51 protein-coding genes and 1 tRNA gene (2 of these 52 running past the window's edge) are annotated in these 56461 nt (G+C 72.5%); 19 read left to right on the forward strand and 33 right to left on the reverse strand.

Annotated features, from left to right (window positions below; all coding sequences use genetic code 11):
* From AB0C87_RS32750 to AB0C87_RS32760, 3 genes are all read left to right on the forward strand, one after another.
* Nucleotides 1–362, forward strand: partial view of a sigma-70 family RNA polymerase sigma factor gene (locus tag AB0C87_RS32750; protein ID WP_360581070.1) — the 3' portion only. Its footprint begins 622 nt before the window's first position; only the last 362 of its 984 coding nucleotides appear in the window; its start codon lies off the left edge, out of view; the stop codon is at nt 360–362.
* Nucleotides 363–451: 89 nt separating this feature from the next.
* Nucleotides 452–1228 carry a class I SAM-dependent methyltransferase gene (locus AB0C87_RS32755; protein WP_345178122.1) on the forward strand — a complete coding sequence of 259 codons (777 nt, stop codon included), beginning with the start codon at nt 452–454 and terminating at the stop codon, nt 1226–1228.
* A 167-nt stretch (nt 1229–1395) separates the two neighbouring features.
* On the forward strand, nt 1396–2277 hold the full coding sequence (locus tag AB0C87_RS32760; RefSeq protein WP_345178124.1) for a diacylglycerol kinase family protein: 882 nt from the start codon (nt 1396–1398) through the stop codon (nt 2275–2277).
* A gap of 21 nt (nt 2278–2298) precedes the next feature.
* Here the strand turns inward: AB0C87_RS32760 and AB0C87_RS32765 are convergent, their stop codons facing one another.
* The 3 genes from AB0C87_RS32765 to AB0C87_RS32775 all read right to left on the reverse strand — a co-directional run bounded on the left by AB0C87_RS32765 (nt 2299) and on the right by AB0C87_RS32775 (nt 4657).
* Entirely contained in the window at nt 2299–3147 is an 849-nt protein-coding gene (locus tag AB0C87_RS32765; RefSeq protein WP_353831029.1) for a class II glutamine amidotransferase, read from the reverse strand.
* A gap of 199 nt (nt 3148–3346) precedes the next feature.
* The gene (locus AB0C87_RS32770; protein ID WP_345178128.1) at nt 3347–3904 is read right to left on the reverse strand and encodes a snapalysin family zinc-dependent metalloprotease; all 558 of its coding nucleotides are present in this window, start codon (nt 3902–3904) and stop codon (nt 3347–3349) included.
* 30 nt (nt 3905–3934) lie between these two features.
* Nucleotides 3935–4657: a trypsin-like serine protease gene (locus tag AB0C87_RS32775; protein WP_360581073.1), complete on the reverse strand. Its 723-nt coding sequence runs from the start codon at nt 4655–4657 to the stop codon at nt 3935–3937.
* A gap of 657 nt (nt 4658–5314) precedes the next feature.
* Between AB0C87_RS32775 and AB0C87_RS32780 the strand changes: the two genes are divergently transcribed.
* On the forward strand, nt 5315–6277 hold the full coding sequence (locus AB0C87_RS32780; RefSeq protein WP_360581075.1) for an isocitrate lyase/PEP mutase family protein: 963 nt from the start codon (nt 5315–5317) through the stop codon (nt 6275–6277).
* Here AB0C87_RS32780 and AB0C87_RS32785 read toward each other — a convergent pair.
* Complete coding sequence (locus AB0C87_RS32785) at nt 6214–6789, reverse strand: hypothetical protein (RefSeq protein WP_360581077.1); 576 nt, start codon at nt 6787–6789, stop codon at nt 6214–6216. The two genes, AB0C87_RS32780 and AB0C87_RS32785, sit on opposite strands and share 64 nt — an antisense overlap.
* Nucleotides 6790–6942: 153 nt before the next feature.
* Between AB0C87_RS32785 and AB0C87_RS32790 the strand changes: the two genes are divergently transcribed.
* The 5 genes from AB0C87_RS32790 (at nt 6943) to AB0C87_RS32810 (ending at nt 11613) form a co-directional block, all read left to right on the forward strand.
* Entirely contained in the window at nt 6943–8109 is a 1167-nt protein-coding gene (locus AB0C87_RS32790; RefSeq protein WP_353831034.1) for a histidine kinase, read from the forward strand.
* Entirely contained in the window at nt 8106–8708 is a 603-nt protein-coding gene (locus tag AB0C87_RS32795; RefSeq protein ID WP_345178140.1) for a response regulator transcription factor, read from the forward strand. The genes AB0C87_RS32790 and AB0C87_RS32795 overlap by 4 nt, the downstream gene beginning before the upstream one ends.
* 227 nt (nt 8709–8935) lie before the next feature.
* Complete coding sequence (locus tag AB0C87_RS32800; RefSeq protein ID WP_345178142.1) at nt 8936–10492, forward strand: carboxylesterase family protein; 1557 nt, start codon at nt 8936–8938, stop codon at nt 10490–10492.
* Between the two features lie 129 nt (nt 10493–10621).
* Nucleotides 10622–11287 (forward strand): response regulator transcription factor, encoded by a 666-nt coding sequence (locus tag AB0C87_RS32805; protein ID WP_345178144.1) that lies wholly within the window; start codon nt 10622–10624, stop codon nt 11285–11287.
* A gap of 122 nt (nt 11288–11409) precedes the next feature.
* Complete coding sequence (locus AB0C87_RS32810) at nt 11410–11613, forward strand: hypothetical protein (protein ID WP_345178146.1); 204 nt, start codon at nt 11410–11412, stop codon at nt 11611–11613.
* 27 nt (nt 11614–11640) lie between these two features.
* Here the strand turns inward: AB0C87_RS32810 and ppk2 are convergent, their stop codons facing one another.
* From ppk2 to AB0C87_RS32855, 9 genes are all read right to left on the reverse strand, one after another.
* Nucleotides 11641–12441: a polyphosphate kinase 2 gene (gene ppk2 / locus AB0C87_RS32815; RefSeq protein ID WP_345178149.1), complete on the reverse strand. Its 801-nt coding sequence runs from the start codon at nt 12439–12441 to the stop codon at nt 11641–11643.
* A 52-nt stretch (nt 12442–12493) separates the two neighbouring features.
* Complete coding sequence (locus AB0C87_RS32820; RefSeq protein WP_360581080.1) at nt 12494–13078, reverse strand: helix-turn-helix domain-containing protein; 585 nt, start codon at nt 13076–13078, stop codon at nt 12494–12496.
* 47 nt (nt 13079–13125) lie between these two features.
* Nucleotides 13126–13854, reverse strand: coding sequence for an ATP-binding cassette domain-containing protein (locus AB0C87_RS32825; protein WP_353831038.1), 729 nt, complete (start codon nt 13852–13854; stop codon nt 13126–13128).
* Nucleotides 13851–14981 (reverse strand): FtsX-like permease family protein, encoded by a 1131-nt coding sequence (locus tag AB0C87_RS32830; RefSeq protein WP_345178154.1) that lies wholly within the window; start codon nt 14979–14981, stop codon nt 13851–13853. The genes AB0C87_RS32825 and AB0C87_RS32830 overlap by 4 nt, the downstream gene beginning before the upstream one ends.
* Before the next feature lie 79 nt (nt 14982–15060).
* Complete coding sequence (locus AB0C87_RS32835) at nt 15061–16401, reverse strand: MFS transporter (protein ID WP_360581082.1); 1341 nt, start codon at nt 16399–16401, stop codon at nt 15061–15063.
* Between the two features lie 218 nt (nt 16402–16619).
* Nucleotides 16620–17822: a hypothetical protein gene (locus AB0C87_RS32840; protein ID WP_360581084.1), complete on the reverse strand. Its 1203-nt coding sequence runs from the start codon at nt 17820–17822 to the stop codon at nt 16620–16622.
* 484 nt (nt 17823–18306) lie between these two features.
* Entirely contained in the window at nt 18307–19269 is a 963-nt protein-coding gene (locus tag AB0C87_RS32845) for an NAD-dependent epimerase/dehydratase family protein (protein WP_360581086.1), read from the reverse strand.
* A gap of 12 nt (nt 19270–19281) precedes the next feature.
* Nucleotides 19282–19950: an AAA family ATPase gene (locus AB0C87_RS32850; protein WP_360581088.1), complete on the reverse strand. Its 669-nt coding sequence runs from the start codon at nt 19948–19950 to the stop codon at nt 19282–19284.
* Between the two features lie 11 nt (nt 19951–19961).
* A complete protein-coding gene (locus AB0C87_RS32855; RefSeq protein ID WP_360581089.1) occupies nt 19962–21044 on the reverse strand; it encodes a hypothetical protein in 1083 nt (360 codons plus the stop codon).
* Between the two features lie 77 nt (nt 21045–21121).
* On the opposite strand from AB0C87_RS32855, the gene AB0C87_RS32860 reads away from it, so the two are divergent.
* The gene (locus tag AB0C87_RS32860; RefSeq protein ID WP_345178165.1) at nt 21122–21961 is read left to right on the forward strand and encodes an HAD family hydrolase; all 840 of its coding nucleotides are present in this window, start codon (nt 21122–21124) and stop codon (nt 21959–21961) included.
* Nucleotides 21962–22040: 79 nt separating this feature from the next.
* Here AB0C87_RS32860 and AB0C87_RS32865 read toward each other — a convergent pair whose 3' ends face one another.
* From AB0C87_RS32865 to AB0C87_RS32920, 12 genes are all read right to left on the reverse strand, one after another.
* Nucleotides 22041–22712, reverse strand: coding sequence for a shikimate kinase (locus AB0C87_RS32865; RefSeq protein ID WP_345178167.1), 672 nt, complete (start codon nt 22710–22712; stop codon nt 22041–22043).
* A 21-nt stretch (nt 22713–22733) separates the two neighbouring features.
* Nucleotides 22734–23900 (reverse strand): glycosyltransferase family 4 protein, encoded by a 1167-nt coding sequence (locus AB0C87_RS32870; RefSeq protein WP_345178168.1) that lies wholly within the window; start codon nt 23898–23900, stop codon nt 22734–22736.
* 14 nt (nt 23901–23914) lie between these two features.
* Entirely contained in the window at nt 23915–25138 is a 1224-nt protein-coding gene (locus tag AB0C87_RS32875; RefSeq protein ID WP_353831044.1) for an arylsulfotransferase family protein, read from the reverse strand.
* Nucleotides 25135–26115 (reverse strand): glycosyltransferase family A protein, encoded by a 981-nt coding sequence (locus AB0C87_RS32880; protein ID WP_345178171.1) that lies wholly within the window; start codon nt 26113–26115, stop codon nt 25135–25137. Before AB0C87_RS32880 ends, AB0C87_RS32875 begins: the two co-directional genes overlap by 4 nt.
* Nucleotides 26105–27667 (reverse strand): carbamoyltransferase C-terminal domain-containing protein, encoded by a 1563-nt coding sequence (locus AB0C87_RS32885; RefSeq protein WP_345178173.1) that lies wholly within the window; start codon nt 27665–27667, stop codon nt 26105–26107. Before AB0C87_RS32885 ends, AB0C87_RS32880 begins: the two co-directional genes overlap by 11 nt.
* An 8-nt stretch (nt 27668–27675) precedes the next feature.
* The gene (locus AB0C87_RS32890) at nt 27676–28440 is read right to left on the reverse strand and encodes a creatininase family protein (protein ID WP_360581092.1); all 765 of its coding nucleotides are present in this window, start codon (nt 28438–28440) and stop codon (nt 27676–27678) included.
* Nucleotides 28440–29510 carry a radical SAM protein gene (locus tag AB0C87_RS32895; protein WP_353831045.1) on the reverse strand — a complete coding sequence of 357 codons (1071 nt, stop codon included), beginning with the start codon at nt 29508–29510 and terminating at the stop codon, nt 28440–28442. Before AB0C87_RS32895 ends, AB0C87_RS32890 begins: the two co-directional genes overlap by 1 nt.
* Nucleotides 29503–30618, reverse strand: a complete 1116-nt coding sequence (locus AB0C87_RS32900) for a radical SAM/SPASM domain-containing protein (RefSeq protein ID WP_360581094.1) — start codon at nt 30616–30618, stop codon at nt 29503–29505. Before AB0C87_RS32900 ends, AB0C87_RS32895 begins: the two co-directional genes overlap by 8 nt.
* Nucleotides 30619–31206: 588 nt before the next feature.
* On the reverse strand, nt 31207–32718 hold the full coding sequence (locus AB0C87_RS32905) for an RtcB family protein (protein ID WP_360581096.1): 1512 nt from the start codon (nt 32716–32718) through the stop codon (nt 31207–31209).
* 212 nt (nt 32719–32930) lie between these two features.
* A complete protein-coding gene (locus tag AB0C87_RS32910) occupies nt 32931–33854 on the reverse strand; it encodes a hypothetical protein (protein WP_345185152.1) in 924 nt (307 codons plus the stop codon).
* Nucleotides 33855–34347: 493 nt separating this feature from the next.
* Nucleotides 34348–34423 (reverse strand) — tRNA-Glu (locus AB0C87_RS32915).
* 71 nt (nt 34424–34494) lie between these two features.
* Complete coding sequence (locus tag AB0C87_RS32920; RefSeq protein ID WP_360581098.1) at nt 34495–36135, reverse strand: metallophosphoesterase; 1641 nt, start codon at nt 36133–36135, stop codon at nt 34495–34497.
* A 32-nt stretch (nt 36136–36167) separates the two neighbouring features.
* Here AB0C87_RS32920 and AB0C87_RS32925 point away from each other — a divergent pair, with 32 nt between their 5' ends.
* Nucleotides 36168–36509: a metallopeptidase family protein gene (locus AB0C87_RS32925; RefSeq protein WP_345185163.1), complete on the forward strand. Its 342-nt coding sequence runs from the start codon at nt 36168–36170 to the stop codon at nt 36507–36509.
* 95 nt (nt 36510–36604) lie between these two features.
* A complete protein-coding gene (locus tag AB0C87_RS32930) occupies nt 36605–37933 on the forward strand; it encodes an MFS transporter (protein ID WP_345185147.1) in 1329 nt (442 codons plus the stop codon).
* Here AB0C87_RS32930 and AB0C87_RS32935 read toward each other — a convergent pair.
* The gene (locus AB0C87_RS32935; RefSeq protein ID WP_345185144.1) at nt 37930–38244 is read right to left on the reverse strand and encodes a PspC domain-containing protein; all 315 of its coding nucleotides are present in this window, start codon (nt 38242–38244) and stop codon (nt 37930–37932) included. The genes AB0C87_RS32930 and AB0C87_RS32935 overlap by 4 nt on opposite strands.
* A gap of 138 nt (nt 38245–38382) precedes the next feature.
* Here AB0C87_RS32935 and AB0C87_RS32940 point away from each other — a divergent pair, with 138 nt between their 5' ends.
* Nucleotides 38383–39534, forward strand: a complete 1152-nt coding sequence (locus AB0C87_RS32940; RefSeq protein WP_353831049.1) for an acyl-CoA dehydrogenase family protein — start codon at nt 38383–38385, stop codon at nt 39532–39534.
* 97 nt (nt 39535–39631) lie between these two features.
* Nucleotides 39632–40654, forward strand: a complete 1023-nt coding sequence (locus AB0C87_RS32945; RefSeq protein ID WP_345185137.1) for an aspartate-semialdehyde dehydrogenase — start codon at nt 39632–39634, stop codon at nt 40652–40654.
* Here the strand turns inward: AB0C87_RS32945 and AB0C87_RS32950 are convergent.
* The 4 genes from AB0C87_RS32950 to AB0C87_RS32965 form a co-directional block, all read right to left on the reverse strand.
* On the reverse strand, nt 40651–40863 hold the full coding sequence (locus tag AB0C87_RS32950) for a DUF2277 domain-containing protein (RefSeq protein ID WP_179844599.1): 213 nt from the start codon (nt 40861–40863) through the stop codon (nt 40651–40653). The two genes, AB0C87_RS32945 and AB0C87_RS32950, sit on opposite strands and share 4 nt — an antisense overlap.
* A gap of 134 nt (nt 40864–40997) precedes the next feature.
* Complete coding sequence (locus tag AB0C87_RS32955) at nt 40998–42506, reverse strand: M28 family peptidase (RefSeq protein ID WP_360581101.1); 1509 nt, start codon at nt 42504–42506, stop codon at nt 40998–41000.
* A gap of 83 nt (nt 42507–42589) precedes the next feature.
* Nucleotides 42590–45001 (reverse strand): M4 family metallopeptidase, encoded by a 2412-nt coding sequence (locus tag AB0C87_RS32960; protein WP_345185132.1) that lies wholly within the window; start codon nt 44999–45001, stop codon nt 42590–42592.
* 334 nt (nt 45002–45335) lie between these two features.
* Nucleotides 45336–46364, reverse strand: a complete 1029-nt coding sequence (locus tag AB0C87_RS32965; protein ID WP_353831051.1) for an alpha/beta hydrolase-fold protein — start codon at nt 46362–46364, stop codon at nt 45336–45338.
* A gap of 138 nt (nt 46365–46502) precedes the next feature.
* Here AB0C87_RS32965 and AB0C87_RS32970 point away from each other — a divergent pair, with 138 nt between their 5' ends.
* Nucleotides 46503–47234: an isocitrate lyase/phosphoenolpyruvate mutase family protein gene (locus AB0C87_RS32970; RefSeq protein WP_360581103.1), complete on the forward strand. Its 732-nt coding sequence runs from the start codon at nt 46503–46505 to the stop codon at nt 47232–47234.
* Nucleotides 47235–47409: 175 nt separating this feature from the next.
* Nucleotides 47410–48234 carry an oxygenase MpaB family protein gene (locus tag AB0C87_RS32975; protein WP_353831052.1) on the forward strand — a complete coding sequence of 275 codons (825 nt, stop codon included), beginning with the start codon at nt 47410–47412 and terminating at the stop codon, nt 48232–48234.
* 117 nt (nt 48235–48351) lie between these two features.
* Here the strand turns inward: AB0C87_RS32975 and AB0C87_RS32980 are convergent, their stop codons facing one another.
* Nucleotides 48352–49776: a pyridoxal-dependent decarboxylase gene (locus AB0C87_RS32980; RefSeq protein ID WP_360581105.1), complete on the reverse strand. Its 1425-nt coding sequence runs from the start codon at nt 49774–49776 to the stop codon at nt 48352–48354.
* A 71-nt stretch (nt 49777–49847) separates the two neighbouring features.
* Here AB0C87_RS32980 and AB0C87_RS32985 point away from each other — a divergent pair, with 71 nt between their 5' ends.
* Complete coding sequence (locus AB0C87_RS32985) at nt 49848–50792, forward strand: helix-turn-helix domain-containing protein (protein ID WP_345185108.1); 945 nt, start codon at nt 49848–49850, stop codon at nt 50790–50792.
* Nucleotides 50793–50811: 19 nt separating this feature from the next.
* On the opposite strand, the gene AB0C87_RS32990 is transcribed toward AB0C87_RS32985, so the two are convergent.
* Together AB0C87_RS32990 and AB0C87_RS32995 are read right to left on the reverse strand one after the other, a co-directional pair.
* On the reverse strand, nt 50812–51588 hold the full coding sequence (locus AB0C87_RS32990) for a phytanoyl-CoA dioxygenase family protein (protein WP_353831055.1): 777 nt from the start codon (nt 51586–51588) through the stop codon (nt 50812–50814).
* Between the two features lie 51 nt (nt 51589–51639).
* Nucleotides 51640–53475, reverse strand: a complete 1836-nt coding sequence (locus AB0C87_RS32995; protein WP_360355798.1) for a 5'-nucleotidase C-terminal domain-containing protein — start codon at nt 53473–53475, stop codon at nt 51640–51642.
* A gap of 225 nt (nt 53476–53700) precedes the next feature.
* On the opposite strand from AB0C87_RS32995, the gene AB0C87_RS33000 reads away from it, so the two are divergent.
* On the forward strand, nt 53701–54591 hold the full coding sequence (locus AB0C87_RS33000) for a trypsin-like serine protease (RefSeq protein ID WP_353831057.1): 891 nt from the start codon (nt 53701–53703) through the stop codon (nt 54589–54591).
* A gap of 381 nt (nt 54592–54972) precedes the next feature.
* Nucleotides 54973–56461, forward strand: the 5' portion of a protein-coding gene (locus tag AB0C87_RS33005; protein WP_360581108.1) for an AMP-binding protein. The gene runs 104 nt beyond the window's last position; 1489 of the gene's 1593 nt are visible here — the first part of the coding sequence; its start codon is at nt 54973–54975; its stop codon lies off the right edge, out of view.

A 56461-nucleotide genomic window follows, 5' to 3' on the forward strand; every position in this document is an offset into this window, starting at 1 on the left:
GCGAGCTGCTCGACCGGTTCGCCAAGGCCTTCGAGACGGTCGACATCGCCGGGCTCACCCGGCTGCTCACCGAGCAGGCGGCCTGGGAGATGCCGCCCGTTCCGCACTGGTTCAGAGGCCGGGAGGCCATCGGCCGGCTGCTCGCCGCGCGGCTGCCCTCAGGCCGCGATCCCCACCTGCTCGTGCCCGTCCGCGCGAACGGCCAGCCGGCCTTCGGCGCGTACCTGCGCGGCGAGGACGGGATCCTGCACGCGCATTCCCTGATGGTGGTCACTCCCACCCGCTCCGGAATCGCCCGCATTTCGAGTTTTATGGCCCCTTCCCTTTTCGACGACTTCGGCCTTCCCCGGGTGCACGAATGATCACTTCCGCCGCGCCGCCGCTTTTACGGGGCGCGGCGGAAGGGTAGGTCACGAGGCGAACCGCAGGTGCTCCTTGGGGGACGAGCCCGATGACGAAAGCGCTGCCGCCCACCAGCCGGAATCGCGCGAGCCTGGCGTACCGGCTGCGCTACGCCGCCCAGAATCCAGACAAGATCGGTACATATCTGTCACGCATGGCGCGCGACCTGAAATTCCGGGTCTCCAGCCGCGACCACGTCGCCTACTACCGGGCCGTCATGAGGGCCGACGCGGCCCGGAGCCCGGAGGCCGCCGTCGGCAGCCCCACCCGCGAACGCTGGCTCGCCCTCGGCCAGATGCAGTTCGACTACCTGCTCAGGCACGGCCTCAAGCCGGACGACCGGCTCCTGGAGATCGGCTGCGGCAACCTGCGCGCCGGCTGGCGGTTCATCGACTACCTCGACGCCGGCAACTACTACGGCATCGACATCTCGCCCGACATCCTGCTCGCCGCGCAGCACACCCTCGTCCGCAACGACCTCCGCGAGAAGCTGCCGCACCTGACGCTGGTCGGCGACCTGAAACTGCGGTTCCTGCCCTCGGAGCACTTCACGGTCGTCCACGCGCACAGCGTCTTCAGCCACTCGCCGCTGGAGGTCATCGACGAATGCCTCGCGAACGTGGGGCGCGTCCTCGCCCCCGGCGGCTTCTTCGACTTCACCTTCGACCGCACCGAGGGAACCGAGCACCACGTCCTGCGCGAGGACTTCTACTACCGCACCGAGACCCTGACCTCCCTGGCCGAGCGCCACGGCTTCACCGCACGCTTCATGGACGACTGGGAGGACCTCCCGCACGGCCAGTCCAAGATCCGCGTCACCCGGTGAGGCGGTACGGGGGCCGCGGCTCCCGTACCGTGGCACCGTGACCCGTCCTACACCCGCCACCGGCATCATCCGGGCGGGGGAGGGAAAGCAGAAGCGGTGTGGGATCCCCCCAGGCCTCCGTCGCCGAGCAACGCCCCCGGAGGCTCCGCACGGCCGATCTGAGGACCATGATTCTCTTCACCAACGCCAAGGCCGGCACGCATGACGCCCAGACCTTGGACCGGGTGGCCGCGCTGCTCAGGGACGCCGGGCGGGACGTCACCGTCTGCCCGTGCGTCGCGCCCGACGACCTCGACGAGGCGCTGGACAGGGACCGCAAGGCGGTCGTCGTGGCCGCGGGCGGCGACGGCTCCATCAACCGCCTGGTCAGCACCCTGCACCGGCGCGGCGAGCTCGACCGGACGGTCGGGCTGCTGCCGATGGGCACCGGGAACGACCTCGCCCGCAACCTCGGCATCCCGCTCGACCCCGACGAGGCCGTCCGCCTCCTGCTGGACGGCGGGCACCGCGAGCTGGACATGGTCGTCGACGAGGACGGCCGCGTCACCCTCAACGCCGTGCACGTGGGCATCGGCGCCTCGGCCGCCGAGAGCGCCACGCGGTTCAAGCGCACGCTCAAGGTCGCGGCGTTCCCGCTCGGCGCGGTCATCGCGGGCCTGCGCCACTCCGGGTGGCGGCTGCGGGCCGAGGCGGACGGCGAACTCGTCGCCGAGGGCAAGTTCCTGATGGCCGCGCTCAGCAACGCGCCCGGCATCGCCGGCGGCTCCGCCCAGCTGGCCCTGGACGCGCATCCGGGTGACGGGAAGATGGAGCTGGTCGTCTCCGCCGCCACCGGGCCCTTCGCGCGGATCGCCTACGCCCTGCGCCTGCGCGACGGCAGCCACCGCCACCGGGACGACGTCCTGCACGTCACGGCCCGCAAGGTCACGATCAGCGGCGAGGAGTTCCGGAGCAACAGCGACGGTGAGGTGTCCGGTCCCTACACCAGCCGCACCTGGACCCTGCACCCCGGCGCCTGGCGGCTGATCGCCCCGCCCCGGCCCGCCTGAGGACGGGCCGCCGCCGGAACGTCAGGCGGTGCTCTCCTCGGGCTTCCGGACGGGGACGAGAGGATGCAGCTCGTGGGTGCCGGGCCGCACGACCGCGTACGAGCTCTCCGGCACCTCCGTCCACGCGCCCTCGAGATGGTGGATCGGCTCGGACACGACGAACCGCGCGTCCGTCCCGAGCCGCTGGAGGACGTCCAGCCCGGGGTAGAGCGAGCGCAGCTCGGCGATGTCGGTGGAGTAGAAGAGCGACCTCGTGCGTCCCTGACTGGAGTAGCGGAACACCCAGATCGACTCGCCCTCGCTGGTGGCCACCGTCATCTGCAGCGGATCGGGCACTCCGTGGCGACGCCCGAGGTCCTCGACGAGGCCGATGGTGCGGGCGACGGCGCCCGGCGGGTCCTCCCGCAGGCCGAAGGTGAGGGCCAGGTAGAACAGGGCCTCGGAGTCGGTCGTGCCCTCGATCTCGGGGTAGAGCGAGGGATCGACCGCGAGCATGACGTCCCGCTTCAGCCGTGGGTAGTCGGCGATGGCCCCGTTGTGCATCCACAGCCACCGCCGGTACCGGAACGGGTGGCAGTTGCTGCGCTGCACCGCGGCGCCGGTCGAGGCCCTGACGTGGGCGAACAGCAGCGGGGTGCGGATCTCCCGGCTGATCTCGCGCAGGTTCGGGTCGTTCCAGGCGGGAAGGACGCTCTTGTACACGCCCGGGATCGGCCGGTCCCCGAACCAGCCGACGCCGAAGCCGTCCCCGTTCGTGGTCTCCGCCCCCAGCCGGGCGTGCAGGCTCTGGTTGATCAGGGAATGGGCCGGCCGGAAGAGCAGGGCCTCCGCCAGGGCCGGGTCCCCGGAGTAGGCCATCCACCTGCACATCGCCACCACCTCGCATCGACTCGCCGCCGCGGCGACCGGGAGCCCGTCCCGGGATTCGGTCAGGTACGAACCCCCTTTACTTCCTCCCTACCCGATGAGACCCGCGCGCACCAGCGCGAACGGGGCCGGACGCGCGGCACCGCGGGCACGTGTCGGCGTCGTGCCCGCGGTGCGACGCGGTCGGAGAAGGAGCGGACGGTCAGAAGACGAAGCAGTCCGCGTACCGGGTCTCCCGGCTGAGCGCGGCGGGCACGAGACCGCCCGCGTTGCGGGTGACCTGGGCCGCCTCGGTCGAGTGCGGGGTGGTGCTCTGGCAGGACGTCGGCGAGCTGTGGCCGGACATCAGGTAGTCACAGCGCCCGTTGCGGTTGTCGGGCAGGCCGAGGGCGTGACCGAGCTCGTGCGCGGCGATCCTCGGCGGGTAGAAGCCGTCGTTGACCGCCTCGCGCCCCATGTAGATGGTGGCGCGGCCGAAGCCGTTCATGTAGGTGCGGGGCCAGCCGTTGTCGGCGTACACCTTCACGGTGGCCTGCGCACCGGTCGCGGCCCTGAGCTGGATCGCCGGCACGGCCGCGTTCCACGCCGCGGCGCCCTGGTCGACGGCCGCCCTGAACTCCTGCGCGGCACTGGCGTCGTAGTAGATGGTGCGGACCGCGACCGGGGCCGCGGCCGACGCCGGCTCGACGGCGAGGGCGGGCACCAGGAAGGACAGGCCGAGCGTGACGGCCAGCGCCGCCATGATCCTGCGAAGTGACATGGGAGCTCCTCGGGGGTGGGGGGCGGGGGGTCAGCGGCCGATCTGCTGGTTGATCCAGGACAGGTACGGCGCGATGCCGGTGTAGAGCGTGGTGGTGGCGCACTCGCCCAGGTTGTCGCCGGGGCCGTGGGTCTCGCCGACGAGCGTCCAGTCGCCGCGGGTGCCGACGACCGCCGGGCCGCCGGAGTCGCCGTGGCAGGCCGAGTGCGTCCGGTCGCCGGAGACGCACACGTCGTTGGCGGTGCCGCCGCCGGTCGCGCACCGGCTGCTGGGCAGGATCGTCAGGTCGATCTCCTGGAGGACGGTGGCGGTCCTGCAGCTCGGCCAGCTCATGCAGCCGAAGCCGAGCAGCCGCACGGGGGTGCCCGCGGCGGGGTTGGACTGCGCCATCTTCACCGGGGCGGACTGGGCGGGGGTGGAGAGGTGCATCAGTGTGAGGTCGGTGCCCGACCGGGTGGTGCGCCGGTCGATCTGGCGGACCTCGCCGCCGGAGTTCTTGTAGGTCGAGCCGATCCGGGCCTGCGACGCCGAGCCGCAGTGGTTCGCCGTGACGATCCACTGGGCCGCGACCAGGCTGCCGCCGCAGCCGTTGCTCAGCGACACCATCCAGGAATAGGTCTCGGTGGCGTTGTGGCCGCCGATGATCGGCACACCGCCCTCACCGGGGGGCTCGGCGGCGTTCGCGGACGTCACACCGCACATCGCGAGCGCGAAGGCGCACGCGACCAGCGTCGCCTTCAGCAGTTTGCGCATGACGGTTCTCCAATCGGGGGGTCGTGCCGCCGGGGCCGTCCTGCTCGCGCGCGGAGCGGGGGGCGCGGCCCGGAACGGCGGGTTCGCTGCTCGTCCTCGGCTCCGTCGCGGAGCACCGCCCGCCTTTCTCGGCGGGCTTGCGGGAAAACGCGTTCGCGATAAAGATGACGGCGGCCGGCACGGGCCGGACCGGCATGCTCCTGCGCATGCGACGGCGAATTCGTCTTCTCGCGGGGACCACAGCTACGGGAGAGTAGCCGAGGAAAACGAGCCCCCTCCAGAAGGTGAAAAGCGCTAGATGTTCAATGTGTATTTCGAGGGGCATAGAAACCCGCCGGTTCCAGCGCGTTCACCCGGCGTTCGCAGAGCGCGTCCGCCGCCCGCCGGAGGCCGGGCCCGGCCGGGTCGGGGCGGTCAAGCGCAGCTCCCGCAACGGTCGCGACGAATAAAAGAACAATTCCGAACATCACCCGTCAAAGCGGACCGTTTTCTTTGCCTTTTTGCCGCCTCCCTCCCCTTCCTTGACCCGCGTTTTGCTTTGCGCATGGGTAACTATTCACGACACGGAATACCGACTGCGGTGTGGTCGCCACAAGCCGTGGCGTTCCGTATTGGTCGGACAAGTCGCCCGCGCCCCATGCAACGAAAGGAGAAAAGGTGAACTACGGAGAAGAGCTCCGACGCGAGATCAGGTCGGAAGGCACCACCCCGCTGATCGGGGTTTTCGACATGTTCTCCGCCTCCGTCGCCGCGCAGCACTACAACGGACTCTTCGTGTCCGGCTTCGGCTTCGCGGCGTCGCACTACGGCCTTCCCGACATCGGCTTCATCGCCTGGCCCGACATCGTCGCGTTCGTGCAGCGGCTGCGGCTCGCCTTCCCCGGGCGGCACCTGCTCGTGGACATCGACGACGGCTACGTGGACCCCGAGGTCGCCTGCCACGTGGTCGAGCAGCTGGAGCTGATCGGCGCGTCCGGCGTGATCCTCGAGGACCAGCAGCGGCCGCGGCGCTGCGGGCACGTGGACGGCAAGCGGATCCTGCCGCTGCAGGAGTACCTCGACAAGCTCGACATGGTGCTGCGGACCCGGCGCGACCTCGTGGTGGTCGCCCGCACCGACGCCGGCGAGGAGGACGAGGTGCTGGCCCGCGCCGAGGCGCTGGCGCGGACCGACGCGGACGTCGTCCTGGTCGACGGCGTCCGGAGCGTCGAGCAGATCCGCCGGGTCCGGACGGTGATCGGCGACAAGCCGCTGCTGTTCAACCAGATCGCGGGCGGGAGGTCGCCCCGCATCTCGCTGCCGGAGCTGACCGAGCTCGGTGTGGAGGTCGCGATCTACAGCACCCCGTGCCTGTTCGCCGCCCAGAGCGCCATGGAGGAGGCGATCGTCCGGCTCAAGCGCGACGACGGCCGCCTGCCCGAACCCACCGCGGGGAGCGTCGGCGTCCGGGAGTCGCTGGCCCTCCTCGAACGCAACATCAGCCGCAACCACCCCAGGCCGGAACTCGCCGCGATGTTCCCGGGCGGCGGCGCCTTCTCCCGGCCCGTCGCGGCCGGTCACAGCAGGAAGACGAGCATGGCGGCGACCACCACATCGATCACGCCGCAGGCTTCGGCGTAGGAGCGGGAGACGACCTTGTCGAGCTTGAGGTGGACGGCGTCCCACACCCCGTGCAGGAACCAGCCGGCCGCGACGAGGTAGCGGCCGAGGTCGGGGTCGACCGCAAGGCTCGCGAACGCGAGGGCGCCGAACCCGACCATCCCGGCCGCCTGCGCCCCGAAGACGGCCCGCCCGTCCGGCGCCTCGGCGAACGCCCCCCAGACGAGCAGGACCAGCGCGGCGGCCGTGATGACGGCGGACAGCGGGACCACGTCCAGCATGCCGATCGCGGCCATGGCCACGACCATGGACCCGACGACGGGCCAGGACGCCCCGCGCCGGCCGATCCGGGCGAGGATCAGGTACTCCAGGGCCAGCAGGAGCAGCAGCTCGCCGAACCCGGAGACCGCCTCGTCCGGGTCGCCGAGGCCGCCGCCCCAGATGAGCGCCGCGGCGGCGAGGGCCGCCGCCGTGGGCCAGCGACGCATCAGCGCGTGACCCCGGCCATGGCGCGTGGCTTCCTGTGCTGGCACGGTGCTCCTCCTCGGGTGGGCGACGCATCCACCCTCGGGCGGCGCGACGGTCCCGGGTAGTGGCGGACCACCACGTGCGCGGATGACATCTGTCATGCGAATACCGGACAAATGACACCCGCCCCGGACGCCTTCCGCTGGAACAATGGCGGCGTGCGCACAGGGGCCGACGAGGCAGGGCTGGCGGGGTTCCGCCGCTACACCTGGTGGGCGGTGCCGGGCACCAACGTGGCCGTCCTCATCCTCCTCACCGGCGAATGGATCCTGGACGGCGACGTGCCGGTCCAGCCGCGCGCCCTCAGCGCCGCCGCGCTGGCGGTCGAGGTCGCGGCGGTGGTGGCCCTGCTGAACGCGCGGCTGTCGGCCGGTGCGCGGCCCCGCCCGCCCGCGGGCTGGCCGGCCGCCGGAGCGCTGGCCGCGCTCGTGCTCGCCGTCTGCCCCCTGGCCGTGCGCGACTACGGGCTGTGGCCGATCGCGCCCGCGATCATGACGGCGGTCGCCGCGACCTACCTGGACCGCGGCCGCCGGCTCCGGCTGATCGCCGCCGCGGTCCTCGCCGCGGCGCTGCCCGGCGGCGCCGTCAGCCTCCTGAGCGGGGACGGCGAACTGCCGTACGCCGCGCTGTTCCCGCCCGGGGTCACCGCCTTCGTCGCCTGGGCCACGCTCGGCCCCCTGTGGGCCTGGGACATCGCGGGGCGGCTGGACGAGGCGCGCCGCCTGTCGGCCGAACTCGCCGTGAAGGACGAGCGCCTCCGGTTCGCCGCCGACCTGCACGACATCCAGGGCCACCACCTGCAGGTCATCGCCCTGAAGAGCGAGCTGGCCGCCCGGCTCGCCGAGACCGACCCGCCGCGCGCCGCCGCCGAGATGCGCGAGGTCCGGCGGCTGGCCGCCGACGCGCTCGGCGACACCCGCGCCGTGGTGCTCGGCTACCGCCGCACCAGCCTGGACGACGAGATCGCCAACGCCACCCGGATCCTCGCCTCCGCGGGCATCGACGCCCGCACCACCGCGGAGCCCGCCGCCATCGGCGACACCGCCCGCCATCTCCTCGGCCTGGTGATGCGGGAGGCGACCACCAACCTCCTCCGCCACAGCCGGGCGCGCCACGCGTCCGTCGACTACCGCGTCACCGGCGGCGTCGCCCGCCTCCGGGTGGGCAACGACGGCGCGTCCGGCCCCGGCGCCGACCCTGGCACCGGCCTGACCGCCCTCGCCGGCCGGCTGCGGACCGCGGGCGGCGACCTGACCTGGACCCGCGACGCCGACCGGTTCGAACTCACCGCGTCGCTGCCCGCCGCGAACGGCGACGACCGATGATCCGACTCCTGATCGCCGACGACGAGGACCTCCTCCGCAGCGCCCTGGCCTCCCTGCTCGCGCTGGAGGACGATCTGGAGGTGGTCGCCGAGGCGGCCACCTCCACCGACGCGGTCCGGCTGGCCCGCGAGCATCGCCCGGACGTCGCGGTCCTGGACCTGGAGATGCCGCCCGCCGACGGCCTGCGCGCCGCCGAGGAGATCACGGCCGAGCTGCCGACCCGGATCGTCCTGGTCACCCGGCACGCCCGGCCCGCCGTCCTGCGCCGCGCCCTGGCCGCCGGCGTCCGCGGCTTCGTCCCGAAGACGACCTCCGCGTCCCGGCTCGCCGAGATCATCCGCGACGTCGCCGCCGGCCGCCGCTACGTCGACGCCGACATCGCCGCGGCCGCCCTCACCGAGGACGAGTGCCCCCTCACCGACCGCGAGCTGGAGGTCCTGCGCGCCGCCCGCACCGGAGCCTCGGTCAACGAGATCGCCGCCCAGGTCCACCTGGCCCCCGGCACCGTCCGCAACTACCTCTCCACCGCCATGACCAAGCTCCGGGCCCCCACCCGCCACGCCGCCGCCCACCGAGCCTGGCAGCAGGGCTGGATCTGACCCCGCGCCTACATCCGTGGGCGGGCGCGGGGCCGCCGCTCCGTCCGGAGTCGCAGGTCCAAGACGGGACGCCGGGCTGAGGCCACGGGGCGCCGGGTTCCCTAGCGTCGAACCGGCGGGTCATCCCGTCCTTGCTCTCGAACGAGTGCCGCCGGACGGCGGACGTGATCAGACGGGCGGTCGTCATCGTGGCGGGTCTCAGCAGCGTGTCCCCTGGAGTCAGAAGCGTGTCCACCGCGCTCGCGGCGGTCTCGGTCGCCGGGGCGCTGATGGCGTGCCGTTCGCCGCATGAGCCCGCGCGAGCGCCGCTGACCGTGCGCGTGGATTCCGGAAGCGTGCGGGGCATCGCGAAGGGGAGATCCCGGCAGTTCCTCGGCATCCCCTACGCCGCGCCGCCCACCGGAGCCCGGCGTTGGACGCTGCCGCGCGAGCCGGCTCCGTGGCGCGGCGTAAGGGACGCCGGACGGCCGGGGAAGGACTGCGCGCAGGGCTCGCCGGGGCCCGAGAACCCGTCCGGCGAGGACTGCCTTTACGTCAACGTCACCACTCCGCGCGGACGCCACGGTGCGTTGCCCGTGATGGTGTGGTGGCACGGCGGCGGCTTCACCCAGGGGAGCGGGAAGGACTACGACGCCGTCCGGCTGGCGACCGAGGGCAAGGCCGTCGTCATCACGGTGAACTACCGGCTCGGCATATTCGGCTACCTGGGGCTGCCCGGGCTGAAAGGGTCGGGCGACTTCGGCTTCGCCGACCAGATCGCGGCGCTGCGGTGGGCGCGGCGCAACGCCTCGGCGTTCGGCGGCGACCCGCGCAACATCACCGTCTTCGGCCAGTCGGCGGGGGCGATGTCGGCCTGCGCGCTGCTCACCTCGCCCGCGGCCCGGGGACACTTCGACAAGGCGATCATCTCGTCGGGTGCGTGCGGGCTGCGCTGGCCCGCCGGCGGCCTGTTCCCCGGAGCGCCCGCCGACCGGCCCTACGTCCCCGTCGCCCAGGGCCGGGAGGACGGCCTGGCCGCCGCCCGGGAACTGGAGTGCGCGGGCACGGACGCGCTGGCGTGCCTGCGGGGCAAGACCACCGCCGAACTCCTCCCGCACTCGCCGTCCTTCGCCGACCACCTCGCCTACGGCACCGGACTGCTGCCGCGGGACCCGGCGGCGGCGCTGCGCGCGGGCGCGTTCACCCGCGTACCGGTGATCATCGGCGGCACGCGCGACGAGGCCCGGTCGTTCGTCGCGGGCGCGATCCGGTACGACCCGAAACTGATCACGGCGGAGACCTATCCCCGGCTGCTGGAGGAGGCGTTCGGGCCCGCCGCGGGCAGGGTCGCCGCCCGGTACCCGCTGTCGCGGTACCCGTCCGCCGGGCTGGCCTGGGCGACGGTCCTGACCGACGCGTCCTGGGCGTGCTCGGCACTGGCCGGCGCCCGGGACCTCGCCGCGCGCACGACCGTCTACTCCTACGAGTTCGCCGACGAGAACGCGCCCAACGTCAACGGCCTGCACGTCCCCGACGTCCCGCAGGGCGCCGCCCACGCCACCGACCTGCCCTACCTCTTCGACCTGGGCGGCAGAGACCTGCTGGTGAACCGCGAGCGCAAGGGGCTGGCCCGGACCATGGTCGGCTACTGGAGCGCCTTCGCCCGCTCGGGCGACCCGAACCACCGGGGCGCGCCGCGCTGGCGGCCCGGCACCGCGCCGCTGAGCCTCGCGCCCGGCGCGATCCGCACCGTCGACGCCAGGGCGGAGCACGGCTGCGGGTTCTGGGAGACGGTCGCCCGGTGACCGCGGCGGGGCTCCCGGCAACGGGACGCCGCCGGCGCGGCGCGCTGCGATGATGGGCGGGCCGCCGGCGGCGGGACCCGACCCGGCCGGGGGTCCGGGGCCGCGCCCGGCCGCCCCGAGGGAGCCGCCATGACGATCAAGGTGCTCGTCGCCGACGACCAGGACCTGGTCCGGGCCGGATTCTGCATGATCATCGACGCCCGGGAGGACCTGGAGGTCGTCGGCGAGGCGGGCGACGGCGACCAGGCCGTCCGGGAGGCCGCCCGGCTGCGCCCCGACGTCGTCCTGATGGACGTGCGGATGCCCGGCGCCGACGGCATCGACGCCACCCGGCGGATCACCGCCGCCGCCGACCCTCCCAAGGTCATCATCCTGACCACGTTCGACCTGGACGAGCCGCTCTACGCCGCGCTGCGGGCGGGGGCGAGCGGCTTCCTGCTCAAGGACGTGCGCCCGCCGGAACTGGCCGACGCCGTCCGGGTCGTCGCCAGGGGCGAGGCGCTGCTGGCCCCGACCGTGACGCGCCGGCTCCTCGACCGGTTCGTGGCCGTCCAGCCGGCCGAACCCGTCCGGCCCGCACGGCTGGCCGAGCTGACGGACCGCGAGGTGGAGGTGCTCACGCTGGTCGCCCGGGCCGCCTCCAACGCGGAGATCGCCGGGTATCTGTCCCTCGCCGAGGCGACCGTGAAGACCCACGTCTCGTCGGTCCTGCGCAAGCTCGGCGCCCGCGACCGCGTGCACGCCGTCGTGATGGCCTACGACCTCGGTATCGTCCGGCCCCGCCCCTCAGCCTGAAGTCGCATCCGCAGGACCCCTCGCGCGGCCGAGGCCCCCGCGCCCGCGGCGGGCCTAACCTGATCACAGGAAGTAAGAGGACCATCACCAAGGGCGGTGCGCGGATGTTCAGGTCACGACGGGTGCATGAGGACGAAGAGTGGGAGGGCGTCGTCGACGGCAAGTCCCGGAACATGCCGGACGGGTCGAACCTCTACCACTACCTCAAGGTCACCTTCACCGGCGGCGGCAGCAAGAAGATCCGCGTCGACGGCTCCCTCTGGAACTCGGTGAGCGAGGGCGACCGGATCGTCAAGCGCGCCGGATCCGACCCGGCCAAGCAGTAACGGCACCGTCCCCCGCGCCGCCGGGTCTCATTTCAGGGACGCGGAGTGGTCGGGGACGTAGGTCTGCATGTCGCGCGGCGGCCGCTCGTATCCCCTGGGGGGCGGCCGTTCGGGGAGCGCCAGCCGCGGCGGCTCCACCGTGCGGTAGGGGATCGTCGACAGCAGGTGGGCGATCATGTTGATCCGCGCGCGGCGCTTGTCGTCGCTCTCCACGACGTACCAGGGCGCCTCGGGGATGTCGGTGTGCACGAACATCTCGTCCTTGGCGCGGGAGTAGTCCTCCCAGCGGGTGATGGACTCCAGGTCCATCGGCGACAGCTTCCACCGCCGCGTCGGGTCGGCCAGGCGGCTGCGGAAACGGCGCTCCTGCTCGGCGTCGCTCACGGAGAACCAGTACTTGCGCAGCAACAGCCCGTCCTCGACCAGCAGCCGCTCGAAGATGGGGCACTGGTGGAGGAAGCGCGTGTACTCCTGCTTGGAGCAGAAGCCCATGACGCGCTCGACGCCCGCCCGGTTGTACCAGGAGCGGTCGAACAGGACGATCTCCCCGGCGGCCGGCAGATGCTCGACGTAGCGCTGGAAGTACCACTGGGTGCGCTCGCGGTCGGTCGGGACGGGCAGCGCGGCGATCCGTGCGACGCGGGGATTGAGGTACTCGGTGACCCGCTTGATCGTGCTGCCCTTGCCGGCCGCGTCCCGTCCCTCGAACACCACCACGACGCGGGCGCCCTCGCTGCGCACCCACTCCTGGAGGTTCACCAGTTCCGACTGGAGGCGGGCGAGCTCCGGCTCGTACACGCGCCGGGACAGCCGCTTGTCCTTGCTCATGCAGAGATCTCTACCCAGGAGGACGTCCTGCCCGCCGCGCCGCGCGTCCCGTCTACGGTGCCGCGGCGTCCAGGTAGGGGGCGAGGAGTTCGTGGGCGAGGCGGCGGGCCGCGCGTTCGGCGAGGCCGTCCTCGATCATCCGCGTCAGGGCGTAGACGATCGACTGGACGAGTTCGGCCGTGCGGTCGGGGTCGGAGGCGCCGTGGTCTGCCAGGGCCACGCGGAGCGGCGTCTGGAGCTCGTCGTGGAGCAGCCGGCTGGAGTTGGCCAGCGTGTCGGTGCGCCCGGTGGCCGCGAGGGCGCGGGCCAGCGCGTGGTCTCCGCGGGCGACGAGGCGGAGGTTGGCGTAGACGTAGGCCAGGATCCGGTCGCCGGGCGTCCTCGCCTTCGCCATCCGCGCCTCGACGTAGGCCGACCAGCGCGGGAAGGTGTCGACGATGAGGGCGTCGAGCAGGTCGTCGCGGGACCTGAAGTAGGCGTACACGCTGGAGCGGGCGAGCCCGGCCCGGCGGGCGACGTCCGCGAGGCCGGGGGCCCGCTCGGGGTCCTCGGACAGCAGGGTGCGGGCGGCGTCGAGCAGGGCCGCCCGCTGCGCGGCCCGGTGCTCCGCCACGGTCGGCGCCTGGATCTTCGGCACGGGCCCCTCCGGTCCGGTCGTCCTCGGCGGGCGGCCCGGCCGGGGCGTCAGGCGAGCGCGGCCAGGCGTCCGTCGATCATCTCGTACACGGTGTCACAGTGTTCGAGGACATCGTGGTCGTGGGTCACCATGATGGCCGCCACGCCGCACTGCCGCGCCTCGCGGGCGAGCAGGCGGACGATCTCGTGGCTGCGCGCCCGGTCCAGGGCGGCGGTGGGCTCGTCCACGAGCAGCACGCTCGGCCCGGTCACCAGCGCCCGGGCGATGCCGACCCGCTGCCGCTCCCCACCGGAGAGCTGGTGGGGGTGCCGGTCGGCCCGGTCCGCCATTCCCACGTCCTCCAGCAGCGCGAGAGGATCGCGGCCGGAGCGGGCGCGGCGCGGACGGAACCGCAGCGGCAGCCGGAGCTGGTCGACGGCGGTGAGCGCCGGGACCAGGTTGCCCGACTGGAAGACGAACCCGACGTGCTCGCGCCGCAGTCTCGCCCTGGCCCTCGCGCCGGCGGCCGTGATGTCGAGCCCCGCGACCGTGACGGTGCCCCGGTCCGGGCGGGCGAGACCGCCCGCGACCGCGAGCAGGCTCGACTTGCCGGCGCCGGACGGGCCGACGATGGCGGCCAGCTCGCCGGGGCGCACCGCGAGGTCGACGTCGTCGAGCGCCTGGACGGTCTCGGAGCCGTCGCCGTGCCTGAGGCTGACGCCCTCCATGACGAGCCCCGGGCGGTCGTCCGCGCCGGGTTCGCGGGGCCCGGCGGCCTGTGTGGTCTTCCCTGTCATCGGTTGCCTCCAAGCGCGGTGGCGGGGTCGATGGACGCGATCCGGGCGACGGCGGCGCCGGCTCCGGCGAGCCCGAGGAGGACGAGCCCCGCGGCGGCGGCCGTGACGCTCGGGGCGCTGAGCGCGAACGGCATCCCGCCGCCGGTGATGAGCGAGCCGAGGCCGACGCCGATCCCGGCGCCGATCGCGACGGCGGCGACGAGCAGGAGGAACGCCTGGGTGAGCGCGTCGCGCAGCAGCCAGCCTCTCGACGCCCCCATGGCGCGCAGCACGGCGACCTCGTGCTTGCGCTGGATCGCCCAGACGGCGAAGAACGCTCCGACGACCAGGGCGGAGATGGCGTACAGGAACACCTGGATGAGCTGGAGGGTGGAGGTCTCGGCGGAGTAGCCGGGCGAGGCGCCGTAGGAGTCCTCCAGCGTGAGGCTCTCGGTCCCCGCGGCGGCGTCCCCGGCGGCGAGGTCGACCGACGCTCCGGGCTTCGCGCGCACCGCCACGGCGGTGATCTCCCGCGTGGCGTGCGCGGGCACCGGGTCGCCCGGGGCCGCGCCCGCCTTGATCAGCTGCCAGGTCCGCAGCGGCACGTAGCCGACGTCGACATGCCCGAAGGTGTCCTGCCGCGGGGTGGCGCCGACGACGCGGAGCCTCGTCCCGAGCCGGGCGACCGTGATCGTGTCGCCGATGCGAAGGCCGGCGTCCAGGGCCGTGGCGCTGACGACGACGCCGTCCGCGTCCCTCAGGCGCGAGCCCTCGCCGACCTCGGGCGACAGGAACGAGTCCGGCGCCACTCCGAACAGCGCGAGGTCGACGTCCACGCCCCGGTCGCTCTTGGTGTTGACGAGCGTGTTCCCGTAGGGGGCCGCCTGCTGCACGCCCGGACGGCTCCGCCAGGCGTCCACGGCGGACATGTCCACCACGCTCCGGGAGAAGGCCGAGTCGTGCTGGACGTCGCGCTCGAACGCGAAGGAGGTGACCGGCAGGTTCTGCAGGCCCGACACCCCGTCCCTGACCAGCCCCACCGACAGCCCGGACAGCATGACCATGAGAACCGCGATCAGGCCCACGACGGCGCCCATCAGCCCGAACCGGACCTTGGCGAACCGCAACTCACGAAGCGCGAGGAACATCAGTCCCACCCCCGCGCACTTATCGACATCATGTCGACAAGATAGCAACACAATGTCGCGAACCAGCTCCGGGGTCCCGCTACCGGCGGGACCTGCCGCGGCCGGGTGGGGGGAGGGGGGTGACCGGGTTCGTGGCGGCGGGGGCGGGGGCCCGGCCGGGGAGCATCAGGGCCGCCACCAGCAGGGGGGCGAGGGCGGACACCGCGCCGCCGAGCGTCATCGCCAGGCGCGGGCCGACCAGCTCGGACAGCCGGCCGATGAGGGGCGCGCCGAGGGGGTTGGTGCCGAGGAAGACCAGCGTGTACAGCGCCATCACCCGGCCGCGCATGGCCGGGGCGACGTCGAGCTGCATGGTGGAGTTGGCGGTGGTGGTGAACGTCAGCACCGCGGCGCCGGTGGGGACGAGCAGCGCCAGGAACAGCCAGTACCACGGCATCAGCGACACCGCCATCTCCAGCACCCCGAACAGCGCCGCCGCGCCGAGCAGCAGCCGGCGGGTCGGGCGCACCCGCCGGGCCGCCACCAGGGCCCCGGCCAGGGAGCCGGCGGCCAGCATGGTGGAGGCCAGCCCGAAGGAGGACGCCCCGGTGTGGAAGACCTCCTTGGCGATCAGCGGGATGGTGACCGCGAAGTTCATCCCGAACGTGGCCACGAGCCCCAGCAGCAGCAGGACCGTGACCAGGTCCCGCCGGGCCCGCACGTACGCCAGGCCCTCCCGCAGCTGCCCCTTGCCCCGGGGCACCGGTTCGGCCGAGCTCAGCTCGCCGGCCCGCATCGCCGCCAGGGAGGCCAGCACGGCGACGTAGGACGCCGCGTTGACCAGGAAGACCGGGCCGGTGCCGATCGCCGCGATCAGCAGGCCCGCCACCGCCGGGCCGAGGACGCGGGCGATGTTGAAGCAGGCGCCGCCCAGCGCGATGGCGTTGGGCAGGTCGGTCCTGCCGACGATCTCCACCACGAAGGTCTGCCGGGCGGGGTTCTCCACGACGGTGGCGACCCCCAGGCCGAGCGCCAGCAGGTACACGTGCCACAGCCGGGCGCTTCCGGTGACGGCCAGCACTCCGAGGACCAGCGCGAGCAGGCCCATCGCCACCTGGGCGAGCACCAGGACCCGGCGCTTGGAGTAACGGTCGGCGATCACGCCGCCCCACAGCCCGAACAGCAGCATCGGCAGGAACTGCAGGCCGGTGGTGATGCCCAGCGCGGTCCCGTCGCCGTGGCTCAGTTCGAGGATCAGCCAGTCCTGGGCCACCCGCTGCATCCAGGTGCCGGTGTTGGACACCAGCGAACCGGCCGTGAACAGGCGGAAGTTGCGGTTGCGCAGCGAGCGGAACATCGGCGCCGCCAGTATCGGCGCCAGCCGCGACCGGCCTCCGTCCCGGTCGCCGTCCTCCTCGCCGTTCTCGTCTGCAGGGTTCATCGCCTCTAGGTTCACTCATGAAGCGGAGCGCCGCCCGAGGCCGCGCCGCGACATGCGGTACTCCCCTCGGGGACAGCTCTGGAACGATGTATCCAGGCGCTACGATCAACGGCGAGCGAAGAAGAACGGCGGGGGGCGGGCACCCCCCGCCGTTCGACTGAAGCGGTCACGGTGTTAGGGCACCGTGCCCGTTACTGCATGCCCGGCGGCTTGCGCCGTCAGGCGGTGTCAGGCTCACCCAGGGCCCGCGCCTTCTTGGCGCGGGCCTTCCTGATCTGCTCCTTCGTCTTCTCCTCGACGAAGATGAGGCCGACCGCCAGTGCTCCCAGGCAGACCAGGAGGTACCCGGCGATCGTGTCCTGCGTGAACTTCGGGGGCTTCTGGCCTGCGACCAGAGTCCCCCAGAAGAGGCCCAGCAGCGGCTTGGCCGGCTGCAGCTGAGCGTGTGCGGAGATGGTCAAGCCCCGCTTCCAGGCGGCGCTCGAACACAGCGCGCTGATGGTGGCCAGCGTGCCGACGCCCAGGGCGCCGATCGTGGCCCACGCGCTGTGCTGGCTCACGACCGTCGGGCCGTGCGCGCTCAGGAAGAGCACGAACAGCACCGGAACCGAGACCAGCCCCTTCAGGGCACTGGCCGTCAGCACGGCCTCCTTGCGGGTGCCGGCCTTCAGCTCGGCCTCCTTGACGGCGATGGCCGCCAGCTCGGCCTCCCGGGGAGTGGTCGCCGCCAGCGCGGCCTGCTTGGCGGCGTTGACCGCCTGCTCGGCCTCGTTGGCGAACTCCTCCTCCAGGCGGCCCAGACCGGTGAAGATCCGCGCCATGGCCCAGTACATCATCCCGTTGAGGACGACGCTCAGGATCCCGATGGGCGAGAGCTGCCAGGCCGCCATGCCGTACAGGAGCGTGGCGCCGGTGCCCGAGACGAGCACCCACCCGACTATCTGCCAGTTCTTGCGCCCCGACACCAGGGCCGCGACCATCGGCCCCACCATGAGGGCCAGCACCGCGACCATCGCGTAGGGCATGTGGTGCAGCGCTTCCTGCCCGCTCCAGATGCTGACCGGTGAGGTGCATCCGAAGATGAGCGCCGAGCGCTTCACCCGCCGGTCGACCTGCCGCCACTTGGGGCGGACGACGAGCCAGAGGGCGGTGCACGCCGCGACGTCGGTCAGGAAGGCGGTCACGAAGGCGGGCATGCCCGTCGCTCCCGACTTCAGGAGCAGGACGTTGTTGCCCGTTCCGACGACCATCGCCACCACGGCGACCGTCCACGCGATGGCCGGGCGCCGCCTCTTGGCGGGTCCGGTCACCTCGTTGGTCAGCCACTCGCGGGCGAGCCTCACCCGCCGCGGCACGAAGCCGCAGATGGTGAGGACGAGCGCGAGCGCGCGACCGCGTTCGCGGTTTTCGAGGTTCCTCAAGGGGACCCCCTCCTTTGTGAGCGGTGCTCACGAGGAGGTCCGGGGTCTTCAATCCCGGTCCTCCTCGCTGCACCCGATTGACGGGCGCAACTCGAAGACCGGGATCGGTCCTATTTTGTTGAGTTGCGTAAGGCCGAACGTAACACAAGAGGCCGACCGTGTCGGCTGGTATTCTGGTCGGCGTGCAAGCCCCTCGATTCACGCGGCGGCCTCTTCACCCGTCGGCAGGGGCGCATGGGAGGCGGCGACCCGGCTCTGTGGTTGAGAAACCCTTTGTGAGGCAGGGCCGGGCCGTCGTTTTCCCAGTTCAACTGATGAGTAGGAAAATATCCTTCGAGTTGCGCGGGAATGGGCGCGTCCGGGGAAAGCGCAGATGCGCAACCCGGCCCCCGTGACCGGATTCGGTCGCGGGCCTCTCCCGGATGAATGACGTGGGGGAGTGATGCGGGCACGGCGAGCCGCGCCCGCATCGGGTAATGGAGCGTCAGGGGTTCACTGCGGCCAGTGACGAATGGCTCGCGAACCAGGCGATGGTGTCGGTCAGGCCGGTTCTCAGGCTCACTCGCGGTTCCCAGTCGAGTGCCCGGCGGGCCAGGGCGATGTCGGGGCGCCGCCTGGTGGGGTCCTCGTCGCGGGCGCCGACATGGTGGATCGGCGACGGCGAGTCGCACAGCTCCCGGATGAGCTCGGCGATGGCGACGACCGTCAGCTCGTCGGGATTCCCGATGTTCATCGGCCCCGGATGCCCGGTCAGAGCGGCTTTGACCAGCGCCTGCGCGGTGTCGTCCACATGGCACAGGGAGCGCGTCTGCCGCCCGGTGCCGTGCACGGTGAGGGGCCGGCCGGCCAGCGCCTGACGGATGAAGGTGGGCACGAGCCGGCCGTCCTCCGCCCGCATGCGGCGGCCGTAGGTGTTGAAGATGCGCAGGACCGTGGTGTCGACGTCATAAACGGTCCGGTACGCCTCGCAGGCGGCCTCTCCGAACCGTTTTCCCTCGTCATAGCAGGAGCGCGGCCCCATGGGGTTCACATTGCCGTGGTAGGACTCGGTCTGCGGATGTACGGACGGGTCTCCGTAGACCTCGCTGCTCGACGCGTACACATATCGGGCGCCTTTCGCCCGGGCGAAGTCCAGAGTGTTGAGAGTTCCAAGAGAACCGACACGGAGGGTCTCCACCGGGCGCGCCAGATAGTCGACCGGGCTGGGCAGCGAGGCGAGATGCACCACGGTCCCGATCGCGCCCGTCAGGTCGAGGGGCTCGTTGATGTCGTGTTCGATGAGTGCGAACCCGGGCCGGTCCGCGAGATGTGCCACGTTGTGGGGTCCACTCGTGGCGAAGTTGTCCACGCAGTACACCCGGCACTCCATGTCCAACAGCAGTTCACACAGATGTGAGCCGATGAAGCCGCTTCCTCCGATTACTGCGACGGACGATAATGAGTTCACCTATGCCACCCTCTACTGAGTGCCGGATCCACGCTGTGCACGGATGAAGTCGATGATCACGTCGATGTCCGGGTCGTAGCCCCTCGCGGTGGCGACGCGGAGCGAGGGGACCGCGAGCGACACCTCCTCGAATCCGCTCGCGGCCCCGCCGCCCGTCCTCCCTCGCCGGGCCAGCGCCGCACGCCGCGCACCGGGGCCGTCGGGCTGCTCGCGGAGCCGCGCGGCCACGCGCCGGCGCGCCAGCCCGGGATCGATGACGCAGTGCACGAGCCTGATGTCCGCTTCGGTCTTGATCGAGTCCAGCCCCAGGCGCCATCTCCGGTGCTGGAACGCCGCCTCGGCCACGACCGACACCTTCGAGGACAGCAGCAGATCGACCGTCTGGAAGAAGGCGTCGAAGGCCATGCGCGCGACGGAGTCCTTGGCGGCGACGCCGAGGTCGTGACCGAAGGTGTGGAAGATGCCCTCGTTGATGGCGTCGCGCGACACGAGAGGGCACGGCAGCGCCCGGGCGAGCAGGCCCGCCATGGTCGTCTTGCCCGAGCCGGGAGGCCCGCTCACGATGACGAGGGTCGGACGGTGCGCGCCGCCGGCCGGCGCGGCGGACGTCCCGGCCGGGGCTCCTGCCGGATCCCCGTCCGTGGCGGCGCGGCGGTCACCGTGTCCCACTTCGTCGGCCATTCCTTCGGTCCTCAGCCGAGCGCGCCCGGCGGCGGGCCGGCCTCGTCCGCCCAGGCGACGGGCAGCCCGCGCCGCGGCACGGCGAGGGGCGGCGGCCCTCCCGAGGGCGCGAAGCCCACGCCCAGCCACGTTCCCGCCGTGATCGCGGCGTCGCCGGGGCCGCCCCCGGCCGAGGCCGCGGCGGTCCCGTCGTGCAGGAACCGCAGGTCGGCGCTGACGCCGGCCGCGTCGCCCACCGCGCGCAGGAGCGCGGGAGCACGCGCCGCGAGGCACCCGTAGATCCCCTGCCCGTCGTCGGCGGGCAGCCCGTCTCGCACGAACGAGGCGACGCTGACGACGACCCGGACCCGCTTCGACGCCGGGCCCGCGGCGTCCCGGACCGCCGCGGCCAGCGCGGCGCCGACCGCCGCCTCGACGGCGTCGGCGCCGGGCCGCCGGGGCACGGGCCCGGCGCGCAGGTGGCGCAGGCGCCGCAGGGTGCCGTCGTGCCGCTCGGCGACCGCGGTCCTGATGCGGGTGTGCCCGAGGTCGGCCACCACCGCGGCCTCGGCGCCGGAGCCCGCGGGCACGTGCCGGGCCGCGCCGATGAGCGGGGCGAGCTCCGGCCGGGGCGACACGGCCACGGGGCACGGGTGCGGTGCGAGACCGGCCGTCGCCCGCGCCCCCTCCAGGACGAGCGGTCCGCACCCGCCCGCCAGCAGACCGCCCCCGAACCACACGCGCTCGACGGCCGTCCACCGGGCGAGGAAGGCCCGGCGGTGCGGCGTGCTCCCCTGGCGTTCGGCGGTGGCGGGATCGCGCAGTGTCGCGACCAGCGCACCGAGGCGCATCCCGAAGGCGTGCAGGACGGCGGCGGCCGAGCGCGCCGCCTCCGCGTCGGACGACGCCGCGGCGCGGGCGAGATCGTCGGCCAGGCGGTCCCTCCGCAGGCCGGGCAGGCCGAGGTCGGCGGCCAGGGCGTGCAGAGCGTCCCGGGAGCACGCGTCCTGCGCGAGCCGTCCTTCGACGCCGATCGACCCGGCGGGCCCGAGGACCACGTGGTTCAGGGACGCGTCGCCGGTGAGCTCCCGGGGGCGGTCGAACGTCTCGGTCACGATGCACTCCGGGGGTCGCCTGCGCTCGTCGCGCGCCGGGCCGTCACGCGCGCCGCGGCCGGGGCTATCGTCGCGGCGTGACGCCTTCGCCCCCGCCTCCGGTCCGCCCGGCCGCGCGTCCGAGACTGATCGCGACCGACCTCGACGGCACGCTGCTGGGGGAGGGCGGCGCCGTCAGCGCCCGCAACGCCGCCGCACTGCGCCGGGCGGCGGGCGCCGGCGCCCGGGTGGTGCTGGTGACCGGGCGGTCGCAGCACCGGCTCGCGGAGGTCTACTCCCAGCTCGGCGCGCGGTACCTGGCGGTCTGCGCCAACGGCGGCGTGGTGTACGACCCGGCGGCGGAGCGGGTGCTCGCCTGCCGGCCGATGGCTCCCGCGCACGTCCGGCGGGTGTGCGCGCTGCTCCGCGAGCGGGTGCCCGAGGTGGTCTTCGCCGCGCACGTGGAGTGCGGCGGCCGGGTTCTGCACGAGCCCGGCTGGCCCCGGAGACGCGGGGCCGCGGCCGCCCCCGCGCCGGCCGTGCCGCCCGACCTGACCGGCGGGCCGGTGGTGAAGCTGCAGGCGCGCGCTCCCGGGCGCGAGCCGGAGTCGTTCGTGGCGCTGGTGGCCGCGACCGTCGGTGATCTGGTCGAGGTGACCCGGCAGGGATACCTCGGCCTGGTCGAGATGAGCCGGCGGGGGGTGACGAAGGGCAGCGCCCTCGCCGCCGTCGCCGGTGAGCTGGCGGTTCCGGCGGAAGACGTCCTGGTGTTCGGCGACATGCCCAACGACGTTCCGATGATGCGGTGGGCCGGGCGGTCGGTCGCCGTGGCCAACGCGCACGCGGAGGTCCTTGCCGCGGCCACGGACGTGACGCTCGCCAACGTCCAGGACGGGGTCGGCGTCTACCTGGAACGCCTGCTGGACGGGCACGCCTGACCGGTGCGGGGGCGCCGGAGGCCGTTGCCGGCGGTCGCGGCCGCCGGGGCCGCGCCTGGGGCGGCCACGTCGCGACCGCCTACTGCTCAAGGCCGAACGCCGCGGAGACTCGCCGGACGAGGTCGTCCTCGGTGACCTCGGGGTCGACCCTGAGGCCCGTCAGATCCAGGTCCCGGGTCTGCTCGGCGAGCCGGTCGGTGAACATGGCGTCGCGCTGGAGCAGGTTCCGCAGGGCGTGCCGCGGATCGCCCGTCTTGGCGACGAACCCCCACGCCGGGCCGCCGCGGCCGTCGAACACCGCCTCGCGGAACGCGGGGGTGGGAAGCAGCCACACGGCGTGGCTCATCTCGGTGAGCAGGGGCCGGACGAGGTCGGGCAGCAGCCGGAAGCCCTCGGCCAGCACCGGGCGGTCGGCGGGAAGGGCGAGAAGGTCGTCGACGATCAGGCCGAACCCCTCGCCCCGGTACCAGTGGAAGGTGTCGAGCATCTCGCGCGGGCTCCTGGCCACCCACCGCTGGTCCATGTCCATGGCCGCGAACTCGCGCAGGTAGGGGGCCTCCTCCGCGGGCATGCGCCGGGCGTGGTCGGGCATCACCGCGTCGGTGTCGTACAGGTGCATCCCGTACCGGTCCGCGATGCGCCGGGCGATGGTGGACTTGCCCGCCCCGCTGCCGCCGCCGATCCAGTAGACGTGCCGCAACCGCTCCCGCGCGACGTCGGGGTGCGTCCCTTCGTTCAGGGCAGAGTGCATTCGTCGGCTCCTCGCGAGTGCCTATCGGCTTGAGGTCTCACCGCTGCTGCGGCGGTCGGCGGTCTGGTAGAGGTCAGCGTACTGACGGGCTATCCGGCTCCAGGCGTACTCGCCGACGCGCGCGTCGGCGGCCGGGCGCAGCTCACCGTGCAGGGCCGCGGCCATGTGCTCCTGGAAGCCCGCGACGTCGTACGGGGACACGGAGGGGACGTCGGGGAAGTCGTTCAGGATCTCCGGCACCTGGTCGGTGACGACCAGAGGGCAGCCGCAGGCGATGGCCTCCAGGGCGACCATGCAGAACGTCTCCAGCAGGTTCGACGGCACGACGGTGACGTCGGCGGCCTGGTAGTACGCGGGCAGCTGCTGGTGGGGGACGAAGGAGTGGAACGACACCGACGCGTCGATGCCGAGCTCCGTGGCGGCGCGTTGCAGGTCCTGCCGGAAGGGGCCGTCGCCGACGACGAGCAGCCTGCCGTTCTCGACCTTCCCGCTGATGCCCGCGAACGCCGACAGCACGGTCTCGACGTTCTTGTCGGCGGCGAGGCGGCCCACATAGAGCACGATCTTGGCGTCGGCGGGCAGGCCCAGCTCGGCGCGTGCGCGGTCGCGGTCGCCCTTGGCGAAGTGCTCCAGATCGATGCCCGGCGGGATGACGGCGGAAGGCGGCAGGCCCGCGTCCGTCAGCGCCCGGGCCTGCGCCTGGCCGATGGCCACGATCCTGGCTCCGGCGCGGATCCGGCTGATGCGCCGGGCCAGCAGCTCGTCCGCGCGCGCGTCGGTTCCGGTGGGCAGCCACCGGCCGACCCGTCCCCAGTGGGTGACGACGATCGGGCCGTCGGCCCGGTCGAGCAGCGCCTCGGCGTCTTCGAGGCCCTGGACGTGGATCACGTCCGCGCCGGCGAACTCCGGCAGCGCCGTGACCGCGGCCAGCCACCGGCGCCGCCGCAGGCGGCGGCCGATCGCGCGCACCCCTCCCGGAGCGGCCGCGATGGCGGTGTCGAGCCAGGTCGGCCAGCGCAGGTAGTGCGGATCGAGGTCGTCGAGGCCCGCGAAGTAGGCCATCCGCGGCCCGCCGACGAACAGGCTCACCTCGGTTCCGAGGGACGGCAGCGCCCGGGCGATCTGGATCATGCCGATCTGACCGCCGGGCACGCCGGACCGGCCGGGGACCCCGCTCTGGCTCCTCATGATCATCAAGGTCTTCACGAAGTCCCCCGCTCACCCGTCCCGGCCGCCGCCGGCGCGCGTCCGGCCGCGTCGCGGGAGAGGACGCCGGCGGGCACGGCCGACATCCGGTAGATGGACACCCGGCCGCGCTCGGCCCCGTACACCTCGACGGGCAGGGACATCTCCCAGCCGACCCGTCCGTCGTCCGTCACCTCGAAGGCGGCGCCGGCGGTGGAGTTCGTGACCAGGACGCCGCCGCCCGGCAGCGGCTCGGCGCCGCCGGCGAGCGGGCAGAAGAACGACTCCGGCGGGGAGGCCGTCCAGCTCCACCCGATGCCGCCGGTGGCCGGGTCCACCGCGACCAGGCGCGAGCGCCGTCTCTCCACGCCGTTGTCGAAGACGAGGATCCGGCCGTCCGGGAGCAGGGTGGGCTGGTGCGGCCTCGACAGTTCGCCGGGCCCCCACCACCAGACCACCCGCTCGTCGGCGAGGCTGATCACCGCTATGGCGTCGAGTTCCCGCATGCAGACCAGCAGGTCGCCCTGCGACCAGAGGCCGGCCGGATGGGGTGGCAGCACTTCGAGGGTGTTGGTGTGCAGGACGTCGCACGGGGACCCGGGCAGGGCGCGCAGGAGCCGCAGGGCGCGGCGCCGCTCTCCCGCGTGGCCTCCCGTCCGCAGGATCGCGCGGGTCTCGGCGGCCACCGCGTCCGGGACGCCGTCGTCGGGGACGGGCCACCCGCGCCTCCGGAACGCGGCGGCGCGCCGCCGGATCTCCGTGTCGATCAGCCGCCGCAGGCCGGGGTCCGTCCGCAGGAGGTCGTACAGCGACGCCTCCCTCGTGACGGCGCCGTCGGCGGAGATCGTCGTGATCAGGTTGTCGAGCACGACGTGGCCGGTCCGGCCGTCGTCCACCCGGCGGGGGGCCTCGCCGAGCACGAGGACGGTGCCGTCGGCGTTGATCGCGAGATCGTGGTGCGCGGCCACGTCGCACGCCCATTCCAGCCGCGAGTCGCGGGTGAGCTTCAGCAGCGCGTGCAGCGGCACGATCGCGAAGAGGCGGCCCGCCTCGTCCATCTCGACGTGGTTCCAGCCGCGCAGGTAGCTGGGCGGGTCGTCCTCCGGGCGGGGCTGGCCGTGGGTGTGGCTCCAGGTGTGCAGGATCGTCCCGTCGCGGTCGACGACGTACGCCGTCGGGACGGGATAGCTCGACGCCGGCGAGAACAGCAGGCCGCGCGGCTCGTCGGACCGCGGGCTCACGCGATCGCCTCCGGCCCCACCGGCGCGGCCGCGGTGAAGAACCGGGCGATGTGGGCGTCGTCGGGCGGCAGCCCCCGGGTGATCCGCTCGTGCAGGTAGCCGAGGATCTCGTCGAACAGCAGGTTCGGCATGCGCCTGCGCCGCGCGATGAGGTCGTCGCGGTACCGCTCCAGCGCCACCAGCCAGGCGCGGTACCCCTCCACGACCGGGTCCGCCACCGGCCACTTGGCGTTGATGTAGTCGCGGGCCAGGGCGAACTTCGACGGCGAGATCAGCTGGGCTCCGGACACCACCCCGCTGGTGTCGGGGATCTGGTGGTACACGGAGGTGATCTCGTCGACGAACGCGACGCGGTAGTCCAGCTCCGCGGTCAGCGCGATCCACAGGTCCCAGTCCTCGCAGACGTCCAGCCGCGGATCGAACCGGACGTCGGTGCGCCGGAAGTTGCGCACGATGACCGAGCCGGTGTGCAGGTAGTTCGCCACCATCAGGAACCGGGGGTCGTAGGGGTAGGCCTTGAGCCGGTACCCGCCGAGGTCGTCCGGGAGGGCGTCCAGCCGCCGCTCGGACACGACGGCGCCCGAGTAGACGAAGTCCGCCTCGCCGCGCCGCAGCGGTTCGCAGCCGGCGGCCAGGTGCGAGGGCAGGAAGACGTCGTCGTCGTCGAGGAACGCGATGTACTCGCCCTGGGCGGCGTCGATGGCGACGTTGCGCGGCACGGACGCCCCGCCCGAGCACCGGTCGAGCTCGATCAGCGTGACGCGCAGCCGCGGCTTCCAGGCGTCGACGAGGTCGCCGACGGACCGGCCGCCGTCGTTGACGACGATCGCCTCGACCGCGTCCCGGTCGTCGGAGAGCCTCCGGGCGGCCGTCATGACGCTGTCCAGCGCCGCGTCCAGCGCGGCGGCCCGGTTCAGGGTGGGGATTATGACGCTGACCAGCGGCTGGGAGCGGGGTGTGCGCGGGTCAGCCGGCATGTCCGCCTCCTGTGGCCGTCCGCGTGTACCAGCGGTCGCCGACGACCATGTCGTCGATGCCGCGGTCCTCGCAGTAGGCGGCGAGGTCCGACATCCGGTTGATGAAACCTCGCCGCAGGTGGTTGAGCGAGGTGTTGCACAGCACGCCCAGCCCGGTGCGGTCGGCGAACGCGCTCAGCAGGCCGTGCAGCGGCGGGTTGCCCGCCGCGGTGACGCTCTGGGCGCGGGCCGAGCCGTCGACGTGGGTCACCGCCGCCAGCCGCGGCGACCGGACGCGCCGGAAGTACAGCATGTACGGGTCGGGGAAGTCCTCGACGAAGGCGTCCGCGAGGTCCTCCTCACGGCAGCACGGCGCGATCGGCCGGTACGGCTCCCGCTGCTTGATCTGGTTGAGCCGGTCCCGGGTCGCCGCCGAGTAGGGCTCGGCCAGCAGCGACCGGTTGCCCAGCGCGCGCGGACCGACCTCCCAGCGTCCCTGCACCCAGGCGACGATCCGGCCCGACGCGAGCGCCGCCGCGAGGGCGCGGTCGTCGAGGGGCCCCTCGTGCCACCGTCCCGGATCGGGGCGGGTGTCGTCGACGAAGTCGAGCCCGGCGTACACCGACCAGTCGATCGGCGTGGTGCGGCCGCGGTGGGCCAGCGCGTCGATCGCGGTCCCGATCGCCGACCCGGAGTCGCTGGTGCACGGCGGAACGAACACCGAGCTGAAATGCCCGAGATCGCGCCACGCCGCGTTCCAGTCGCAGTTGAGCCCGCAGCCGCCCGAGATCCGCAACGGCGTGCCGGCCGGCAGCTCGCGGACCGCGACCTCGGCGAACATGTCGAAGATCCGCTTGGTCAGCAGGGCCGCGGCCGTCTTGGCGGCCTTCGACTGGACGCCGGCGTTGTAGAGCACGGTGTCGGCGAAGTCGGCCTTCGGCGCCGGGTTGACGGCCGGTGCGGCCAGGATGCGGTCGACGGCGGACTCGATGTCGGCGTCGGCGTCCTTCGCGTCGGCGTACGCCGCCAGCGCCATCAGCTTGCCGCTGCCGTCCGTGCGGGGCGTCTGCCCGTGGTCGGGGAACGTCGGGTCGGCCAGCGAGAAGAGGAACGCGTAGCGGTCGCCCGGGTGGGGCAGCACCGGCACGGTGCGCACGACCTGCCAGTCCCGGTCGACCAGGTAGAACGAACCGATCACGCCTTCCCACACCAGGACGGTGCTCAGCTCCTCGTCCCCCGGCGGCGCCATGCCGACGGCGGTCATGAGGTGCGAGCGCTCATGGGACGAGGTGAAGTACTCGACCTCGGAGCCGAAGAAGCGGATCCGGCTGCGCCGCACCGCCGAGACGCCCGAGTAGCCGGCGCCGATCACTCCGCCCGTGCGCGGTTTGGCCCAGCCGCCGAGCGCCACCACGTCCGGCATGCGGTCCAGCCGCTGCGCGGCCTCCAGCAGCGTCGTGGGGGTCAGCGGCGCGTACCGGGGGAACGTGTCCTTCTCCGACTCCAGGCACCACAGCAGCCGGCCGTCCTCGACTACGGCGATGGATCCGTCATGGCCCGGTTTGATCGCCATGATCAGCATTACGGGTGGACCTCCTGCGGGGATTCGCCGAGCTCGCGGGTGACCGCGGCGACAAGGTTGGTGACGATCTCGGTCATCAGCCGTGCGCCGATGGCGGGGCTCGCCGCCGCCGCCCGGTAGACCACGCCGGTCTTGGTCCGCAGATCCTGCGGCACGGGGAGGACGAAGTAGCGCGCCCGGCGGGGGATCTCGTCGTCGGCCAGCAGCTCCTCGCGGACCAGGTGCGGCGCGGCGTGCATCACCAGGCTCGTCTCCACCATGGCCGCGTGGTGGTCGTCATGGCGGGCGACGCCGGTCTCGGCCGCGATGGCGTTGCGGCTCTCCTCGGTCACCACGTCCCACCAGGTGACGGCCATGATCCGGGCCTGCGGCGCGGTGTCGGCGAACAGCTCGGCCGCCTCCCTGAGCGCGCCCAGGTTGACCTTGTGCGAGTCGAGCAGCACGAACCTGCGGGCGCCGTGCCGGTAGGAGGCGCGCAGGATGTCCAGCACCAGAGCGGTGAAGGTCGCGGCCCGCACGTTGGTCACGCCGGGGAACCGGCCGCCGCTGGCCGCGGGATCGGTGGCCAGGCCGTAGGTCAGGGGCGGCAGGACCAGGACGCCGAGCCGCTCCTCCAGCTGCCGGGCGAGGTGGTCGGAGATGATCGTGTCGGCGGAGAGCGGCAGGTGGGGGCCGTGGCCGTCGATCGAACCGATCGGCAGGACGACGATCCGCCGTCCGATCTGGTCGTCGTACTCCTGCCAGGTCATGTCCGCTATGCGCATCAGTGCGTCTCCTCTGTGGAGGGCCCGGCCGGCGCCGCGTGCGTGAGCGCGCCGGGCGCGCCGCCGCGGCGGGTCCGGCCGGCGGCCGCGGGCGCGTCGCGGTCGACCCAGCCGAGGCTGGGGGGCGGCGGTCCGGCCGCGGGGCGGCGCCGCCGCAGGTGAAGGAAGTCCTCCTTGTTGCCGCAGCCGAATCCGGCTCCGCAGGCGGCCCAGGGCTCGCGGGCCGGACGGAGCTCGAACCCCTCGTCGAGGACGTTGCCGATGCGGTCCTTGTCCAGGGCCTGGTAGCGCGAGCACCGGTACACGTCGCCGCGGATGCCGATGTAGAAGTAGTCGTGGCCCGCGCTGCACGTCTCCCCGCGCAGGTCCCGCATCGCGGCCATGTTGAGGTCGAGCAGCTCGGGATGCGCGCCGAGGCGGATCGCGCGGTCGATCCCGTCCTCCGCCCGCTCGCGCAGCACGGGCACCATGGCGCCGAGCTCGGTGTGCACGCCGTGCGGCGTGAGGGGGTCGTAGCCGAGGTCGAGGTTGAACCGCAGGCCCGCGTCCTCGGCGGCGCGCCCGAGATCGACGACCTCCTGCTCGTTGTCGGGGAACAGCAGGCCGTTGACGACGACGAAGCAGCCGTAGCGCTCCTGAGCGAAGCGGGCGTTCGCGATGAACCGCGCCAGCGGGATCTCCGTCGGGTGGTAGGTCACCCACAGTGAGATCTTGCCGATGTCCCCCTCGCGGTCGAGCTGCTCAAGGCGGCGCTTCAGCAGCGACCCATTGGTCAGCAGTTCGACGAAGTCGATGTTCGGACGCGTGCTCAGCCCGGCCGCCTTGGACAGGAACGGCCGCGAGGCGAACGGTTCTCCCAATGTCGCCAGCCGGACCCCGATCTGGAACGGCCGGTCGGCGATCCAGTCCACTATCTTCTCGAAGCGGGACCGGTCCTCGTCGGACCAGTCGCCGGAATTGCTCTTGGCGTAGTCGTTGACGGAAACGCAGTACGCGCACCGGAAATTGCAGAGACGCTGTCCGGAGACGTACCAGATGCGAACGCTGCGGGGAGCGGTCTCCTCAGGCACGGCCCACCCCCCGGTGGCAGCCTTTCACCGGGAAGCTGGCGAGCGGGCGGAACTGCCGGCGGGGAAAGTCGGGCAGCTGGTCATGGCACGTTCGGCAGAGATAGTCGTCGGGCGCGTCGGCGACACCGAAGACCCTGCGGCGCAGCCGGACCGCCGCCTCGCTCGTCATCAGCTCGTGCACGGAGCCGGAGCGGATATTGCCGAACTTCTCGCGCTGGTAGTAGTCGTTGCAGCAGATGAACATGTCGCCGCCGACCGAGAAATGCGCGTGGTTCACCGGCCAGCCGCAGCCCCGCAGCCTGCCCTCGACGCGGACGTCCTGGTGGTAGTCCTCCGCCAGCGATCCCGCCCGGTCCGACAGCAGCGTCGAGCGGACCGCGACGCCGCGCGGCTCGAACCGCGCCCGCAGCTCGCCGAGCCGCCGCCGCGCGTCGTCCCCGCCGCCGTTGACCACCATCTCCATCGGCAGCCCGGCGTCGAGCGCGGCCTCGACGCCGGCCAGCGTCCGCGCGAGTCCCCTGGTGCCCGTCAGGTCGCGGAACGAGTCCTCGTCGAGCGCCGGCAGGTTCACCACGAGCTGGAACAGCGTGTCCCCCTGGCGGAGCAGGGCGACCTTCTCCTCGGTGAGCCTGCTGGCGTTGGTGAACAGGCGCAGCTTCAGCCGGTGCTCGCGCAGGACCGCCAGGCGCTCGGCGAAGAAGCGGTCCAGCGTGGGCTCGTTGTAGAAGTGGAACGTGACGTACCGGATCGTGTCGTACGGAGCGATCTTCTCGATGATCTCCTCGAACAGCGGCATCGGCATCGTCGCCGCCGGCTTGCGGTCGAGTGAGACGGGGCAGAACCCGCAGCCCCAGTTGCAGTGCGCCGTGACCTCGATCTGCGCGGTGGTCAGCAGGTAGTCGGCGCACAGGTCCGCGGGGGGCTGCAGCCAGCCGCGGCCGGCCAGGTCGTCGACGACCGCGGGGCCGTGCGCCGCCGCGAGCACCGGCCGCTCGACGGGCGATGCCGCGGCGTCGTTCAGGGCGTCGAGCGCGGCGGCGTCCCCGTGCCAGACCACGGAACGGTCCAGGCCGATCGCCCCGAACGCGGCCCATTCCGGCGCCGTCACGTCGGGATATGCCGGCGTCAGTTCGTCGATCGCGTAGACGACCGGGCTTTCGTCGCCGGGGCGGACGAATGTCAGATAGGGCGAGGTCTGCAGCAGATCCGAAGTCCGCCGTACGCCCGAGGCGGACGCGGGGGTTGATTGCTCAATTCGAGGGGATAATCCATCCGTTCGCAGGTCAGACCCATTCACTCGGGCGCCTCCCAGTTGCCGATGGCTTCAGGTGGTCACACACAAGCGTCATACGGCGGGCGCGGTTCGACATAAACCGCCGCCCGCGGCGGGAGCATCTGGGTGATCTTGACCTAACTTCCCGTGGATTTCAACCCCTTGTCCGCCGGGCGGCTACGGGTTGACGGCGAACGGGGAGGTCGCGCGTATGGAGCGGCGCTCCGCCACTTTTCGGACGGTCGATTAACCGGCCGCCCAGGCTTCCATTCGCCGATGGCGTATCAAGGCTGATCTTTCAACTATTCCGGTGAAGGCGGCCGGCTCGAAAGGGGCGGGCGGCCCGCGGGAAAGGGCGGGCGGCCTGCGGGAAAGGGGCGGGACCGGCATCGTCCGCCAGGACGGCCGGCCCCGCCCGGCGAGTCATCCCTTGACGGTCAGTAGCGGCCGCAGCTCGACCACCGGGTCCGCGACGCCGGCCCGTTCGAGGCTGGACACGACCGGGCCGATGTCCTTGTACACCCACGGCGCCTCCTGCTTGAGGTCGCGCCGCCAGGCGGCCATGACGTCCGCGCGGCGGGTGACCGCGGGGTCGCGGTGGTCGAGGGGCGTGACCACGCGGAACCCGGTGAGGAACGCGTCGAGTTCGGCGTCGCCGGCCCGGGACGCCGCGCCGCGCGGAACGCGGCGGCCGGCGCCGTGGCACGCGCTGGCCAGCGTCCGCGGGTCGCCGCGCCCCCGCAGCACGTAGCTGGCCGCCCCCATCGACCCGGGCACGATGACCGGCTCGCCCCACATCGCGTACGGCCCGCCCGCCGTGTCGGCGTACCCGCCCGCGGGCGTCGCGCCCTTGCGGTGCACGACCGACCCGTCGTCGTGCCGCCACAGCAGGTTGTGCGGGGCGTCGTAGACCAGGTCGCCGGTGAGGTCGCCGCACTCCGCGGCGAGGCCCTGGCGCAGCATGAGCGAGAGGAAGAACCGGTTGCCGACCGCGAAGTTGGCGGCGTTGCCGAACGCGTCGAGGTAGCGCCGCAGCGCGGCCTCGTTCCGCTCGCCGAGCAGGATGGGAAGGATCTTGTTGTCCGGCAGCGGGACGGACGCGGGCCACGCCTTCCTCGCCCGCTCCAGGCCGTCGGCGTTCGCCTGGTGCCCCAGCGACAGCGAGCCGCTGTGCACCATCAGCACGACCTGCCCGGGCTCGAACCCCCAGGCGTAGGCGGCCTGCCGGTCGTGGACCGACGCGACGTACTGCAGTTCGGCGAAGTGGTTGCCGCCGCCGACGCTGCCGATGATGCTGTCGTAGCTGGTCCCGCCCGCACTGTCGATCCAGTCGCGGAACGGCTCGGCGGTCGTGACCGGGTACCGCTCGCCGTGGATCCGGCCCGGCCGCCCGTCCTCGGGCCGGTACTGCGACCAGATGCCGCTCGCGGGATCTCCCGGCGCCGCGAGCAGGCCGGGCAGCCCGTCGCGCAGCAGGGCCTCGCGCTGGAGCCCCGACAGCGCGATCCGCCGGCCGCCCTCGAAGAACAGGTGCCGCAGCCGCCCTTCCAGCGCGTCCAGCCGGGGACGGACCTGGTCGACGGTGAGCGAGGTCGTCTCCAGGCGCATGCCGCAGTTGATGTCGTTGCCGACCGCCTGCGGGATCAGCGCGCCGCTGGTCCGCAGCACGGTGCCGATGGGGATCCCGGCGCCCTTGTGGAGGTCCGGGGTGAGCGCGACGCGGTCGATGACCGCGCCCGGGTGCCCGGTCGCGTCGGCGAGCCGCGCCAGGGTGCCGGCGGTTTCGAGCACGGTGAGGATCTCGTCGATGGCGCTGGGCTCTATCGGCACGTCGGCGCCGGCGCAGATCTCGACGGGGATGTCCCACCGGTTGGGGAGACGGAGCCAGCCGTCGTCCATGCGGACGAGGCGGGAATCCTGCGGGGACGCGGTCATGGGCTTTCCTTGGTGGCTGCTGGATTTCGGCATGGGTCTCAGACGTGATCGTCCAGAGCGGACGCACGGGACATCGCTCCGTGGGCGATGGACTCCCCGAGGTTCAGCAGCCGCGAGGTGGGACGAACATTAGCCGGGCCCGGCGGCCCGGCCAACCGGATTAGTCCGGCGGCACGCGAACGGCGGGGAGGCAGAGCCTCCCCGCCGCCGGGTCACTCAGAGCCGTCCTGACGACTCTGGATCACCGCCGCTCCTAAGGAGGCGACGAGGATCAGGCCGATCGCCGCCAGTCCCAGGGGGCCGGGGGCGGTGTGCGCCGCGACCATCCCCAGGAACGTTCCGAGGAGGGTTCGCAGCGGGGAGAGCATCACGGTCGTGGACGCGAGAAGCCCCCTGTCGAAGGCCCACACCATGACGACTCCGTTGAGAAGCGAGAGGACCATCCCGCTGCACGCGCAGATCAGCAGATACAGCCAGTAGCCGTCGGTGATGCCGGCCCAGTCGCTCTCGAACGCCAGCGCGCCCAGCCCGAGGACGACGAAGCAGGGGATGCCGGCGAGAGTGTTGATCTTCCCGCGGACATCCTTGCCGAAGACCTCCATCTTCCTGCTGTAGTAGGCGTAGGTGGCCGCGGTGAGGAACAGGGTTCCGAGTCCCAGCCCCCAGTCCGGAACGAGCAGGCCCAGCACCTGGATCCGCGGTATCGCGTCGGTGAAGGCTCGCCCGCCCGCGCCGCCGGCCGTGTCGGCGGACAGGAGCCAGATACCGAGCCCGGCCAGGACCGGCCACATGGCGGTCGAGTACCTCCCGCTCCTGGCGTCCCGCACGACCCTGGGGCCGATCAGGAAGATGGCACTGAACAGGAACGAGAGCGGCTGGAGGAGTTGCAACTGAACCCACCGCAAGCCGTTCTGGTAGGCCAGGTTGTTCACCCCCATGCTGAGGCCCAGCAGGAGGGACGGCATCCATACGGACCAGCGGCTTCGCAGCGACGGTCTGAAGAACACCCACATGACCGGCGTTCCGAAGAACACGGAGACGCAGGCCGCCGTCAGCGGCCCGACACTCTTGGTCACGCCCGTCAGCGCCAGGATGAAGCCGTTGGCGACACCCGCCGCGCTCGCGATCATGACCATCGCGAGCATTCCTTTGTCCGCAGCCCGGAGATCGCTCGACAGCGTCTCCAGGTATCTGCGGACGCCTGCGAGCAAAACTCGCGGGCGCCATTTCTTTTCCACCGGAACCCCTTTGTTTGTTGGGGCGCACAAAGGGATCCCGGAGGCGTTGGCCCCGGCCCTTCGTGCGCCCGCTTCCACGGACGACTGAAGAGCCGAGACGGCTTTTTCAGTTTTTATTTCGCGGCGATCTTATCAGGCGAGTGGAAGGGGGAACGGAACCGTTTCCGTCCGAGAGGCCGCTCCGCCTCGTGCCGCCAGGGGCCGGGCGAACGCCGCCCGGGTGAACACGCCCCGGGTGCTCCGCGGCCGGTGCAGGGGATCGCCGGAGGGGTCCTCGACGCCGATCTGAAGGGGCGGTGGAGGGCTGGGACCCCATGCGACTACGGAGTGCCATCGGAGGCGTCACGGGAAGTGACGACCTGGACGGCTAATGATCATGCAGCAGTGTGGGTGGTACCCCCTACCGGATTCGAACCGGCGCTACCGCCTTGAAAGGGCGGCGTCCTAGGCCGCTAGACGAAGGGGGCCCGTGGTGGCGGACTTGGTCGCCACTCGACTCGCCAAGTCTAGAGGACGCGGCGGGGCGGCGTGCAAACGGTTACCTCGGAGAGGTGGTGCGCGACGGGGTGACGGTCGGGGACGGGGTGCGGGACGGCCAGTCGGACGGGAACTCCGAGGGGAACGGGGACGTCGGGGACGCGGGCGGGGACGCGGCCGGGGGCTGGGGCGTGACGGGGCGGTCCGGGGCGGGTTCGAGGTGGCGTTCGATCTGGGCGGACGTGAGGCCGAGGCCGCCGAGGCGCAGGTCGTCCCAGCCCTGGAGGCGGTGGCTGGCACGGCTGAAGTAGAGGACGGACAGCTCGATGGGGGTGGGCTCCTCGTGTTCGAGGCCGCGCAGGCCGGCGCCGCCGGTGGAGCCCTGGACGAACAGGCGGGTGCCGGTGGGCAGGAGCTTGGTCGAGCGGGTGTGGGTGTGGCCCGCGAGGACCATGGGGGCGACGCCGGAGAAGCCTTCGCCCTCGGTGGGGTCGTGGGTGACGACGAGGTCGGGGAGCCTGCCCGCCTTGCGGAGCTCGTCGGCGTGCCTGAGGCCCTCGGCGCGGAGCTGGTCGGCGCCGACGTAGTCGTCGCGGGTGCTCTTGTCGGGGGTGAAGCGGGGGTCGCCGAGGCCGTACACGCGCAGGCCCGCGACCTCGCGGGTCTCACCGTCCAGGACGATGGCGTTCTTCTCCCGCCCGACGGCCTTCTGGGTGACCTTGGAGTCGTGGTTGCCGCGGACGTAGACGTAGGGGACCTTCAGGCCGGAGATCTCGTCGGCGAACTTGTCCTCGGGCTTGCTGCCGTGGTCCATCAGGTCGCCGCTGTCGATGATGAGGTCGACCTTGAACTGGGTGCTGACGGACTTGATCACGTTCCAGGCGGCGGGGTTGAGGTGGATGTCGGAGACGTGCAGGACGCGGATGGTGGAGGGGTCGGGCTCGTAGGTGGGGAGGGTGGAGGTGGTGGCGTACAGCTCGGAGACGTTGCCGACGAGGCGGGCGAGCTGGGCGCGGTAGGCGGAGAAGCGCTCGACGATGCTGCGGGCGTCGCCGACGACCTGGGGGGCGTTGGCGAGCAGGCCGGTGTAGCGGGGCTCGGCGATGGACTGGGGGTTGAACGTCCCCCAGGTGATGAGGGTGAGGGCGACGAGGCCGGCGGCGGCGGAGCCCAGGCCGAGCAGGGCGCGCCGCCAGGAGCGGAAGAGGGCCAGGGACGCGACGAAGCTCGTGGCCAGGCCGATGAGGACGGCGCGCAGGAGGAGCTCGGCGAGGCCGTGCCGGAGCTGGCCGGCGATCTGGTCGGTCAGGCGGTCGACCTCGGTGTCGTCCTCGATCAGCTTCTTGGCCTGGTCGGGGCGCAGGTCGGTGAGGCGGGCCTCCAGGGAGACCGGGCCCCCGTGGGTGTCGAGGCGGAGGGAGCCGAGCGGGGGCAGCTTCAGGGTCGTCCCGCCGTGCAGGGACGGGTGCAGGGTGAGCTGGACGTCCGCGGGGCCGACGGGGGTGACGTAGCTGCCGCCGGCGAGGAGGCCGAGATAGCCTCCGGCGAGGCCGACGACGATGACGAGGGAGAACCGCGTCCAGCGGCTGGTGAGGACGGGCCGGGCGCGGCGGGTGACGGGCGAGCAGGCGGCGCGGGCGCGCGCGGCCTGTGCGCGCACGGCGGCGAGGGCCTGGGTCGACGCGGCGCGGACCTTGGGCACGTGTTCCCCTTCTGTCGAGCAGAATGACCAGTGTGATGGAGTTGTCGCGAGAGGCGTTCGAGGACCTCGTGGCGGAGGCTCTCGACAGTGTGCCGCCGGAGCTGACCGCCCACATGCGCAATGTCGTCATCGTCGTGGAGGACGACGCGCCCGAGCGCGGCCTTCTCGGCCTGTACCAGGGCATCCCCCTCACCGAGCGGGGCGACTGGTACGGGGCCGTCCTGCCCGATCACATATCGATCTACCGCCACGAGATCCTCCGGATCTGCGACACCGCGGAGGACGTTGTGGAAGAAGTCCGGATAACAGTCGTACACGAGATCGCGCACCACTTCGGGATCAGCGACGAGCGACTGCACGAACTCGGATATTGATCAGGGAAATGCGCACTGTAGGTCACGCGACTGCCACGCAGCGTGAGTTAATAGGGGAGGGCGCCCGGCACCGGGCGGGCTGAACTGGAGCGTGCGTGGCGGGAAGGCAGACCGGCCGGCATCGTCGTCCGCCGGATGAGCAGGCGACCTACCGCGAGGTGTTCGCGGTGGGCGAGTTCCGCGCTCTCTGGCTCGCGCAGGCCCTGTCGTTCGTCGGCGACCAGCTCGCGCAGGTCGCGCTGGCCGTGCTCGTGTACGACCACACCAGGTCGACGCTGCTCACGGCGCTGATGTACGCGCTGACCTACATCCCGCCGATCGTGGGCGGGCCGGTGCTGTCCGGCCTCGCCGACCTGTTCCCGCGCCGGACGGTCATGGTCGTCTGCGACGTCCTGCGGGCCGGGCTGGTGGCGGTGATGGCGCTCGTGCCGATGCCGGTCGCGGGGCTCGCGGGGCTGGTGTTCCTGACGGTGCTGCTGGGGACGCCGTTCTCCGCCGCGCGCGCCGCGGTCATGCCGGACGTGCTGGAAGGCGACCGATATGTGGCGGGCTCGGCGATCGCGAGCGTCACCCAGCAGATCACGCAGGTCCTGGGCTTCCTCCTGGGCGGCGCGGCCGTCGCCGTCGTCGGGACTTACGAGGCCCTCGGGCTGGACGCGCTGACGTTCGGCGCGTCCGCCGTCGTGCTGATCGGCGGGCTGCGGCGGCGGCCCGCGCAGCGGAGCAGGGAGCCCCAGTCGCTCGGGCTGTGGCGGGGGACGCGCGACGGCGTGCGGCTGGTGTTCGGCGATCCTGTGCTGCGGTCGCTGGTGCTGTTCGCGTGGCTGTGCGCGTTCTACGTGATCCCCGAGGGCCTGGCCGTCCCGTACGCGGCGACGTTCGGGGGCGGGGCGGTGACGGCCGGGCTGCTGCTGGCGGCGATGCCGGCGGGCATGGTGGTGGGGTCGCTGCTGTTCAGCCGGTTCGTCCGTCCGGCGAGCCGGCTCCACGTCATGGGCTGGATGTCGATGCTGGCGTGCCTGCCGCTGATCGGCGCGGGCGCGCATCCGCCGCTGTGGTGCGTCGTCGTGCTGTGGGCGCTGTCGGGCGTCGGCGGCGCCTACCAGCTCGCCGCCAACACCGCGTTCGTGGGGGCGGTGCCCGCGTCGGGGCGGGGGCAGGCGTTCGGGCTCGCCCAGTCCGGCATCCTCGCCGGTCAGGGCGTCGGCATCCTCGTCGGCGGCGCCGCCGCCCAGGTGCTGGGGCCGGAGACGGTGGTGGCGCTCGCGGGCGTCCTCGGCCTGTCGGCCGCCGCGATCCTCACCCTGGGCTGGAACCAGGTCCGCGGCGGCGTCGTCGCCGGGACGCGCGAGCACGTCGAACCCGTCGTCGTCACCCCCTCCGCCGGGGGCGGCGACGAGCTGTCCGGCATCCCGGCGTCCTAGGCGTGGGTGCGGTTCTTGTTGACCGCGTCCTTCGTCTTCTGCACCGCGTCCTGGACGGTCGGGGAGTCGCTCGCCTTCTTGAACAGGTCCTCGGCGACCGACTTCTGCGCGCCCTCCTCGGGGATGAGGAGCCACGCGATCGCGTAGAGCGCGACGCCGGCGCCGCCGAAGATCGTGAAGATGGCCAGGCCGAGCCGGAGGATGTTGGGGTCGACGCCGAGGAACCGGCCCGCGCCGGAGCACACCCCGGCGACCATGCGTCCCTCGTGCGTGCGGCGGAGTTGCCTGCCCGTGGTCTTGTCCATGTCCATGCCTCGATCATGCCCAGCGAAAGGTAACTCTGACATCCGGATTCGCCCTGATTCATCCCTGATCGCACCCCTGCCCGGTCAGGGTCGGCCCAGCGACGTACCCTCGTCGCGGACGGCCCCGGACGGAGGAGACCCCGCATGGACGTGCTGCGCGTAGACGACCGGCTCACCGACGAGGAGCGGATGGTCCGCGACACCGTGCGCGCCTTCGTGGCGGAGAAGGTGGCGCCGCACCTGGCGGCCTGGTTCGAGGACGGGACGTTCCCCGCGCGCGAGCTGGCCCCCGAGCTGGGCAAGCTGGGCCTGCTCGGCATGCACCTGGAGGGCTACGGCTGCGCCGGGACGAGCGCCGTCGCCTACGGGGTGGCGTGCCGGGAGCTGGAGGCGGCCGACTCGGGGCTGCGCAGCTTCGTGTCCGTCCAGGGCTCGCTGGCGATGGCGGCGATCCACAAGTACGGCTCGGAGGACCAGAAGAACGAGTGGCTGCCGAGGATGGCCGCGGGGGAGGCGATCGGCTGCTTCGGGCTGACCGAGCCCGACCGCGGCTCCGACCCCGGCGACATGCTCACCCGCGCCGTCCGGGACGGCGCCGGCTGGGTGCTGGACGGCGCCAAGATGTGGATCACCAACGGTTCGATCGCCGACGTCGCGGTGGTGTGGGCGCGCACCGACGACGGGATCCGCGGCTTCCTCGTCCCCAAGGGCACTCCGGGGTTCACCACGAGCGACATCCACCGCAAGCTGTCGCTGCGGGCATCGGTCACCTCCGAGCTGGTGCTGGACGGCGTGCGCCTGCCGGAGTCGGCGATGCTGCCCGGAGTGAAGGGCCTGAAGGGCCCGCTCGGCTGCCTCTCGGAGGCCCGGTACGGGATCCTGTGGGGCGCGGTCGGGGCCGGGCGGTCCTGCTACGAGGCGGCCGTCGACTACGCCAAGACCCGCGTGCAGTTCGGCAAGCCGATCGGGTCGTTCCAGCTCACGCAGGAGAAGCTCGCCTGGATGGAGGTCGCCCTCGGCCAGGCGGGCCTCGTCGCCCTGCACGTCGGGCGGCTGAAGGACGAGGGGAACGCGACCCCGCAGCAGGTCTCGTTCGGCAAGCTCGCGAACGTCCGCGCCGCGCTGGACGTGGCCCGGGAGGCCCGCACCGTCCTCGGCGCCAACGGGATCACGCTCGAATACCCGGTGATCCGGCACATGAACAACCTGGAGAGCGTCCTGACCTACGAGGGCACCCAGGAGGTTCACCTGCTGACCCTCGGGAAGGCCGTCACCGGGCTGGACGCCTTCCGTTAAGCAGTGCTCGACCCCTCCGCGTAGGGTTAATCACTGGACGTCCTGTATCCGACCTGGGCAGACTCGCCCGGTCAAGCGATCTACACGAGGGAGCGGCATGAGAGTCGGCATCGTCGGGGCCACCGGACAGGTCGGGGCCAAGATGCTCGAGATCCTGGCCGAACGAGGATTTCCGGTCGACGAGCTGCGGCTCTTCGCCTCCGCGCGGTCCGCGGGCCGCAGGCTCCCGTGGAACGGCGGCGAGGTCACCGTCGAGGACGCGGCGGCCGCCGACTACACCGGGCTCGACATCGTGCTGTTCTCCGCGGGCAAGACCACGTCCAAGGAACTGGCGCCGAAGGTCGCCGCCGCCGGAGCCGTCGTGATCGACAACTCCTCGGGCTGGCGGATGGACCCGGACGTCCCGCTGGTCGTCGCGGAGGTCAACCCGCACGCCGCGAGGCAGCGCCCGAAGGGCATCATCGCCAACCCGAACTGCACCACGATGGCCGCGATGCCGGTGCTGCGCCCCCTGCACGCCGAGGCCGGGCTGACCGCCCTCGTCGTCTCCACCTACCAGGCCGTCTCCGGCAGCGGCCTCGCCGGCGTCGCCGAGCTGCACGACCAGGCCGCCAAGACCGTCCAGACCGCCGACCGGCTGACCCACGCCGGGACGGCCGTGGAGTTCCCCGAGCCGTCGGTCTACGTGCGCCCGATCGCGTTCAACGTGCTCCCCATGGCGGGCTCGATCGTCGACGACGGCCTCGCCGAGACCGACGAGGAGCAGAAGCTCCGCAACGAGAGCCGCAAGATCCTTGAGCTTCCGGACCTGAAGGTGTCGGGCACCTGCGTGCGCGTCCCCGTGTTCACCGGCCACTCCCTGCAGGTCAACGCCCGCTTCGAGCGCCCGCTCAGCCCCGAGCGCGCCAGCGAGCTGCTGGCGGGGGCGCCCGGCGTCGTCCTCTCGGACGTCCCGACGCCGCTCCAGGCCGCCGGCCAGGACCCCACCTACGTGGGCCGCATCCGCCGCGACGAGACCGTCGAGAACGGCCTCGCCCTGTTCTGCTCCGGCGACAACCTGCGCAAGGGCGCGGCCCTCAACACCGTCCAGATCGCCGAACTGGTCGCCGCCGAGGGCTAACGGCGCCCCCGCACCTCCAGGGTTTCGAGAAGGGCGGCGGTGCTCCGCGCGATCTCCTCCACGGCCCGGTCGAACGCCTCCGCGTTATGCGAGGCGGGCGCCCGGAACCCGGAGATCTTGCGCACATACTGGAGCGCCGCCGCCCGCACGTCCTCGTCGGTGACGTCGTCGGAGTACGGCGGTCGAAGCGTTTTAATACTGCGGCACATGACTCAAGTCTGCCCCGCCCCACCGACAACCCGCACCGTGCCGCCAGGCAGGCGAGGCGATTCCGTCGCTGTGCCCTCCCCCGCCGGGCCCGAGGCCAGGCGGAGGAGGGCACTGCGATCGACACAGCCTGCGGCTACTTGGTGATCTTGATGGTGTCGAGGCCGGCCTCGATGAGGCTGCCGGTTCCGTTGTCGGCGGCCTCGGCGACGATGCGGACGGTCTGGCCGGCGTAGGCGGAGACGTCCGCGGTCTGCGTCTGCCAGGAGCCGGCGCGGTTGGCCGCCGCTCCGGCCTGGTCGAGGACGGTCGTGGAGCCGTTCGGCCCGACCACCCGTACCCGCAGGTAGTCGACGGTGGAGCTGTTGTTCAGGTGGGCGAGGTACCAGGAGAACGACAGCGTCTTCGAGCCGGCGGGCAGCGCGATCGCGGGCGACTGGACGGTGGTGGTGCCGCCGTCGAGGTCGTAGGTCCCGGCGTCGGTTCCGGCGGCCGCGCCCGTCACGAGGGCGCCGCTGCCGCCCGCGGCGGCGAGCTGCAGGTTGGTGCCGGAGTAGCTGGTCGGCTGCGGGGTGCCCCGCTCCCAGCGGCCCGCGGTGGCGGTGTCGGTGCCGTTCGGGTTGGTCGTCCAGCCGGTGCCCGATTCGAGGTCGTCGGTGAAGACGGTGTCGCCGGGCGGTTCCGTGGTGCCCCCGTCGCCGCCGAGCGTCCAGACGGCGTGGGCGATGGCGTCGGCGTTGCGGTCGAGGGCGGTGTCGTCGATGTTGGACGTGGTGTCGCAGGACGAGTGGTAGCAGCGGTCGAACGCGACGCCGGCCTGGCCGCCCCACAGCTGCGCCTGCTGCGTCGTCTTGCGTCCCTCGGCGCCGGTGAACAGGCCTCCGGCGGCGATCCCGTACCGGATGAACGGCCCGTAGTCGGAGCGTCCGTCGAACGCGGTGTCCTGGACGGGCACGTTGATCGACTGGAAGTAGGCGCGCAGCGTCTGCTCGATCTCGGCGGATCCGGCGGGGCCGCCGCTGCCGCTGGAGCCGTCGCCGTCGTAGGCGAAGTAGCCCGGGTTGGGGGAGCCGACCATGTCGAAGTTCAGATAGCCCTTGATCTTCGACCGCTCGGTGGAGGCGAGGTTGTTGACGTAGTTGGTGGAGCCGACGAGGCCGAGCTCCTCGGCGCCCCACCAGCCGAACCGCAGGTGCCGCTTGGGCGCGTACTTCTCGCGGGCGATGGTGAGGGCGATCTCCAGGTTCGCGGCCGAGCCGGAGCCGTTGTCGTTGATGCCGGGCCCGGCCGTGACGCTGTCGAGGTGCGCGCCGGTCATCAGGACGTTGTTCGTGTCGCCGCCCGGCCAGTCGGCGATGAGGTTGTAGCCGGTGGAGCCGTTGTAGGTGAACGACTGGACGCTGGTCTGGTAGCCGGCGGCGTCCAGCCTGCCCTTCACGTAGTCGATCGAGGCGCGGAAGCCGGGGCGGCCGTGGGCGCGGTTGCCGCCGTTGGCGGTGGCGATGCTCTGCAGCTGGGACAGGTGCGCCTTGACGTTGGCGAGCGAGATGTCGGGGGCGGCCAGCGGGGCGGGCGCGGCCGCGGCGCCGGACGGGGCGAGCAGGGCCGACGCCGCGAGGGCCGCCGCGCCCAAGCTCGCGATCATGCGCGATCTCATGCGTTCCTCCAGGTAGGGCGCGGCCCGCGACGGGGGAGCGGGCCCCGTCGCGGGCCGCGGGCGGGGGGCGGTCAGGCCTTGGTGATGGTGACGTTGTCGATGCCGGCCTCGACGAGGCTGCCGGTTCCGTTGTCGGCCGCTTCGACGAGGATGCGGACGGACTGGCCGGCGTAGGCGGACAGGTCGTACGTCGCCGTCTGCCACGCCCCGGCCTTGTTGGCCGCGGCGCCGCTCTGGTTCAGCACGGTGCTCGACCCGTTCGCGCCGACGACGCGGACGCGCAGGTAGTCGTCGGTCGAGCTGTTGTTGAGGTAGGCGAAGTTCCAGGAGAACTTCAGCGAGAGGGTGCCGCTCGGCAGGCTGATCGCCGGCGACTGGACGCTGCTGACGCCGCCGTCGAGGTCGTAGGTCCCGGCGTCGGTTCCGGCGGCCGCGCCCGTCACGAGGGCGCCGCTGCCGCCCGCGGCGGCGAGCTGCAGGTTGGTGCCGGAGTAGCTGGTCGGCTGCGGGGTGCCCCGCTCCCAGCGGCCCGCGGTGGCGGTGTCGGTGCCGTTCGGGTTGGTCGTCCAGCCCGTCCCGGACTCGAAGTCGTCGGAGTAGACGGAGCCGGGCTGGCCCTGCCCGACGGTCAGCGTGTAGGTGGCCGTGCGGTCGACGGACGCGCCGTCGGCGAGCACGGTCAGCCGGTAGGTGCCGTCAGCGGTCCCGGCCGGGACGGTGACGGTCATCGTGGACGACTGCCCCGAGGTGATCGTGGACGGGGAGAACGTCGCGGTCGGGCCGGACGGGCTGCTCGTCGCCGACAGCGAGATCTGCTGGGCGGTGCCGCCCGTGGTCTGGGTGGCGACCGTGGCGGTCGCCGTCCCGCCCGCCTGGGCGCTGCCCGAGCCGGGGCTCAGCGTGACCGAGAAGTCGTTCTGCTGGGTGCCGCAGGCCGCCTCGCCGCTCTGCGCGGGAACGTTGATCGCGCTCCACGCCGCCTTCACCGCGTTGCACTCGGTGGCCGAGCCGGGGAACAGCTGCAGCGCCGCGTTGATCGTCTCGACGCGGGCGCGGGCGTGGCTCCAGCTCGTGACCTTGCGGTTCAGGCCGCCCATGAAGATCTGGCCGGCCTTCTGGATGCCGATGCCGGTGACGGTGGAGTTGTTGCAGGTGGGGCTGGTCGGGTTGCCGTTGCTCGGGTTCGAGCCCTCGGCGAGCAGGTAGAACCAGTGGTTCTGCGGGCCGGCGGCCGCGTGCACCTCGGTGCTGGGGATCGAGGACGAGTAGCAGTTCGGGTCGCCCAGCGCGGACGGGTTGTACATGTTGCGGATAGGGCCCTGGCCGACCAGGTCGACCTCCTCGCCGACCAGGTAGTCCGGCGGGTCGAGGGTGGCGGGCTCGTTCATGTAGTGCTCGGTCAGCGCGCCGAAGATGTCGCCGGCCGACTCGTTCATCCCGCCCTTCTCGTTCCCGTTGCCGCCGCTGTCGCCGCCGGGCGTGGTGGTGAAGACGGCGTGGCCGTTCTCGTGGCCGACGACGTCGACCGAGGTGGCCTGCTTGGTGCCGGCCTGGTTGTGGCCGAAGTTGGTGTAGCTGCCGTTCCAGTAGGCGTTGACGTCGCTCAGGCCGACGCGGAGCGGGAAGCCGCCGCCGCTGCCGTTGATGCCGTTGCGGCCGAGCCAGGAGCCCAGCATGTCCCATTCCTTCTGGACGGCGTAGAGCGCGTCGACGCAGGCGGTCTCCAGGTCCGTGCCGCTGCCGCTGCCCCAGGCGCTGTCGGTGCCGGTGTAGGCGGAGCCGTTCTGGCCGCCGCACCGGATGCCGGAGCGCTGCGGGTCGGTCATGGACGTGGCGGCGGTGCTGAGGTCCACGGTGCCGTGGTAGTAGCTGCGGTCGTCGGCAGCGTCCCGGACCTCGTCGTAGGTCTTGACGACCTTGCCGCTCTTGGCGTCGACGAACACGTGCAGCTTCGTCGGGGCCTTCTTCTGGGTGCCGCTGACGACGGTCTCGTAGACGAGCCGTCCCGCGCCTTCGGCGAGCACCGTCAGGCGGGGCGTGGAGGCGGTCTCGACCTTGGACACGCGGGCGCGCGAGGTCCTGGCGGCCTCCGCCTCGCCGACCGATGCCCTGGTCGACACGTCGAGCGTGCGGGTCTGGTCGACGGAGGTGCTCAGCACGCCGCCGCTCGCGTTGGTGGTGACGACGAAGTCGCCGCCGTAGACGGGCAGGCCGTCGTAGGTGCGCTCGTAGGCCACGTACTGGAGGCCGCGCAGGCCCGAGGTGACCCCGCGCCGGACGATCTTGTCCTTGGGGGCCTTCTTGAACGCGGCGGGCTTCGCCGCGACCAGGCGGTCGGCCGAGGCGGCGGCGACGGCGCGGGGGTCCGGCTTGGCCGGGGCGCCGGGGGCGGTGCGGGGTGTCGCACCTGAGGCGGGCGAGGACATCGCCACGGCGAGGCCGACGGACAACGCCGCCGCCCCGATCGCGGTCTGGTGTCGCACGGGGGTGCTCCTTCCACGTGCCGGGCGGGCGGAGGGGGTGGGCACGTGGAGGCCCTTGTAAGAGCGCTCCATGAACCGCCGCCCGCCCGGCGGGGGGTTTGGATGGGGGACTCATCCGGATGAGCTGACCCGAAGTGCACCCTGGTTGGAGAAAGGTGTCAATAAATCCATTTGGTTCTGGATTTTCAATCCTGCCGGGCGCCTCTCTGAAATCCATTGAATTCCGTGGCGGAGCAGCGCGAACGGGCCGGGCCGGGAGATCGGCCCGGCCCGGCGGGCAGGGAACCGCGAGGGCGGCGCGCGCGTTGAGACGCCGGCCGCCCGGCGGGGTCGGTCAGGGGGCGATGCGGCGGCAGAGCCAGGAGAGCGCCAGGGGGTAGCGGTAGTCGATGCCGCCGTGACCGGCGTCGAACAGCTCGAAGTGGATCGCGTCCTCGGCGACGCCGGCGTCGAGCAGCGCCCGGTGGAACGCCTGCGCGCCGATGTCGAGGTACCACTCGTCGCGCGTGCCGCCGTCGATCCAGATCGCCCGCTGCGAGCGCATCGCCTCGGCGTGCTCCGGCACCATCCGCACCGGGTCCCAGGCGAGCCAGCGCTCCCACACCCGCGGCCGGAGCACGCCGGTGACCGGGTCGAACGGCAGCTCGGGCGTGCCGTCCTCGCGCGCGGAGTAGCACGCGGCCATGCCGAGGATGTTGAGCAGCTCCATGTCCTCGGGCTTGGTGAACGAGGTGCGGCCGTTGAAGTCGTCCCACCAGCGCAGGATGTCGCCGTCGTACTTGCGCAGGTGCCGGACGCACTTGGGGAACTCGGTCAGGTAGCAGTACTCGAACAGGGCGTCGCCCGCGTGCGTCGCGAGCGCGCCGAACAGGTCGGGACGGAGCATCGGCGTGATCATCGCGCCGTAGCCGCCGCTGGACTTGCCGCTGATCGCCCGGTGCTCGGGCGCGTCGAGCGTCCGGTAGTGGCCGTCCACCCATGGGACGATCTCGTCGCAGATGTAGGAGTGGTAGCGGCCGGTGCCGGGGGAGTCGACGAACTGGCTGCCGCCGTGCGCCGTCCAGGCGTCCACGAAGACCACGATCGCGGGCGGTGCCTCCCCGGAGGCGAACACCTCGTCGGCCGTCTCGGGGAAGGGCCGCCGGTAGGGCGTCCGGTTCCGCCAGATCCCGACATGGCCGGTGAAACCGGTGATCACGTAGACGCTGGGGTAGCGGCGGTCGGGTTCGTCGTCGTAGCCCGGCGGTACGTACACCAGCACCGGCCGCTCGTGCGGGTCGTCCAGCGGGTTGCCGCGCAGCAGCTCGCTGCTGACGACGTGGTCTTCGAGGCGGCCGGCGAGATCGGCGGACCACGGCTGCATTGCGTACTCCCTCGTCGCAAGCGGATGATCACCTTGACGCTAACCCATGGCCGGGACGGCGGGACGGGGCCGCCGCCGGGCGCGGGTGTCACAACGCGGCCGCGTTCTCCGTCCCTCTTGGGAAGGAAGGGGACAGATATGACCGACAACGCCGCACTGCTGCGGGACCTGCACCGTCCGGGCGAGCCGCTGCTGCTGCCCAACGTGTGGGACGCGGGGAGCGCGAAGATCGTTCAGGAGGCCGGATTCCCGGCCCTCGCCACCGCGAGCGCCGCCGTGTCCGCCATGCTCGGCTACCCCGATCACGAGGGGGCGCCTGTGGAGGAGATGCTCGCCGCCGCGGAGCGCGTGATCCGCGCGGCGACCGTCCCCGTCACCGTGGACGCCGAGGCCGGGTACGGGCTGCAGCCGGGTGAGCTGGTCGAGCGGCTGCTCGCCATCGGCGCGGCGGGCTGCAACCTGGAGGACACCTACGCCGGGGAGCTGGCCGAGCCGGAGGCGCAGGCGGAGTACATCGCGGCCGTCCGGGAGGCGGCCGGCGACGCCCTGGTGATCAACGCCCGCGCCGACACGTTCGTGGCGAAGCTCCCGGACCCGGTCGAGTCCGCGATCGCGCGGGGACGGCTGTACCTGGAGGCCGGGGCCGACTGCGTGTACCCGATCGCGGCGCCGCCGGACGCCGTCCCGGCCCTGGTCAAGGGGATCCCGGGCCCGGTCAACGTGAACAACTTCCCGGGCACGTCGCTCGCGGAGCTGGCGGAGATGGGCGTCGCGCGCGTCTCCTACGGCCCGATGCCGTACCTGCGCGCGCTGGACTCCCTGAAGGAGTTCGCGGGCCGCGTCCTGGCGATGGAGAACCCCTACGCCTGACCGGGCCGCCCGCCGCACGGACGTTCGGTCTCGGCCTCCGTGCGGGCCGCGTGTGAGGGCGCTCTCTTCCCGGGCGCCTTGCAAGTGCGCACTTACGATGGCACAGTGAGACGAAATTCGACTCGTTGTATCAATCGTGGGCGCAGGCGCGAGCCCGTACGGAGGTGGGGCCGGCATGACCGCGACCGTGGAGGAGACGCCGCCGAAGGTCGTCCTGGACTCGATCAGCGGGGTGGCCCTGGCCGCCGCCGCGTCCAACGTCGTCATGCAGCTCTCCCGCCTCCCCATAGGGCACGGCGTCGCGGAGAGCACGGTCGACAGCGGCCGCGTCGACAAGCACCCGGTCAAGCGGGCCCGCACCACGCTCAGCTACATCGCCGTCGCCATGCTCGGCACCGAGGCCGAGCGCGAGGCCATGCGCCGCGAGGTGAACCGCGCGCACCGGCACGTCCGCGCGAAGGAGCCCGTCGCCTACAACGCGTTCGACCGCGACCTCCAGCTGTGGGTCGCCGCGTGCCTCTACGTGGGCGTCGAGATGATCTACACGATGCTGTACGGGACGCCGTCGCGCGACCAGGCCGCCGACCTGTACCGGCACGGCGCCCGCTTCGGCACCACCCTCCAGGTCACCCCGGACATGTGGCCGCCGGACCGGGACGCCTTCGAGGACTACTGGCGGGCGGGCCTGGCGAAGATCGAGATGGACGATGTGACCCGCGGCTACCTGCGCGACCTCGCCGAGATGCGCTTCCTGCCCGCGCCCGTCCACCGGACGTTCGGCCGGTTCCACCGCTTCCTGACGATGGGCTTCCTTCCCCAGCCCTTCCGCGACGAGCTCGGCTTCCCGTGGACGCCCCGCGACCAGGCGCGCTTCGACCGCTTCGTCCGCGTGCTGGCGGTGAGCAACCGGGCCCTGCCGCGCCCGGCCCGCGAGTTCCCCTTCAACCTCTACCTGCGCGACGTCCGCCGCCGCCTCAGGACCGGGCGCCCGATCGTCTGACCCCCCGGCGCCCGGGTCAGCGGCGCGCCGTGACGCGACACCCGGCGGAGGGCCGCCCGTCCGTCGAGGACGTCTCCATGCTGGGCGCCCTCGCCCGCGTCCCCTGACCCGCCTCGCTCAGGCGCGCGCCTTGGTCACGGTGGCGACGAGCTCCTCGACGTCCGCGAGCGTGGTGCGGTGGCTGATGACGCAGGCGCGCAGGGCGGCGCGCCCGTCCAGCCGGACGGGGCTGATCCACGCTCGCCCGCTCCCCACGACCGCGCGGGCGAGCGCGTCGTGGCGCTCCCACGTCCCGTCGGCCGGGTCGGCGAAGCACACGACGGGCAGCGGGGTGTCGTTGACGATCTCCCAGCCCGCGGCGGCGAGCCCCTCGCGCAGCGCGTCCGCCAGGCCGGCGTCGCGTTCGAGCTGCTCGGCGTAGCCCGCGCGGCCCGCGACGGCGAGGCTGAGGAACAGCTTGAGCCCCATGAACCGCCGCGACCACTGCTGGCTCGACGTGTAGGGGTCGACGGTGCCGTGGATCTCGTCCGGCATGTAGGACGTGGTGACCCGGAAGGTCTCCGCCAGGCCGCCGGCGTCCGTGCCGAGCAGCGCGCCCGCGCCCATCGGGACGCTCAGCCACTTGTGCGCGTCGAGCGTGATCGAGTCGGCGCGCTCGATGCCGTCCAGCGCGGGCCGCAGCCGGTCCGACAGGGCCGCGGCGCCTCCGTAGGCGGCGTCCACGTGCAGGCGGAGGCCGCGGTCCGCGCAGAGGTCGGCCAGGTCGTGCAGCGGGTCGATCGCCCCGGCGCCGGTGGTGCCGGCGGTCGCGACGACGAGGAACGGCAGGTCGCCGCGCGCGCGGTCGGCGGTGACCAGCTCGGCCAGCCGGGCGGCCTCCATCCGCAGCCCGGGCCCGGTCGGGACGAGGCGCACGGCCTCCCGCCCGATCCCGGTCGCGTGCGCGATCTTCAGCCAGGCCAGGTGGCTCTCGGCCGACGCGTACAGGACCGGGCGGCCGGGGAGCGCCCGCAGCCCCTTCTCGCCGTACTCGGGCCAGGTCCTGGTCAGCGCCAGCAGCACGGCCGTCAGGTTCGCCTCCGCGCCTCCGCTCGTGAACGACCCGGCGACCCGCTCCGGCGGGTAGCCGAGCCGCCCGCCCAGGAACCGCAGCAGGTGCGCCTCCATCTCCGCGGCGGCGGGCGCGTGCGACCACGCGGCCAGCTGAGGGTTGAACGCCGCCGCGAGCGTCTCGCCGACCACGCCCATCAGCGTCGGTGTCGGGTTGAACAGCCCGAAGTACCGGGGATGCGTGGTGTGGACGGTGGTCGCCCGCAGCAGCTCCGCGACCCCGTCGACCGCCTCGCGGGGCGGGACGGGACGGGCGAAGTCGTACGCGCCGATCGCCGCGCGCAGCTCCGCCACGTCCACGGGGGCGCTCACGTCCCGTCCGGCGATCCGTTCGCGCTCGTCCCGCAGCAGGTCGACGACCTGCCGCCACACGCGCTCGGCCGCTTCGGGGGGCGGGTCGAAGGAGGCTCGTCCAGAGGGGAAGTCGTCCATGCGTCCGAGCCTGGCGCGCGCCGCCCCCGGCCCCAAGTGGCAGAAGTGACCATCACCGCTAAATTAGTGACATGCACACACTCGCCGTCGCGGTCACCGAAGGGGTGCCGATCTTCGAGCTGGCGATCCCGTGCGAGGTGTTCGGGTACGAGCGCCCGGGGCTCGCCGACTCCTGGTACGACTTCCGCCTCTGCGCCGCCCCCGGCACTCGCACCGCCGCCGGGTTCGTCCCGCAGACCGGCCACGGTCTCGACGCGCTCGCCGACGCCGACACCGTCGTGATCCCCGCCTGCGCGAGCGTCGTCGACGAGCAGCCGCCGGACCTGGTCGACGCGGTCCGCGCCGCGCACGGCAACGGCGCCCGCATCGTCTCGCTGTGCACGGGCGCGTTCGTCCTCGCCGCCGCGGGGCTCCTGGACGGGCGCCCCGCGACCACCCACTGGATGCACGCGGGCCAGCTGGCCGCCCGCCACCCGAAGGTGCTGGTGGACGCGTCCGTCCTCTACATCGACGACGGCGACGTTCTGACCAGCGCGGGCACCGCCGCAGGGCTCGACCTGTGCCTGCACGTCGTCCGCAACGACCACGGCGCCGCCGTGGCGAGCGCCCTGGCCAAGCGCCTGGTGATGCCCGCGCACCGTCCCGGCGGGCAGGCCCAGTACATCGACGCGGCCGTCCCCCCGGCGGACGCGGACGAGCTGGGCCCGCTCCTCGACTGGGCGCGCGAGCGGCTGCACGAGCCGCTCACCGTCGCCGCCCTGGCGCGCCGCGCCAACGTCACCACCCGCACGCTGATCCGCCGCTTCCACGCCGCGACCGGCACGACCCCCATGGCGTGGCTGCGCGGCATCCGCGTCGACCGCGCGCGCGAACTCCTGGAGACCACGTCCCTCCCGGTCGACCAGATCGCCGAGTGCTGCGGCCTCGGCAGCCCGGCCAACCTCCGCCACCACTTCACCCGGGCGGTGGGCGTCCCGCCGACCGCCTACCGCCGCGCCTTCGCGCCCGTCCCCTGACCCGTCCCGCGCCGGGACGTCACGGTTCGAGCGCTCCGACGATCGCGATCTCCACCGGGGAGGCGGCCGCCGGACGCTCGACGCGGAGGGGCCCGGCGGGGGACAGCTTGGGCTGCGCCATGAAGCGGGGGTGCTCGCCGAGGTGCGGCTGCCCGGCGTGGACGAGGAAGGGGTGGCACAGGTAGACGTCGCCCGCGCGGCCCGTGGCGAGGGCCGTGGGGCGGTGGGCGCTGGCGGCGTCCGCGCGCCGGGCCAGTTCGCGCGCGTCCAGGCCGTCCTCGCCCTCGGGCGCCAGGACGCGGGCCGTGTCGCGGTGGGAGCCCGGGCGGAGGCGGGTGGGAGCGTCGTCCTCCCCGACGTCGGAGAACAGGAAGAACATCTGCAGGGCCCGGTCCTTCGACGCGATGTTCGCGCGCCAGGTCATGTAGTCGCCGGCGAGGGAGCCGGGGCCGGGGAAGCTGACGTCGACGTGCCAGCCGTCGACGACCGACGCCTCCGGGGAGGGGAAGCGGACGACGAAACCGCCGAGGCTCGTGCGCGGCGCCCAGCGTCCCGGCCCCACCAGGGCGTCGAAGGCGGCGTGCAGGCGCGGGGTGTTGGCGGCGGCGGCGAAGGGCGGCTGCGCGTAGTCGGGGCGCGAGGCGATGTTCGGCCACGTGGACGGGTCGCCGGGGTCCGCGTCCAGGTCCCGCCATACGGCCTCGCGGCATTCGTCCGCGAGGGTGCGGGGGAACGCGGCCTCGACGTGGACGAAGCCGTCGGCGACGAAGGCGGCCATCTGCGCGTCGGAGAGCATGAGCCCACGATGGCCGCCTCGGCGGCGTCGCCGCCAACGGTTTATCCGGGATCAGAAGACCGGGGCGCCGTCGCGGACGAGCCTCCAGTTCCCGACGTGGAACGTGGCGGGGTCGATGGTCCCCGCGGCGGACGCGTACTCGACGATCGCCTCGCGGATCGCCACCTGCGCGTTGTAGACGACCGGCGCCGCGGCGACGTGGGGGAAGCCGCCGCCGCCCGACTGGCGGTAGTTGTTGACCGCGACGACGAACTTCTGGTCGTCGGCGACCGGCGCGCCCTCGTAGGCCAGGCCGGTGATGCGCGAGCCCTCCGGCTTGGCGATGTCGACGTCGTAGGTGACGCCGGAGAACTGGTCGTAGTTGTAGTCGGGGCGGTTGTTCGCGTTCGTCCACGAGGCCGGGTCGACCGGGGCGCCGGGGTCGACCTGCTTGAAGTACCGGGCCGAGTACTCCAGGTACGCCTTGATCTGGGAGCCCGTCAGGATGCTCGCCAGCAGCGTGTTGTCGTAGATGTAGAGGCCCGCGATGTCGCGGATGGTGACCTTGCCGGCCGGGAAGGTCGCGGCGCGGCTGAACGGCGCGGCGATCGAGACGACCGGCAGCGACGCGTTCTCGGTGCCCGCGACCGCCTCCCTGACCTTCGCGGTCTGCACCTGGTGGACGTAGTCCAGGATCGCCGTGTCCTTCCAGCACGACTCCGCCGCCGACATCTCCTCGGTGGAGGTGGCGACCTCCTTGTTGACGTAGGCGACCACCGCGTCGTGCTGCTTCTTGACGAGGGTGACGAGCGCCGGGTCCTCCTCGACGGTGTTGCTGTTGACGGTCGTCGCGGACTTGCCGGTGACCGTCCAGCGGCCCCGCTCGTGGACGAGGGTGAGGTCGAAGACCGACAGGCGCTGGCCCCAGCACTTCGGCTCGCTCATCACGACCGTCCGGCCGGTGGCCTTGTTGGTGACGAACCGCTCGGGGATCTCCAGGTGCGCGTGCCCGAACAGGATCGCGTCGATGCCCGGGACCTGCTCGGCGACCAGGGCGGCGGCGTTCTCGACCGGCAGGGCGTCGCCGTAGGACGAGGTGCCGCTGTCGCCGGAGTGGGCGCTGACGACGACCACGTCGGCTCCCTTCGCGCGGATGACCGGAACCCAGCGCCGGGCCGTCTCGACGAGGTCCAGGAAGTCGAGCCTGCCGGAGACGTTGGCCTTGTCCCAGATCGCCACGCCCGGGTTGGTGAGGCCGAGCAGCCCGACGCGGATCGGCGGGTGCCCGGGGACCCGCATCGTCTTGATCATGTACGGCCGGTAGGCGGGGCGGCGGGTGCCCGCGTGGACGGCGTTGGCCGCGAGCACCGGCGCGTCCATCTGCTCGATCCACCGGTTCAGGAACGGGATGCCGTAGTTGAACTCGTGGTTCCCGAGGGCCACGGCGTCGTAGCCGACGGCGTTCATCTGCCGCGCCATCGGGTGGGTCGCGCCCGTCCTGGTGATCGGCTCGACGGAGGCGTAGTAGAAGCCGAGCGGGGTGCCCTGGAGGGTGTCGCCCGCGTCGAAGAGCAGGGTGCGCTCGCGGCCGCGGTCGGCGCGGATCTCGTTCACCAGGCTCGACACGCGCGCCAGCCCGACGACGTTGCCGCCGCTGTCGCTGTACTCGGCGTCCTTGTAGTAGTCCCAGTCGACGGCGTGGCTGTGCAGGTCGGACGTGCCCATGACGGTGATCGTCACGGACCGGCCGCCGGCCGCGGCCCGCGCGGAGCCGGGCCATCCGGCCAGGGCCAGCGCGCTCGCGGCGGTGAGACCGCCGAGGACCTGCCGGCGGCTGACGTCCGGCACGCGGCACGAGCACCAGCGGGGCTCGGGGGCCTGGGGACTGTGGCGGTCCGGATTCTGCATGGCGCTCTCGTTCCTTCGGCGGAGGGGACGGCAGAACGATAGAGGCGCAGCTCACGATCGCTTTCGGCGAGATCCTCCGATCCTTGGACGGGTTCGTTGGCAGTCCTTGTGCACGGCGCCTGACCTGGGTCTATCTGATCTTGTGCCTGAGACGTGCGGACACCGCCCCGCGGCGGCCGGTAGCGTCCCACGGGCCAAGATCAACTCGACCGATCGGAGCTGTCCTTGCGGACGCGCGACAGGAAGACGACGGGAACCTGGCGGAGGATCGCCTGCGCGGCGGTACTGGCCGGCGGGACGGTGCTGGTGGGCGGCGCGGTCGCCGCCCCGGCGGCGCACGCCGGCGAGCCGCCGCCCACCCCGAAGATCATCGGCGGGACGCCGGCCGACCAGGCGTACCCCTTCATGGCCTCCTTGGAGTACGAGCGGAACGGCAACCCCGACTCGCACCGCTGCGGTGGCGGGCTCATCGACAAGGAATGGGTGGTCACCGCCGCCCACTGCGTGACCCAGGCCGGCCAGAACGGGGCGCCCTTCTCGGTGATGGATCCGGGGCTTTTCCATGTCCGGGTCGGATCCGGTGACCGGACGCAGGGCGGCAGCATCGCCAGGCTCAAGGGGATCGTCGTCCACCCCGGCTACCGGTCCCTGGACGATCGTTCCGAGGGCAAGGACATCGCGCTCCTGCACCTCGACACCGCGGTGCCGCAGGCGCCCGTCCGGCAGGCCACGACCATCCCCGCTCCCGGGACGCCCGTCCGGCAGATCGGCTGGGGCTACACCTCCACGAGTGACGGCGATCCGAGCCGACTGCCCGTGCTGCTGCAGCAGCTCGACACGAAGGTGATCTCGCCGACCACCAAGAAGTGCCAGGTGGACGCGAACGGCGACGATTCGTGGGGCTACCGCGACCACGACATCTGCACCGACAATCCCGAGGGCGTCCGCGGCCCCTGCGGCGGCGACTCCGGCTCGCCGCTGCTGATCAAGGTAAAGGGCCGCTGGGTCATCACCGGGGTCGACTCCCGCGGCGTCGGCGACGTCTGCGGCGAGACGCCCGACCTGTACACCAGCGTCGGCCACTACCACCGGTGGATCGCCGGCGTCATCGGCTGATCTCGTCCCGCGCGAACGCCCGGCCGGGCTGTGCCCGGCCGGGCGTTCCGTCGTATCGGGGGTACCTCGTTTGCTGGGACGCGTGTCCGAAACCCGGCCGTCCGCGTGGTGTGGCCTGCGTCACAGTGGCGATCGGATGTCCCAGTAGCTAACCGCTTGAACGGCTTTGTGGCCTTTAAGTCACTATTGCCGTGTTTAGCGTTTCGTGTTCCTCTATTTAAGGCAATGTCTGATTGCGGACCGCCGCCGCCCGTTTCCGCGCCGCCGTCCGCCCGCCCGCCGTCGAGCCGCCCACCGAATCGCCCAGCCACCGAATCGCCCAGCCACCGAGCCGCCAGCCATCGAGCCGCCCCACGCCACGCAGCGACAGCGGAGGTCCGGATGCGCAAGGAGACGCTGGAGAGCTTCGTCCTCGGGGACGTCCTCCGGTCACAGGCGCAGGTTCACCGAAGACAGACGTTCCTCAGATTCCGCGACGGGGAGATCAGCTACGGGGAGGTCGACGCCGCCGCCGACCGGCTGGCCCGCGCGTTCTCCACCGCCGGCGTCGCGCGCGGCGACCACGTCGGCGTGATGCTCCCCAACTGCGCCGACTTCGTCCACGTCATCTTCGCGCTGGCGCGGCTCGGCGCCGTCGCCGTGCCGATCAACATCGCCTACCGGGGCGAACTGCTGCGGCACGTCCTGGACGGCTCCGACTCCCGGTGGCTGATCGTCGACGGGCCCTACGCCGAGCGGCTCGTCGAGATCGCCGGCCGCCTGCCCCGGCTGGAACGGGTCGTCGTGCGGGGCGCCGCCGAGGCCGGGGTGCTGCTCGACCGGCTCGGCAAGCCCGCGCGGGACATGTCCGCCCTCCCGGCCGGCGGGTCCGGGCCGGTGGAGGTGAAGGTCGGCTTCGGCGACATGCAGGCGATCATGTACACGTCCGGTACGACCGGGCCGTCCAAGGGCGCCATGGTCCCGCATGCGCTCGCGCTGACCTGCGCCTACGACTCGCTGGACTTCCTGGACCGCTGGGGCAAGACCGTCTACTGCCCGCTGCCGCTCTTCCACGCCGCCGCGCTGTGGGACGGCATGCTCTCGGCCCTGCTCGGCGGCGGCTCCATCGCGATCGTCGAGCGGTTCAGCGCGTCCAGGTTCTGGGACGACGTGCGCCGCTTCGACGCGCGGGTGTGCATGAGCGTGTTCTCGATGATCCCGATCCTGCTGAACCGCCCGCCGACGTCCCGCGACCGCGACCACCGGCTGGAGACGTTCTACATGGGCAAGTCCAACCTGGACGAGCCCCTGCGGGAGCGGTTCGGCGTCCGGTCGGTGGAGACCTACACCAGCACCGAGGCGGGCATCGCGACCGGCAGCCCGTACGGGGAGTGGCGGCTCGGGTCGTGCGGGCAGGCGCACGAGGAGCGGTTCCAGGTGGCGGTCGTGGACGAGTGCGACCGGGAGGTCGGGCCGGGGGAGCCGGGCGAGCTGGTCCTGCGGCCGAAGCAGCCGTTCGTCCTCACCACCGGCTACTACGGCGACTGGGAGGCGACGACCCGCTGCTTCCGCAACATGTGGTTCCACACCGGGGACCGGGTGTGGCGCGACGACGACGGGTATTTCTACTTCCTCGACCGGATGAAGGACGCCATCCGCAGGCGGGGGGAGAACATCTCGGCCTTCGACCTGGAGACCGAGATCAACCGGCATCCGGCGGTGCTGGAGTGCGCCGCGATCGGCGTGCCCTCGGAACTGGAGGACGAGGACATCAAGGTGTCGGTCGTGGTGCAACCGGACACCGGGCTCGCCCCGGAGGAGCTGGTGGCCTACTGCGAGGAGCGGCTGCCGCGCTCGATGGTGCCGCGCTACGTCGAGTTCATCGACGCGC

Source organism: Actinomadura sp. NPDC048021, assembly GCF_040653135.1.
In the GTDB taxonomy this organism is placed as follows: Bacteria; Actinomycetota; Actinomycetes; order Streptosporangiales; family Streptosporangiaceae; genus Spirillospora; species Spirillospora verrucosospora.

What these genes read in the sequence shown, in the direction of transcription:
- AB0C87_RS32755 (WP_345178122.1), top strand. Translation starts at nt 452, where the DNA reads ATGACGAAAGCGCTGCCGCCCACCAGCCGGAATCGCGCGAGCCTGGCG.
- AB0C87_RS32760 (WP_345178124.1), top strand. Translation starts at nt 1,396, where the DNA reads ATGATTCTCTTCACCAACGCCAAGGCCGGCACGCATGACGCCCAGACC.
- AB0C87_RS32765 (WP_353831029.1), bottom strand. Translation starts at nt 3,147, where the DNA reads ATGTGCAGGTGGATGGCCTACTCCGGGGACCCGGCCCTGGCGGAGGCC.
- AB0C87_RS32770 (WP_345178128.1), bottom strand. Translation starts at nt 3,904, where the DNA reads ATGTCACTTCGCAGGATCATGGCGGCGCTGGCCGTCACGCTCGGCCTG.
- AB0C87_RS32775 (WP_360581073.1), bottom strand. Translation starts at nt 4,657, where the DNA reads ATGCGCAAACTGCTGAAGGCGACGCTGGTCGCGTGCGCCTTCGCGCTC.
- AB0C87_RS32795 (WP_345178140.1), top strand. Translation starts at nt 8,106, where the DNA reads ATGATCCGACTCCTGATCGCCGACGACGAGGACCTCCTCCGCAGCGCC.
- AB0C87_RS32805 (WP_345178144.1), top strand. Translation starts at nt 10,622, where the DNA reads ATGACGATCAAGGTGCTCGTCGCCGACGACCAGGACCTGGTCCGGGCC.
- ppk2 (WP_345178149.1), bottom strand. Translation starts at nt 12,441, where the DNA reads ATGAGCAAGGACAAGCGGCTGTCCCGGCGCGTGTACGAGCCGGAGCTC.
- AB0C87_RS32825 (WP_353831038.1), bottom strand. Translation starts at nt 13,854, where the DNA reads ATGACAGGGAAGACCACACAGGCCGCCGGGCCCCGCGAACCCGGCGCG.
- AB0C87_RS32830 (WP_345178154.1), bottom strand. Translation starts at nt 14,981, where the DNA reads ATGTTCCTCGCGCTTCGTGAGTTGCGGTTCGCCAAGGTCCGGTTCGGG.
- AB0C87_RS32835 (WP_360581082.1), bottom strand. Translation starts at nt 16,401, where the DNA reads ATGAACCCTGCAGACGAGAACGGCGAGGAGGACGGCGACCGGGACGGA.
- AB0C87_RS32850 (WP_360581088.1), bottom strand. Translation starts at nt 19,950, where the DNA reads ATGGCCGACGAAGTGGGACACGGTGACCGCCGCGCCGCCACGGACGGG.
- AB0C87_RS32865 (WP_345178167.1), bottom strand. Translation starts at nt 22,712, where the DNA reads ATGCACTCTGCCCTGAACGAAGGGACGCACCCCGACGTCGCGCGGGAG.
- AB0C87_RS32870 (WP_345178168.1), bottom strand. Translation starts at nt 23,900, where the DNA reads ATGAGGAGCCAGAGCGGGGTCCCCGGCCGGTCCGGCGTGCCCGGCGGT.
- AB0C87_RS32880 (WP_345178171.1), bottom strand. Translation starts at nt 26,115, where the DNA reads ATGCCGGCTGACCCGCGCACACCCCGCTCCCAGCCGCTGGTCAGCGTC.
- AB0C87_RS32885 (WP_345178173.1), bottom strand. Translation starts at nt 27,667, where the DNA reads ATGGCGATCAAACCGGGCCATGACGGATCCATCGCCGTAGTCGAGGAC.
- AB0C87_RS32890 (WP_360581092.1), bottom strand. Translation starts at nt 28,440, where the DNA reads ATGCGCATAGCGGACATGACCTGGCAGGAGTACGACGACCAGATCGGA.
- AB0C87_RS32905 (WP_360581096.1), bottom strand. Translation starts at nt 32,718, where the DNA reads ATGACCGCGTCCCCGCAGGATTCCCGCCTCGTCCGCATGGACGACGGC.
- AB0C87_RS32910 (WP_345185152.1), bottom strand. Translation starts at nt 33,854, where the DNA reads ATGGTCATGATCGCGAGCGCGGCGGGTGTCGCCAACGGCTTCATCCTG.
- AB0C87_RS32935 (WP_345185144.1), bottom strand. Translation starts at nt 38,244, where the DNA reads ATGGACATGGACAAGACCACGGGCAGGCAACTCCGCCGCACGCACGAG.
- AB0C87_RS32940 (WP_353831049.1), top strand. Translation starts at nt 38,383, where the DNA reads ATGGACGTGCTGCGCGTAGACGACCGGCTCACCGACGAGGAGCGGATG.
- AB0C87_RS32945 (WP_345185137.1), top strand. Translation starts at nt 39,632, where the DNA reads ATGAGAGTCGGCATCGTCGGGGCCACCGGACAGGTCGGGGCCAAGATG.
- AB0C87_RS32950 (WP_179844599.1), bottom strand. Translation starts at nt 40,863, where the DNA reads ATGTGCCGCAGTATTAAAACGCTTCGACCGCCGTACTCCGACGACGTC.
- AB0C87_RS32955 (WP_360581101.1), bottom strand. Translation starts at nt 42,506, where the DNA reads ATGATCGCGAGCTTGGGCGCGGCGGCCCTCGCGGCGTCGGCCCTGCTC.
- AB0C87_RS32965 (WP_353831051.1), bottom strand. Translation starts at nt 46,364, where the DNA reads ATGCAGCCGTGGTCCGCCGATCTCGCCGGCCGCCTCGAAGACCACGTC.
- AB0C87_RS32970 (WP_360581103.1), top strand. Translation starts at nt 46,503, where the DNA reads ATGACCGACAACGCCGCACTGCTGCGGGACCTGCACCGTCCGGGCGAG.
- AB0C87_RS32975 (WP_353831052.1), top strand. Translation starts at nt 47,410, where the DNA reads ATGACCGCGACCGTGGAGGAGACGCCGCCGAAGGTCGTCCTGGACTCG.
- AB0C87_RS32980 (WP_360581105.1), bottom strand. Translation starts at nt 49,776, where the DNA reads ATGGACGACTTCCCCTCTGGACGAGCCTCCTTCGACCCGCCCCCCGAA.
- AB0C87_RS32985 (WP_345185108.1), top strand. Translation starts at nt 49,848, where the DNA reads ATGCACACACTCGCCGTCGCGGTCACCGAAGGGGTGCCGATCTTCGAG.
- AB0C87_RS32990 (WP_353831055.1), bottom strand. Translation starts at nt 51,588, where the DNA reads ATGCTCTCCGACGCGCAGATGGCCGCCTTCGTCGCCGACGGCTTCGTC.
- AB0C87_RS32995 (WP_360355798.1), bottom strand. Translation starts at nt 53,475, where the DNA reads ATGCAGAATCCGGACCGCCACAGTCCCCAGGCCCCCGAGCCCCGCTGG.